The organism is Streptomyces fildesensis (genome assembly GCF_016107395.1).
Taxonomy (GTDB): Bacteria; Actinomycetota; Actinomycetes; order Streptomycetales; family Streptomycetaceae; genus Actinacidiphila; species Actinacidiphila fildesensis.
The window spans coordinates 1-43,232 of record NZ_JAAIKO010000055.1; the positions used below are offsets into that span (position 1 = coordinate 1).

Genomic DNA, 43,232 nt, shown 5'->3' on the forward strand with positions numbered 1-43,232 from the left:
GAGAGCGCTTCCCTGACACGGAAGAGGTCACTGGTTCAATCCCAGTATCGCGCACACGTCATGACCGAGGGCCGGAGCGATCATCGCTCCGGCCCTCGGTCGTTCCCGCTGCCGCTCGCCGGGCGTCCCCGGCATCCGTCCTGGGATCAGGACGAGAAGAGCATGTGCCCGAAGCTGCGGTGCTTCTGGTGGTGGCCGCCGTGGTGACCGCCGTGGCCGCCGTGCTGCGGGGCGCTCCAGGCGGGACCCGCGGGGTACGCCTGCGGTGCCGGGTAGGCCTGCTGGGCCGGGTAGGCCTGCTGCGGCGGCGCGGCCGGCTGGTTCCACTGGCCTTCGACACGGGTGAGTGCCTCCAGCTCGCCGTAGTCCAGGAAGATCCCCCGGCAGTTGCCGCATTGCTCGATCTGGACGCCGTTGCGATTGAACGTGTGCATCGGGCCCTGGCACTTGGGACAGTGCATCTCCGGCTCAACTCCTCAATTGCGGTGATTCGCCACCGGAACGCCCGTCCGGCGGAGCTGGGTTCACGATACGTGGGTGATCCGGGCGCAGGCAGCGGTGAGGTCCTGCTCGACTTCGTCGAGCGGTCGGTTCTCGCGGGCGGCCCGCACCACGGCCAGCGCGGCCGACTGGACGGTCAACGCGCGGGCCGGCACGTCCAGATACGGCCAGGGGTCGCCGTCGGGGGGGACCGCCCGGCCGCCCGCGTCCCGGTAGGCGCCCAGGAAGCGCGTCCAGACGTCCGGGTCGAGCAGTCCGGTCGCGAACCACATGGCGGGGCGGGCCAGGTCCCAGGCGGGATCGCCGATCCCCAGGTCGTCGACGTCGATGAGCTGCCACGGACCGCCGGGGGCGGGGTGCCGGACGAGCTGGCCGAGGTGCAGATCACCGTGGCAGAGGGTGTCCGCACGCGGCTGCGGTGCCTCGTCGCGGGCCCAGCCCGGCAGACACTCCCAGGCCCGCAGCACGGTGTCCGCGGCGGGCGACCGGGCGCCGGCGGTCATCCGGGCGACGGCGCGGGCCGCCTTGGCGGGGCCGCGCATGGGCGGCAGCGGGTACGGCAGCGCCTGCGGGGGGACGGCGTGCAGCCGGGCGAGCAGGACGGCGGCGTCCTCCCAGGGGGCACTGCCGGGCTCCTCGCGGTCCACCGGTACACCCAGCGGCCAAGCGGTGACGGGGCGGCCGTGCAGCAGCGAGCCTGTCCTGGGCGCCGGCAGTGGCAGCGGGGCGAGCAGGATGCCGCGCAGCAACGGGTGCGCGGCGACCCCGAGGCGGACCGTGAGGGCCTCAGGGTCGGTGTCACCGGCGTGGGCCTTGGCGACGAGCGCGCCGCTGCGGACCACCGTGCCGTCGGGCCGGTGGGCGAGCACCGAGGTCTCCGGTACGCCGGAGATGCCCGCGGCGAGCGCGGCGAGCTCCGCCGTCAGCTCCTCCCCCACCACTGTCATACGTTCAGTCAAGCACCCTCGCGGGCCCTGACGTGCGTGATGCCCAGGTACCACCGCTGGTACCCGGGCATCACGGCCGTCCGTCGCACCCCCGTCCCCACGGGGTTTCGTACCGGTTCCCCAGCCCGGACCGCTCTTCCGGGCATGGGGCCGATGCAACGGGGCGCTGTGTCAGCGCCCCATCAGCCCGGCTACGGACGACGCTTGTGCGGCCACCGCGTCGAAGCCTCCGAAGAGCAGGGCGAGGAGCACCGCGAGTGGCAGCACCATGGCCGCTGCGACCAGCGGATGGCGCGTGCCGGACGGGCGGGTACCGAAGGCGGCGATCCTGCTGCCGCGCACGGGGCGCACCGTACGACTCACTGTGTTCGCCATGGCCCTCTCCTGAGGTGTCGGTCGTTCACGCTGGTGGTACGTCTGGTTGTCGGTCAGGCAAGCGGCGGGCGTCTGACCTCGGGGGACGAGTGCTACGCCCGCCGCTTGATTTCAAGATTAGGTGCGCGCCATGGCCTGGTCGTCATGCCGTCGTACCGCTTTCCGGGCCTCCGGGAGGATGACGCGGACCCGCCCGGGGTACTCCCCTGGGTGGACACCGGGCCCCCGGTCCCAGGGTGATCCCTGAGGGGGCTACCCCCAGGGGATGACCGCCCGCCGGGCCCTTCGGTCGCGCTGGACCCGGCCTAGGCTTCGGTGTCGTCCCTCGGAATGGGCTGCTCCACCAGGGCGAGCACCCGGGTGGACATGAATCGGGCGGTGCGGACGACGGTGCCGTTGCGGGTGACTTCACTCACTTCCACCACACCGCGGCGCACCGCGGTCTCGACCCGGCGGCCGGCCCTGGTGGCCACCACCTCATAGGTACGGGTGGTGTCCCCGGCATCCACGACTATCTCCACGCGATCACCTTTCACGGCGTCATTCCCCCTTGGCAGACGGGCCGTTGATGGTGCGGGCCCGGCCGTTCCACCCCTTCGGAGCGGTCCGTTCCCACCTCTTAAGGATCCCACCCGGCACTGACAATCCCCCGTCCGGCGCATGCGCGGCCTATCGGCGCAGCGGGAGTTCAGTCCGTAAGCTGTGGACGTCCAACTGGCCAGGCAGCGGGGAAGAACATGGCGATGATGCGGCTCCGGCGCGAGGATCCGCGTGTCGTCGGCTCGTTCAGGCTGCACCGGCGGCTGGGCGCCGGCGGCATGGGTGTGGTGTACCTGGGTGCCGACAAGCGCGGCCAGCGGGTGGCATTGAAGGTGATCCGGCCGGAACTGGCGGAGGATCAGGAGTTCCGTTCGCGGTTCGCGCGGGAGGTCTCGGCCGCGCGCAGGATCCGCGGCGGCTGCACGGCGCGGCTGGTGGCGGCCGATCTGGACGCGGACCGGCCGTGGTTCGCCACCCAGTACGTGCCCGGCCCCTCGCTGCACGACAAGGTCGCCGAGGAGGGGACGCTGCAGGCGTCCGAGGTCGCCGCGATCGGCGCGGCGCTCGCCGACGGCCTGGTGGCGGTGCACGAGGCGGGCGTGGTCCACCGCGATCTGAAGCCGTCGAACATCCTGCTGTCGCCGAAGGGCCCGCGGATCATCGACTTCGGGATCGCGTGGTCGACCGGCGCGAGCACCCTGACGCATGTGGGGACGGCCGTCGGCTCCCCCGGGTTCCTCGCCCCCGAGCAGGTGCGCGGCGCGGCCGTCACCCCGGCGACCGACGTCTTCGCGTTCGGCGCGACCCTCGCGTACGCGGCGACCGCCGACTCGCCGTTCGGGCAGGGCAGTTCCGAGGTGATGCTGTACCGGGTCGTGCACGAGGAGCCGGATCTGAGCGGGGTGCCGGACGCGCTCGCTCCGCTGGTCTACGCGTGTCTCGCGAAGGACCCCGGGGACCGGCCCAGCACCGTTCAGCTGTCCGAGCGGCTGGCCGAGATCGCGGCGCGTGAGGCGCGCGGGCTCGGCGCGCCCCGGCGCGAGGCGGTGCCGAAGACGGCGGGCCCGCGCCCGGAGCGGCCCACCGGGCGGCGGGCCGAGGAGTACGCCCAGCAGCACACCGAGCGGCGGACGGCGGGCGGTACGGCGTCCTCGGCGCGGCACACCGGCCGTACGCCGGTCCCGCGGCCGCCGGGGCAGCGCACTCCCGCACCGCGCACTCCAGCGCCCCGCACGCCCGCGGGACGCCGGCCCGGCGGGCCCGACCGGCGGCTGCTGCGGCAGCGCCTCATCGTCTTCGTCATCGTGACGCTGCTGGCCGCGGCCTGTATCGCGGTCGCGCAGGGCGCCTGGCCGCGCTGACCCCTCTCCCGAAGCCCACCCGCGCTGCTGCGGGGTCTGGCGTCGGCACCCTCACATCGACTACGTTACCAAGCGCTTGCTTAGTCGCGATGAGATGGATGAGCGGGAAGGACGTGGCGTATGACGACCGAACCGGCGGGCACCCCCGACGAGGAGGGCCTGCGTCACCGTGTGCGGGCGCTGCTCTCCGCGCATGACCCCGCCTCCACCGACCGCCTCGCGTTCCTGCGGGCCCGGTTCGACGCGGGCCTGGCCTGGGTGCACTACCCCCAGGGCCTGGGCGGCCTCGGCGCCCGCCGCTCCCTGCAAGGGGTCGTGGACGCCGAGCTGGCGGCGGCCGGAGCGCCCGAGAACGATCCGCGCCGGATCGGCATCGGCCTGGGCATGGCCGCCCCGACCGTCCTGACCTTCGGCACCGACGAGCAGAAGGCCCGCTTCCTGCGGCCGCTGTGGACCGGTGAGGAGGTCTGGTGCCAGCTCTTCAGCGAGCCGGGCGCCGGCTCCGACCTGGCCTCGCTCGGCACCCGCGCGGTACGGGACGGCGACGACTGGGTGGTGACGGGCCAGAAGGTCTGGACGTCCAACGCGCACAACGCGCGCTGGGCCATCCTCATCGCCCGCACCGACCCCGACCTGCCCAAGCACCGCGGGATCACGTACTTCGTCTGCGACATGACCGACCCCGGTGTCGAGGTCCGCCCGCTGCGGCAGATCACCGGTGAGGCCGAGTTCAACGAGGTCTTCCTGACCGGCGTCCGGATCCCGGACGCGCACCGGCTCGGGGCCGTCGGCGACGGCTGGCGGGTCGCGCAGACCACCCTCATGAACGAGCGGGTCGCGATCGGCGGCGCCTCCATCCCGCGCGAGGGCGGGATGATCGGCACGGTCGCCGCCACCTGGCGCGAACGGCCCGAGCTGCGCACCCCGGACCTGCACGACCGGCTGCTGCGCCTGTGGGTGGACTCCGAGGTCTCCCGGCTCACCGCGGAACGGGTCCGCCAGCAGCTCGCCGCCGGTGCTCCCGGCCCCGAGGGCTCCGGGCTGAAGCTCGCCTTCGCCCGGCTCAACCAGCAGATCAGCGGCCTGGAGGTGGAACTCCTCGGCGAGGACGGACTGCGCTACGGCGACTGGACGATGACCCGCCCGGAGACCGTCGACTTCTTCGGCCGGGACGCGGGCTACCGCTATCTGCGCGCCAAGGGCAACTCGATCGAGGGCGGCACCTCCGAGATCCTGCGCAACATCGTCTCCGAGCGGGTGCTCGGCCTGCCGTCCGAGCCCCGCACCGACAAGGACGCCGCCTGGAAGGACCTTCCCCGATGAACCAGCCGTCGTCGCAGCCCGCGACCCCCGATCTGCTGTACTCCGACGTCGAGGACGATCTGCGGTCCGCCGTTCGCGGTCTGCTGGCGGACCGCTGCCCGCCGACCGCGGTGCTGGCCCGGATCGAGAGCGGCACCCCGTACGACCTGGACCTGTGGCGCACGCTGGCCGCGGAGATCGGCATCGCGGGGCTGCTCGTACCGGAAGAGCTCGGCGGCCAGGGGGCGTCCGCCCGTGAGGCCGCGGTGGTGCTGGAGGAACTCGGCGGCGCGGTCGCGCCGGTGCCGTTCCTCGGCAGCGCGGTGCTCGCCACCTCGGCGCTGCTGGCCGCACCCGCGGCGGCGGGTCCGCTGCTGAAGCGGCTCGCCTCCGGCGAGGCCACCGCGGCGCTGGCCGTACCGCTGCCCACGGCGCCCGGCGCCGCGTTCCCGGGGAGTGTTCGTGTTGCGGCCGACGGCACGCTGAGCGGCCGGATCACCGGCGTCGCCGACGCGTCGGCCGCGGACGTGCTCGTCGTGCCGGCGGTCGGCCCCGACGGGCCGGGCCTCTACGAGATCGCCGCCGACGCCCCCGGGGTCTCCATCGACGTGCCGGTCTCGCTCGACCTGACGCGGCCGATCGCCGACCTCACCCTGGACGCGGTCGCCGCCCGGCTGCTCGTCGGTCCCGACTCGGCCGCCGATGCGCTGCGCGCCGCGTTGCTCGCCGGGGCCGGTCTGCTCGCCTCCGAGCAGTTGGGCATCGCCCAGTGGTGCCTCGACGAGACCGTGCGCTACCTGGGCGAGCGGCATCAGTTCGGCCGTCCCGTCGGATCCTTCCAGTCCCTCAAGCACCGGCTGGCGGACCTCTGGCTGGAGGTCGTCTCGGCCCGCGCCGCCGCGCGCAACGCCGCCGACGCGCTGGCGTCCGGCAGTCCTGACGCGGCCGTCGCGGTGGCCGTCGCCCAGGCGCACTGCGCCACGACCGCCGTGCACGCGGCGGAGGAGTGCGTCCAGCTGCACGGCGGTATCGGCATGACGTGGGAGCACCCCGCCCACCTCTACCTCAAGCGCGCCAAGGCCGACGAGATCGCCCTGGGCACGCCGGGCCGCCACCGGGCGGCTCTCGCCGAGTTGGTGGGTCTCCCGGCCTGAGTCCCGGGTGGTGACCGGCCGTCAGTCGGTGGGACGGCCGGGCGCCTCCGGCTGATGGGCGCCCCGGCTCGCGGGTGGAGGTGTCATCGCGCCTGCTGCCCGGCGACGGCGGCACCGTCGCGGGTGGGTCGGGGACGTGGCGGGGCACCTCCTCGGCGCTCGAACCCGCGGGCCGTCCGCACAGTGACGGTGGTGGATTCTCGTCGCCTGCGGCGGCACCCCGCCACGTCCCCTTGGGTCGGACGGGCGCTTCTCAGTCCTGGGGGCGGCCGGACGCCACCGCGTAGAAGGCGACGGCCGCCGCGGCGCCGACGTTCAGGGAGTCGACGCCGTGGGCCATCGGGATGCGGACCCATTCGTCGGCGGCGACGAGGGCCTGGGTGGACAGACCGTCGCCCTCCGCGCCGAGGAGCAGGGCGACCCGTTCCAGCCGGTGCGGGGCGGCCTCGTCGATGTCGGTGGCCTTGTCGGCCGGGGTGAGGGCGAGCAGCTTGAAGCCGGCCGCGCGCACCGTCTCCAGGTCGCGGGGCCAGCTGTCGAGGCGGGCGTAGGGCACCGAGAAGACCGCGCCCATCGAGACCTTGACGGAGCGTCGGTAGAGCGGGTCGGCGCAGTCCGGGGAGAGCAGCACGGCGTCCATGCCGAGCGCCGCGGCGCTGCGGAAGATGGCGCCGATGTTGGTGTGGTCGTTGACGGATTCCATGACGACGATGCGGCGCGCGGTCCCCAGCAGGTCGTCCGCCTCCGGCAGCGGCTTGCGGCCCATGGAGGCGAGCGCGCCGCGGTGCACGTGGTAGCCGGTGACCTGCTCGGCGAGCTCCGGGCTCACCGCGTACACCGGCGCCGGCACCTCGTCGATGACGTCGCGCATGACGTCGACCCACTTGGCCGACAGGAGCATGGACCGCATGCGGTACCCGGCGTGCCGGGCGCGCCGGATCACCTTCTCGCCCTCCGCGATGAACAGCCCTTCGGCGGGCTCGCGGCGACGCCGCAGCTCGACGTCGGTCAGGGCCACGTAGTCGTGAAGGCGCGGGTCGTCCGGGTCGTCGATCGTGATGAGCTCAGCCACAGGCTGATACTGCCCTGTCCCGCGGCACATGCCAACGCCGGGGTGGCTACCTGGCCGGTACCCGCCGGGTGCTGCCTACCCCTGGACGGCGCGGCCGACGGTGACGACGTCGCCGATGACGATGACGGCCGGCGGCCGGATCTCCGCGTCGGCGACGACCTGGGCGACGGTCGCCAGGGTGCCGTCCACACGCCGCTGCGCGGCCATGGTGCCCTCCTGGATGACGGCGACCGGGGTGTCGGCGGAACGGCCGTGCTGGACGAGCGCGGCGGCGATGGCACCGATCCGTTCGACGGCCATGAGCAGCACGAGCGTGCCGCGCAGCTTCGCGAGCGCCGGCCAGTCCACGAGGGAACGCGGGTCCTCGGGGGCGACATGGCCGCTGACGACCGTGAACTCGTGCGCGACGCCCCGGTGGGTGACCGGGATGCCGGCGGCGCCGGGCACGCTGATGGAGCTGGAGATGCCGGGCACGACGGTGCAGGCGATGCCCGCCTCGGCGAGCGCCTCGGCCTCCTCCATGCCGCGCCCGAAGACGAACGGGTCGCCGCCCTTGAGCCGGACCACGGCCTTGCCGGCCCTGGCGTGCTCGATGAGCGCGTTGTTGATCGCCTCCTGGGCCATGAACCGGCCGTAGGGGATCTTCGCGGCGTCGATCACCTCGACGTGCGGCGGGAGTTCGTCCAGCAGGTCGCGGGGGCCGAGCCGGTCGGCGATGACCACGTCGGCCTCGGCGAGCAGCCGCCGGCCGCGCACCGTGATCAGGTCCGGGTCGCCGGGGCCGCCGCCGACGAGCGCCACGCCGGGGGTCCGCTCGCGGTGCCGGGGAGCGACCAGCGTGCCGTCCCGCAGCCCTTCGACGACCGCGTCGCGGACGGCCGCGGAGCGGCGCGGGTCGCGCCCGGTGAGGACGGCGACGGTCACCCCTTCGCTGCGTCCGGTGGCGGGGGTCCACGCGGTGGCGGCCTCGGCGTCGTCGCTGCGCACGCACCAGACGCGGCGGGCCTCGGCCTCCGCGGACGCGGCGGCGTTCGCAGTCGTGTCGGTGGTGGCGATCAGCGCGTACCAGGCGTCCGCGAGGTCGCCCTCCTGGTACGGACGGCGTTCCCAGCGCAGCTCGCCCGCGTCGGCCATCGCCTCGACGGACGGGGTCGCCGTCGGCGAGACGAGCACGATGTCGGCGCCCGCCGACACGAGCGCCGGCAGCCTGCGCTGCGCGACGGTACCGCCGCCGAGCACGACCACCCGCCGTCCGGACAGCCGCAACCCGACGGGATAGGCGGGAGCGTCGTTGCGGTCGTCGGCCATGGCTGTACGGCTCCTTGTGGCGAAGTTGCTGCCGCTGCTCCCTTGGAGCGGCTGTGGTGCGCGCGGGGCCGGGCCCCTGCTGCCAACCCTACGGTCGGATGCGCCCGGGCCGCAGCGCGCAAGATCACACCTGCGCGCGGCGACGCCGGGCGGCGGCACCCGGCGCGCCCGGCGTTCGCTGCTGACGTCGTGGGCGTCAGCCCTTCTCGGTGACTCCCGCGGAGTCGAACGTCGCGACCTCGTGCATGACGCGCGCAGCGCTCTGCACCAGCGGCAGCGCCAGCAGTGCGCCGGTGCCCTCGCCGAGTCGCAGGTCGAGGTCGATCAGCGGTCGCAGGCCCAGCTTGGTGAGGGCCGCGACATGGCCCGGCTCGGCGCTGCGGTGGCCGGCGATGCAGGCGGCCAGCACCTCGGGGGCGATGGCGCGGGCGACCAGCGCGGCGGCGCCGGCGCTGACGCCGTCCAGGATCACCGGTGTGCGCAGCGCCGCGGCGCCGAGCAGCAGGCCGACCATGGCGGCGTGCTCCAGGCCGCCGATCGCCTCGAGTACGCCGATCGGGTCGGCCGGGTCCGGGCGGTGCAGGTCCAGCGCACGGCGGACGACGTCGATCTTGCGGGCGTGCATCTCGTCGTTGATGCCGGTGCCGCGACCGGTCACCTCGGCCGGGTCCTGGCCGGTGTAGACCGAGATGAGCGCGGCGGAGGTGGTGGTGTTGGCGATGCCCATCTCGCCGGTGAGCAGCGCCTTGTTGCCGGCCGCGACCAGGTCGCGGGCGGTCTCGATGCCGACCTCGATGGCGCGCAGCACCTCGTCGCGGGTCATGGCGGGACCGGCGGTGAAGTCCGCGGTGCCGTACCGGACCTTGCGGGGCAGCAGCCCGGGGGTGCTGGGGAGTTCCGACGCGACGCCGACGTCGATGACGCAGACTTCGGCGCCGACCTGGTTGGCGAACGCGTTGCAGACCGCGCCGCCGCCGAGGAAGTTGGCGACCATCTGGGCGGTCACCTCCTGCGGCCAGGACGTGACGCCCTGGGCGTGCACCCCGTGGTCACCGGCGAAGATCGCGACGGCCGCGGGCTCCGGGATCGGCGGCGGGCACTGCCGGGACAGGCCGCTGAGCTGCGCGGAGATGATCTCCAGCATGCCGAGCGCGCCGGCCGGCTTGGTCATCCGCTTCTGCCGCTCCCAGGCCTCGCCGAGCGCCTTGGCGTCCAGCGGGCGGATGCCGCGGAGCGTCTCCTCCAGCAGGTCGTGCGGCTCCTCGCCGGGCAGGGCGCGGTTGCCGTACTCCTCGTCGTGGACCACCCAGGACAGCGGGCGGCGCTGGGACCAGCCGGCCTGCATCAGCTCGGGCTCTTCCGGGAACTCGTCGACGTAGCCGATACAGAGGTAGGCGACGACTTCGAGGTGCTCGGGCAGCCCCAGCTCACGGACCATCTGGCGCTCGTCGAAGAAGCTGACCCAGCCGACCCCGAGCCCTTCGGCGCGGGCGGCGAGCCACAGGTTCTCGACCGCGAGGGCGGAGGAGTACGGGGCCATCTGCGGCTGGGTGTGCCGGCCGAGCGTGTGCCGGCCGCCACGGGTGGGGTCGGCGGTGACGACGATGTTGACCGGGGTGTCGAGGATCGCCTCGATCTTCAGCTCCCGGAACTGCTTGGCGCGGGCCTTCGGCAGCGACTTGGCGTACGCGTCGCGTTGCTCGTTTGCCAGCTCGTGCATACGCTCGCGGGTCTTGGCGGAGCGGATGACCACGAAGTCCCAGGGCTGCGAGTGGCCGACGCTGGGGGCGGTGTGGGCCGCCTCCAGGACGCGCAGCAGCACCTCGTGCGGGATGGGGTCGTCGCGGAAGCCGTTGCGGATGTCCCGGCGTTCGCGGATCACGCGGTGGACCGCGTCACGGACGGCGGGTTCGTACCCGTCGGCGGCGGGCTGCCGCACGACCGGTACGGGTGCCTCGGCGGGCGGGGCGGCGGACTCGTCCGGCTCACCGGGGAGTTCGGCCGGGACCGGCGTACCGGGCACGGGCGGCTGCTCGGCCGGAACCGGCGCCAGGACGGCGGCGGTCAGGTCCGGGGCGGGAGCGTCCGGCACCGGAGCGTCCTGCGGTGCGGACGGCGCCGGGGCCGCCGCTGCCGGTACGCCGATGGGCTCGGGCAGCGCGTCGGGCAGGACGTAGGGCTCCGCCGGGTGCTGGGCGGGAGCCGCCGGAGGAGTGATCGTTTCGGCAGGGACCTCGGTGACCTGCACCGGCGGCTGCGCGGCGACGACGACCGGCGGCACCTGCACGTTCACGGACGGCTGCACCGGCTCCGGTGCGACGGGAGCCACGGGTGCCACTGCTTCCACGGGTGCGACGGGCGCGACCGGTTCGGCCTGCGCTGCCGGCGCGACGGCGATCGGTGCGGCCACGGCGTCCGGGACGGGCGTGCCCGCGTGCGGCGTTGCCGGCACTCCCTGGGCGGGGACGACCGGTGCCACGGCCTGCGGCTGGACCGCGGCGGGGTGCTCGGCCTGGACGGACGGCTGGGCCGCGACCGACTGCTCCACCGCGGCCTGCGGCTGCGGCTGGACCGGCTCGGGCGCGGGTACCGCCGCGAGGACCACGGGCGGGAGGTCCTGCTGCTGCGCCACGGGGACGGCGGGCGCCGCCGACGGCCATGCGCTGCCCTGGACGGGCGAGCCCGGCTGCCCGACGGCGGCGGGCTCGGGAGCCTCGCCGGTCTGCTGCGCGGGGATGGCTGCGGAGTCGCTGTGCGGGACGTCGAGGTACTCGGGTCCCGCGGTGGCCGGGCCGCCGGTCGCGCGCAGCGGGGCGGGCGTCTGGCCCTGGGCCGTAGCCGGTCCGCGGTCGGCCAGCGAGCGGACGGAGACACCGCTGGAAGCCGGGTCCGGCATCGGCGGACCCATGTGCAACGGCCGCCGGGGCGGCGTCGGCTGGGCGGCCGGCTGCTCGGCGGCGAACGGCTCGGCCGCCGGCTCCGGAACCTGCTCCGTGGCCTGCTGGGCCACGGGCTCCGGTTCCTGGACGGCGGCGGGGACCGCACCCTCGGGCAGCGGCTGCTCGGCCTGCGGCAGCCGGACCGTCCCGTAGTCGAGGGATCCGGAGTCGCGTCCCGCGGACTCGTGGGACGCGTGCCCCTCTCCGTTGAGGGGAGGCACGACGACCTCGGGCTGCGGCGGAACGGGCTGGGGATCGCTCCAGGAGCCCTGCAGACTGGGCATCAGGAGCAGGTCCTCGTCGTCGTCGACCGCCGGGCCGGAAGGCTCCGACTGGTCGAGGAAGGTGTACGCGGGAGCGCCGTCGCCGCTCAGCGCGTCCGTTCCCCAGTGGGGAGCGGTCGGTTGGTGAGCGGCACTGCCGGGCAGATCGGCGGGCGGCTGCGGAACCGCTTCCCCGACTGCGTTCTCCGGCAGTCCCTCGCCCGGGACCTGGCCGGTGTCAGTCATGCGTGCCCCTCGCCCATCGGTATCGCTCCTTCCAACGCCGCGCCGCGCACACTGTCCACCCGCCGGCCACAACGGCCGGAAGGCGGGGAATGCGGCGCGTCGGCACCGCGTGTGCTGCCCGGCGGCGACGGATGACCAGCAGATCGACAACGGGTCGATCCGTCAACGCACGACGACGGCACAACGATCCGCCAGCCTACCGCGCGTGCGCCGGAGGACGGTCCAAGGGTCCACAGTGCGGGCGGGCCGGCGGGCCCGCTGTCACCTGCGGTGGCCGCAGAGGGCGAAGGTGACGAGGCGTTCGCGTTCCGCCCAGCCGGAATCCAGTTCGACGGTCTGCAGCAGGGCGCGTTCGACGTCGTAGCCGCCCTCCTCCAGGGCCCGGCTGACCGCCTCCGCCTCGTCCCGGTTGCCCGCACTCGCGACGATGCGCTCGGGGCGCCGGGCGGCGCACGCCGTGACGACTTCGGCGTCTCCCCCGCCGATCCGGATGACGTCCGGCTCGGGGAGGTCCTCCAGCGCCTGCGGCGCGGTGCCGTGCACGACCTGGAGCTGGACGCCGAAGCGCCGGCCGGCCGCCGTGATCCAGTCGCAGGCGTCCTCGTCACGGTCCACCGCGATCACCGCCGCGCCGAACCGGGCGGCCTCCACGGCGAACGCCCCGTCCGCGGAGCCGATGTCCCAGACCAGGTCACCGGTGCGCGGTCCCAGCCGGGCGAGTTGGAGCGCCCGCAGCTGGTGCGAGCCGTCGCCGCCGTACTCCGAGGACGGCAGGGCCCAGCCGCGCACCGCGCCGGGGAACCCCGGGTCGCGGCCGGCGATCCAGCCGCTGCGGCCCGCGACCGCCGGGTCCGCGGAGGTGATGCCGCCGACGACCAGGACGACGTTGGGATCGCGCCAGATGTGGTCGGCGACCTTGTCCGAGGTGAGGACGCTGACCTGCTCGTGTTCGGTGCCCAGCGCCTCGCAGATGACGAAGGTGCGGTGTACGCCCTCGAGCAGCAGGGCGAGTTCCGCGGGGCCCGCGCCGGGTGCGGTCAGCACGGCGACCTTGGGGTAGGCCCGGCACACATTGACCGCGCGGCGCAGCGACCGGCTGTGCGCGACGACGACGCGGGCGTCCTCCCACGGCATGTCGGCCAGCGCGAAGGCCCGTGCGACGGAGGAGACGCCGGGGACGACCTCGATCTCCAGGCCGTGCTCCGGATCGCGCAGGGCGCGCACGACGCCGAAGAAGCCCGGGTCGCCGTCGGCCAGTACCACCGCGGTGCCCCGGTGCTTGGCGATCCGGCGGGCGGCCAGTTCGATGCTGCCGAGCACGATCCGCTCGGCGGCCGCCGGTACGTACGGCAGGTCCAGATGACGGCGGGTACCGGCCACCAGGGTGGCTGCGGCGAGCGCCGACAGCGCGGCATCGGACGGCGGCGAGCCGTCCCACCCGATCACGGTGACCCGGTCGGCCATGTCGTCAGTCTCCTGGGCGTGGTCGCGGTCGGTGTCCGGGCGTGGCGCGCTCCCCCGGGAAAGCACAGTACCCCGGGGCCCGATCTTGACCGGACGACGGCGCCGACGGCGCCTGCAGGGTCGTTACTCCCAGTCGGCGAAGGCCACGTACCCCTCGTCCCCCGAGCCCCGGCCGCGCGGTACGTCCAGGTCCTCCGGGAGCAGGCTCCACACGATCAGGTCGGTCCTCATCTCCGCCCACCGGCCGCCCGGGTCCTCCTCCGGCCGGCTGCGCACTATGCCGGCGTTGCGCAGCACGCCCTCGCTGATGCAGCCGATCTTCTGGGCGACCTGCTGGGAGGCGGTGTTGTCGGCGGCGATCCGCAGTTCGAGGCGCTCGAACTTCTGGTCGTCGAAGAGCCACTGGGTGACGGCGAGCACCGACTCGGAGGCGTATCCCTCGCCGCGCGCCCAGGGGGCGGTCATGTAGCCGATCTCACTGCTGCGGATGCGCCAGTCGGTGTTCTGCAGATGGACGGTGCCGACCAGCCGCTGGGTGAGGAACTCGGTGACGGCGAAGACGATGCCGCGGCCCTCGGTGCGTTCCGCGGGGGCGATCCGGGTGGCGAAGGCGCGGGCGTCGTCCTCGGTGTACGGCTGGGCGACGGACGTCCAGGCGGTGACCAGCTCATCGTTCATCATCTCCGCGAGGGCGGGGATGTCGGCTTCCTCGTAGGGGCGCAGCACCAGCCGCTCCGTACTGATGGAGATGTCCGGAAAGGTGGAGGTCATTCGCTGCTCCGTAACCAGGGCATGTGTGGAGAGCACAGCATGCAGCATCGGCCGCGACATTCGCAGAGCGGGCTCGCAGAACGGTTCACGGGAGGGGTGATCCGTGAACGCCCTTCCAGGGTAGGCCGTATGACGGCCGGGGCGGGTATCGGCTGCCGCCGTCCGACCCTGCTAGCGTCTGGCCGCGTGACGTTGCACCACGCAGCAGGAGTCGGATCCCAGCGGGCCGCGGGTTTGTACGAGCGCTCCCGCCCCTCGTACCCCATGGCCGCGCTCGCCGCGCTGGCGGACGCCCTGCCGCTGCAGGCGGGGCGGACGGCGGTCGATCTCGGGGCGGGCACGGGCAAGTTCACCCGGCTGCTGGCGCTGACCGGGGCCGAGGTGCTGGCCGTGGAGCCGGTGCCGGAGATGCGCGAACGGCTGGCCGCGCTGCTGCCCGGCGTGGTGGTGACGGCGGGCACGGCGGAGGCGACGGGGCTGCCGGACGGCTGCGCGGACGCGGTGGTGGCGGCGCAGTCCTGGCACTGGTTCCAGGAGACGGACGCGCTCGACGAGGTGGAGCGGCTGCTGCGGCCGGGCGGCGCGCTCGCCCTGGTGTGGAACACGTACGACACCTCGGTGCCGTGGGTGCGCGACTTCCAGGACATCTTCTTCCGGCTGGCGCCGCGCGATCTGCCGAGCCCGCCGCTGGCCTCCGGCATCGGGGATCCCGACAACCGGTGGCGCAGGTCCTTCGAGGGACGGCCGGGCTGGGGCCGGGTGCACGAGCGGCACTGGCCCAACCCGCATTCGACGACCGTCGAGGACGTCGTCGAGCGGATGATGTCGTCCAGCCACATCGCGGTGCTGGACGCGGCCGAGCAGGAGCGGGTGCGGGCCGATCTGGAGTCGCTGCTCGGCGCGCACGAGCCGACCCGGCGCGGCGGCGACATCGAGATGCCGTACATGACGGACGTGTACTGGGTGCGGCGCCGGTAACGGGCCACGACGCACCGCACCCCGGCCGCCTGGTCGGGCGGCCGGGGTGCGGAGGCGCGGATGTCAGGCGGCGGGCTTGCCGAACGCCGGGACGACCGAGCCGTGGTACTTGGTCTCGATGAACTTCTTGACCTCAGGGGAGTTGAGCAGCTTGACGAGCTTCACGACCCGCGGGTCGTTCTGCTTGCCGTCCTTGACCGCCAGGAAGTTGGCGTAGGGGTTGCCCTCGGCCTTCTCCAGGGCGAGCGTGCCCTTGACCGGGTCGAGCTTGGCACCGAGCGCCACATTGCCGTTGATGACGGCGGCGGCCACGTCGGGCAGCTGGCTGGGCAGCAGCTCCGCCTTCGCGTCCTTGAACTTCAGGCCCTTGCTGTCGGCGATGTCCTGCAGGCTGGCGTTGGCGCCGACGCCGGGCTTGAGCGTGATCAGGCCCTTGGAGGCGATCAGCTGCAGCGCGCGGCCCTGGTTGGTCGTGTCGCTGGGCACGGCGATGGTGTCGCCGGCCTTGATCTCGGCGAGCGTCTTCGCCTTGCCCGGGTAGAGGCCGAGCGGTTCGAGCTCGACGTTCACGACCGGGACGATGTGCGTCTTGTTCTTGGCGTTGAAGTCGTCGAGGTACGGCTTGTGCTGGAAGAAGTTGGCGCCGACCTCGCCGTTCTCGGTGGCGGTGTTCGGTATGACGTAGTCGTCGAACTCCTTCACCTCCAGCTTCAGTCCGGCCTTCTCCGCCAGGTTGTCCTTGACGAACTTCAGGATGTCGGCGTGCGGCACGGGGCTCGCGGCGACGACCAGCGCGTCGTTCTCGCCGTCCTTCTGGGTCGGGTTGGAGGCGCAGGCGCTCAGGCCCAGAGCGAGGGCTCCGGCGGCCAGCACAGCAGTGGTGATCCTGGTGGTGTTACGCACGAAAAGTGCCTCTTTCTCAGTGGATGGTACGAGCCGGAGGAAGCCCGGCGGGTCAGGAGGTCTCAGTGGTCTCCGCGACGCGGGCGGCGCGCAGCAGGCGGAGTCCGGGGGCGCCGGAGGTCCGGGCGCCGCGGCGGGCCAGCGCCCGGGCGGTCAGGTCGCCGGCCAGTTGGACGACGGTGACCAGCGCGATCAGCAGCACGATCGTGGCGATCATGACCTTGTTCTCGAACCGCTGGTAGCCGTAGGTCCACGCGAGGTTGCCCAGGCCGCCGGCGGAGATCGTGCCGGCCATGGCCGAGTAGCCGACGAGGGCGATCACGGTGGTGGTGAGGCCGGAGACCAGCGACGGCAGCGACTCGGGCAGCAGCGCCTTGACGACCACGGTGCGGGTGTTGCCGCCCATCGCGTGGACCGCCTCGACGAGCCCGGGGTCGACCTCGCGGATCGAGGTCTCCACGAGCCGCGCGAAGAACGGGATCGCACCGACGGACAGCATGACGACGGCGGCGTTGAGCCCGAACGCGGCGCCGACGAGCCAGCGCGTGAACGGGATCAGCGCGACCATCAGGATGATGAACGGCAGCGACCGCGTGATGTTCACGACGACGCCGATGACCTTGTTCAGCACCACGTTCTGCAGCAGGCCGCCCCGGCTGGTGAGAACCAGGAGCACGCCGAGCGGCAGGCCGATCGCGGCCGTGATCACGGTGGACCAGCCCACCATGTAGAGGGTTTCCCAACAGGCCGTCGTGAGCAGCGGCTGTATTTCGGCCCAGGTCATTTCACGGTCTCCTTCACGCGTGCGGCGGCGGTCCGTGCCACCTCGACCTGGATGCCCTGCTCGCGCAGGAAGCCGATCGGTACGACGTTGTCCTCGAAAGGACCGGGCAGTTCGATCCGCATCCGGCCGATCTGCCGGCCGGAGATGGTCTCCATGGCCGCGCCCAGGATCGACACGTCCACGTTGTAGGTGCGCGCCAGCTGGGAGATGACCGGCTCGGTCGCGCTCTCGCCGTGGAAGGTGAGGTCGATGACCGTGCGGTCCGGTCCTGACGGCTCACCGCCGACCGGGAACAGCTCGTGCGCGAGCTCGGAGCCCGGGGTGGCGAGCAGCTCGGCGACGGTGCCGGACTCCACGACCCTGCCGTTCTTCATCAGCGCGGCCGAATCGCAGATCGCCTTGACGACGTCCATCTCGTGCGTGATGAGCAGAACGGTCAGCCCCAGCTGCTGGTTGAGGTCGCGCAGCAGCTGGAGGATGGAGCGGGTGGTCTCCGGGTCGAGCGCCGAGGTGGCCTCGTCGGAGAGCAGCACCTTGGGGTCGCCGGCCAGCGCGCGGGCGATGCCGACGCGCTGCTTCTGACCGCCGGACAGCTGCGCGGGGTAGGCGCGGGCCTTGTCGGCGAGACCGACCAGGTCCAGGAGTTCGAGGGCCTTGCGGGAGCGCTCCTTGCCGGAGATGCCGAGGATCTCCAGCGGCAGCTCGACGTTGCCCTGCACGGTGCGCGAGGCCAGCAGGTTGAAGTGCTGGAAGACCATGCCGATGCCGCTGCGGGCGGCGCGCAGCGCGGCTCCCGCCCGGTCGGTCCGGCCGCCGAGCGCGGTCAGGTCCTGCCCGGCGACCTCGACGGTGCCGGAGGTGGGGCGCTCGAGGAGGTTGACGCAGCGGATGAGGGTCGACTTGCCGGCGCCGCTCTGTCCGACGACGCCGTAGACCTCGCCCTCGCGGACGTGCAGATCGACGCCGTCCAGGGCGGTGATCTCGCGGTCACGCGAGGGGTAGACCTTTCTCAGGTCCGTGGTGGTGATCACAGGGGTATCCGTCACTGTCGAGTGCGCGGCAGACATAGCACCGCACAGGGGGCATTCTTCTCGGATCGCGGCACGGATCGGCCCGTCAGGGGCCAAGCGGGGATCAGCGGCAGGAAGAGGAAGTCGCTGGAACCACGGAATGTCGTGACGCGGGGCTGAGCCCTCGGCTAGTCACACATTCGACACATACAACGAACACCGGGCGTGGTCGCCTCGGTCGCGCGGCAGCGGCTGTTCGTCGTGGTCATGAGATCCAGTAAAGCAGACCTGCCGGTCGCGTCCCGCATTCCGGGCAGGCCGTTCACTATGCGGACAGCCGCTCATCCAGCGGTGGTGATCTCCAGGCCCGCGTCCGTGACCTGCACCGATACCGCGGACAGGTCCCGGACCACCACGTCGGCGGCCAACTCCTCGACGGCATGGGTTGTGGCCAAGGCCACGGTCCGCATCCCGGCGGCGCGGCCCGCGGTGAGACCGGCGGGAGCGTCCTCGAAGACGGTGCAGTCCTCCGGGCGCACCCCCAGCTTCCGGGCCGCCAGCAGGAAGGGCTCCGGGTCCGGCTTGCCGTTCGTCACGTCGTCGGCGCTGATCAGCAGGGGCGGATCGATCGCGGCGGCGGCGAGCCGGGCGGCGCCCAGCCGGCCGGTGGCGGAGGTGACGACCGCCCAGCGGCCGGCCGGCAGCGAGCCGAGCAGCGCGAGGGTGCCGGGCAGGACGACCACGCCGTCCGCGTCGGCCAGCTCCAGCTCCTCGATCCGGCGCACCGCCGCCGCGACCCGCTCCTCGGGCAGCAGGTCCCGGATGATGGCCACCGCGGTCCTGCCGTGCAGCTGCACCGCCGCGAACGCCTCGGCCGTCACCCGCTCCTCCCGCGCCCACCGGCTCCAGCAGCGGACCACCGAGTCCATGGAGGAGACGAGCGTCCCGTCGTTGTCGAACAGCAGCGCCTGCGTGGTGATCTTCATATCCGGCCACCCTACGCCGGGCGCGGAGGGCTCCTGGATCCCGCTGGGCCCGGCCCTTTTGACCCGTAATAGAGTCGCGGCATGCTCGACGCAGTCACCATCACGGTCTCGGTCGCGGCGCTGCTGCTCGCGGCGTGGTGCGGCTTCGCCGCCTTCCACGACCAGCCGACCAAGGACTGGCACTTCATCGGCATGGCCGTGGTCACGGTGCTCGCGCTGGTTCAGCTGGTGATCGCCCTGGTGAAGCTCTCGCGCGGCGAGAAGCCGGACCAGGGCACGTTGATCTTCGTCTCCTACCTGGTCGGCGCCGCCTGCACGATCCCGGCGGCCGCCTTCATGTCGCTGACCGAACGCACCCGCTGGGGATCGGCGATCGTCGCCGCGGGCGGAGTGATCCTCGCCGTGCTCGAAGTACGGCTTTTCGACATCTGGGGAGGCGGCAGTGTCTGAGCCCGCACACGAGGCATCCGGGGCGCCGGCCGCGAACGAAGCCGGGGCCGGGCGGATCGGCCGGGGTCCCGGGCGGCTGCTGCTCTCGCTCTACGGGGTGTTCACCGTCGCGGCGGTGTCGCGCTCGCTGGTGCAGATGATCACGAAGTTCCATGACGCGCCGCTGGCGTACGTGCTGTCGGCGGTCGCCGGGCTCGTCTACGCGGTGATCACCGTCGCGCTCCGGCGCGGTGGCGAGGCGGCCCGCAGGGTGGCGCTGGTGTGCTGCTCGGCCGAACTGGCCGGCGTGCTCGCGGTCGGCACCTTCACCCTCGTCGACCCGTCCGCGTTCCCCGACGCGACCGTGTGGTCGGACTTCGGGATCGGCTATCTCTTCCTGCCGCTGCTGCTGCCCGTCGCCGGGCTGTTGTGGCTGCGCAGGTCGGCGCGGCCACAACAGCCGTAACGGAAACCGTTCAGGCGCTGGCGGCGAACGTCGCCGTCGGGGCGTCCTTCTCCATGGTGACCAGGCTCAGCCGCCGGGTGACCGGCTCGGCGTCGCCCACCTGCTCGTACCCCAGCTTGCGGTACAGCCGCAGGTTCAGGTCGCTGCGGTGCCCGGTGTACAGCCGGTACCGCTTCGCCTCGCTCTCGGCGGACAGCCGCTCCTCGACGGCGTGCAGCAGCCGGCCGCCGAGACCGTGCCGCTGCATACGGGGATGGACGATCAACTTGGCGATCCGGGCGGTGCCGTCGACGTCGACGACCCCGCGTACCGAGCCGACGACCTCGTCGCCGAGCCGGGCGACCAGGACGCACCCCTGAGCCAGCTCGGCGCGCAGCGCCTCGAAGGTCTGGGTGAGCGGTTCTATGGTGTAGTCGCCGTAGAGCTCCGCCTCGCTCTGATAGCAGAGGTACTGGAGTTTGAGGATCTTCTCGGCGTCGTCTGGATCCGCCGTAGAGATGGTCACGCTCATGCCCATGTGCGCAGGCCTCCCCTTCGAGTCCGCCCGGGCTGATGAGGGTGTGATGCGCGCCCGGGACGTGTGCCTGACCGGAGTTGGTACGGGTGTGCGCCGTCTCCGTGGCGCTGATGATCGCACAAACGCCCCGGCGCGGTAGATGCCTCGCAATACCCGCATCCGGCCACGTTCGAACGCGCAAGGAACGCCTTGTCGCCGACTGTTTACCGTGCCTTACCCCGTCTTACCGGGGATGCAACCCCGGATTTCAGGATCGAGCGCAGGCAGCCGAGACAGCGTGAGCGCAAAGGGCCGATACTGCCCTGTGAGATTCCCAACTCCCGGGAGATTTCCTGGTATGTGGGGTCGGAACGGGACATCAGTGCACCAACCACCTGCGGGCAGCGTCCCGGCAGCCGCCGCACGGCGGCGTGCACGGCCGCTCGCTGCTCGGCGCCGAGCACCTGTTCCTCGACGGACGGCCCGCGGTCGGCCGCCGGGTCGCGGCCCGGGGTGTACGGCAGCTCACGGCGGACCCGGCGGGCGGCCTCGCGCACCTCGCGCCGTACCGCGGCCCGGAGCCAGCGGGCGGGATCGGCCGGCGGAACGGCCAGTTCGAGCATCCTCAGCCACACCGCCTGTTCGAGGTCGGCGGCCTCGATGCCGCCGGCCACCTCTTCGGCGGCCGCCTCCGCGGCGACCAGCGGGCGCAGCCGGGTCAGTTCGTCCTCACGCAGCGACATCGTCATGATCGCCGGGACGACGCGGCCGCGCCCGGCGGTTGCCGGACGCGGCCGTCTTCACCCGTCAGAGTGGATCATCCGCCCGAAGGGCCGCATCAGGACTTCAGGAAGTCCTGGCGGGCGAGGAGCGCGGTGTCGGCGTTGTCGGAGAAGATCCCGTCGATGCCCTGCTCGAAGTACTTCCTGAACGCGCCGAAGGCGTCGCCGTAGGCGTTCGGGTCGGTGCCCCTGCGGAAGTCGGCGGGCAGGAAGGCGTTCTCGTTGCGCATCGTGTACGGGTGCAGGATCAGCCCGGCGGCGTGCGCGTCGCGCACCAGCGTGGTCGGCGTGCCGAGCTTCCCGGCCGCGTCGACAGGGATGATCAGGGTGAGCGTCGGCCCGATGCCCTGCGCGAAGTGCGCGGTCCACTGCAGGCCGGCGGGGGTGATGAGGTCGTCGACGGTGCGCGGGTCGCCCGCTTCGACGAAGTCCCACGGGCGGCTGCCGAGGCCGGAGAGCAGGAAGATCTTGGGGGCCGCGACACCGAGCGCGCCCAGCCGCTGCAGGCTGCCCGACTCGAAGGACTCCAGGAACTGCGGGGAGTTCTTCCGGTCACGGCCGTAGCGGCGCAGCAGCCTGGCCAGCCGCTCCTCCAGGCCGAGGCCGAGCTTGCGGAAGTACGTGGGGTGCTTGGTCTCGGTGTGCAGCCACACCGGACGGCCCCGCTTGCGGCCCTGCTCCTCGGCCCACTGGAGCACCTCCTCGAAGGTGGGGATCTCCCAGCGGCCGTCGTAGAGGGTGTTGCGCTGCCGGTTGGCGGGCAGCCGTTCCACGGCGCGCAGCGTCTTCAGCTCGGCGAGCGTGAAGTCCTCGGTGAACCAGCCGGTCATGGCGGTGCCGTCGATGGTCTTGGTGGTCCTACGGCTCGCGAACTCGGGGTGCTTCGAGACGTCCGTGGTGCCGCCGATCTCGGGCTCGTGCCGGCAGACCAGATGGCCGTCCTTGGTGGGCACGAGGTCCTGCTCGATGACGTCCGCGCCGATGTCCAGGGCGTACTGGTAGGAGCCGAAGGTGTGCTCGGGGCGGTAGCCGCTGGAGCCGCGGTGCCCGATGACGGTCGGCACCGGCAGCTTGGGCGAGCCGTGTCCGCCGCGGTTGGCCGCGGTGTCCGCGGCGGCCGCCGTCCCCGGCAGGGCGAACACCGCGCCGCCGGCGCCCAGGGCCGCCGCCGCGCCGAGGACGGCCCGGCGGGCCGGTCCTGATCCCTGCTGGTCGTGCGTCATGAGCTCTCCCCTGTCTCCGGTGACTGCGGCCGAACGCCTGTGCGGCACCTGCCGGTCGACCCGCGCATCGTAGGCGCGTACATCTTTCGTACGAGCCACGACAGGCGAAACATGCGCGGAACGTACGTCAACACTGCGTAGCAAGTGTGTGAACCCGGCGTGCGCTGACCAGGCGAACGGAAGTATCGTCCTCATCTATAGGGGGTGTGCGCCAGTGGGCGTGCGCCCCTGGTCTGCGATCCACCGATCCCCTGCCCGGAGGGCCCGTTGTTCCGTTTCCTGATCAATGCGCTGCTCGTACCGCTCCTCCGCGTGCTGTACCGCCCGCGTGTCGAGGGAATGGAGAACATCCCCGCGACCGGACCCGTCATCCTGGCGGGCAACCACCTCGCCTTCTCGGACTCACCGTTCATGACCCTGGTGGCCCCGCGCCCGGTCTTCTTCCTCGGCAAGGACGAGTACGTGACCGGCCGCGGCATCAAGGGCCGCGCGAAGGCCGCGTTCTTCACCACCGTCGGCATGATCCCGGTGGACCGGGACGGCGCCCGCGGCGGCGCGGCGGCGCTGATGACGGGCCGCCGGGTGCTGGAGGACGGCCAGATCTTCGGCATCCACCCGGAGGGCACCCGCTCCCCCGACGGCCGGCTGTACCGGGGCCGTACGGGTGTCGCCCGGCTCGCCCTGATGACCGGCGCGGTCGTCGTGCCCTGCGCGCTGATCGGCACCGAGCGCGTCCAGCCGGCCGGCAAGAAGCTGCCGCGCATCCACCGGGTGACCATCCGCTTCGGCGCGCCCCTCGACTTCTCCCGCTACGAGGGCATGGACCGTGACCGCTATGTGCTGCGGGCCATCACCGACGAGGTGATGAGCGACGTCATGCGGCTGTCGGGCCAGGAGTACGTCGACATGTACGCGACCAAGGCCAAGGCCGCCTGACCCACGGCGCCGAGGCGCCCCGCTCCGCCCCTCAGTGATGGGCGGAGCGGGCCGTTGCCAGCTTGGTGTGGCGCAGCATCCGCCAGGCCCACACCGACGCCCCGATCAGCACCACCGCGCCGACCAGGGCGGCGATGCGCAGCCCGTCGGTGAACGAGGCCTGCGCCGCCGTGAGCAGGGTGTTCCCGCTCTCGCCGGGCAGCGTGCCCGCCACCTCGACGGCCCCCGCCAGGGAGTCCTTGGCCTGCGCGGCGCTGCCCGCCGGCAGTCCGGCGGGCAGCGTCAGGTTGGAGTAGACGCCGGTGACGATGGAGCCGAGCAGCGCGATGCCGAGGGCGGCGCCGAGTTCGTAGGCCGTCTCGGACACCGCGGCCGAGGCGCCGGCCTCCTCCTCGGGGACGCTGGAGAGGATCACGTCGGCGGTGACGGTGAACGAGAAGCCGGCGCCCACACCGACGATCAGCAGCACGGCGAAGAGCAGCGGGTAGCCCGTCTCCGGGGTGAGCCCGAACAGTCCGGCCAGCGCCAGACCGCTGGCGCCCAGACCGCCCGCGACGACCAGCCGCACGGAGAACCGGCGGGCGGCCATGCCCGCGCAGAGCCCGGCCCCCACGGCGCCGACCATGGCCGGAAGTTCGGCAAGACCCGCCTCCAGCGGCGAGCGCCCCTGCACCATCTGCAGGAACTGTGACAGGAAGAAGATCAGCCCGGACAGGCCCAGCACGGTCAGCAGATCGGCCAGCACCGAGGCGGAGAAGCCCCGGTTGCGGAACAGATGCATGTCCAGCAGCGGTGCGGGCAGCGTGTACTGCCGCCGGACGAAGGCATAGAGGCAGGCCAGTCCCACCGCGCCCGCGGCGAAGGCGGCGGGCTTCGCGCCGTGCGCCGCGATCTCCTTGATGCCGTACACGACACCGAACATGCCGACGAGCGACAGCGCGACGCTGACCAGGTCCCAGGGACCCGGGTCGGGATTCTTCGACTCCGGCAGCAGTTTGTAGCCGACGACCACCAGGACCACCATGACCGGCAGGTTGATCAGGAAGACCGAGCCCCACCAGAAGTGCTCCAGCAGGATGCCGCCGACGACCGGTCCCACGGCGGCGCCGGCCGTCGAGGCCGCGCCCCACACACCGATCGCGAAGCTGCGCTCCCGCGGGTCGGTGAAGAGGTTGCGGATCAACGCGAGGGTGGACGGCATGAGGGTGGCGCCGGCCACGCCCATCAGGGCGCGGGCGAGGATGAGCATCTCCGGGGTGTGCGCGTAAGCGGCCAGCACCGACAGCCCGCCGAACGCGGCGGAGCCGATGAGCAGCAGCTTCTTGCGGCCGACGCGGTCACCGAGGCTGCCCATTGAGACCAGCAGCCCGGCGATGACGAAGGAGTAGATGTCGCCGATCCACAGCACCTGCGTCGAGGACGGCTCCAGGTCCTCGGTCAGGAACGGCATCGCCAGCCCGAGCACCGTCGCGTCGACGGCGACGAGCAGCAGCGCCAGTGTGAGGATGCCGAGCGCGAGCCAGCGGGAGGGGTGCGGGGGCGTCGGGGGCACGGGGGCGGTGGGCTTGTGCAGGGCGTCGCGGGTCATGACGCGCTCCGCAGCATCCCGCCGAGCATCAGCTCGGAGACCATACGGGCGGAATCGTTCCGTGCCATACGTCCATCCTGGACGCACCAGGCCGAGGCCGCGATCAGGGCGTACAGCGCCTCGCCCAGCCAGGTCGGTGTCAGGTCGTACCGGAACAGCCCCTGTTCCTGGCCGCGCCGGAACAGCGCGCTGACCCGCTCGTCCACCCTCGCCCAGCCCTCGTTGACCTCCGGCAGGTCGTACAGCTGGTTCTCGCCGTAGAGGAAGGCCAGGAAACCGGAGACGGGCATGGCCTCGTCGATCAGCCGGCGGACCGCTTCGACCGGGTCGCCCTCCTCTATGCGGGCGGCGTCCAGCCGCTCGTCCATCTGCGCGATCCCGAGCAGGCCGAGGGCCCGGACGAGGGCGTCGCGGCCGGGGAAGTGCCGGTGGAGGGTGGCGCGGCTGATTCCGGCCGCCTTGGCGATCTCGTCCATGGACGCGGTGGCCCGGCGGCTCAGCAGGGCCGCGGCGTCGCGCAGCACCTGTTCACGATCGAAACTCATGAGACAAATATAGCGCGCATGAGACACGGATGTCTCACATTAAATCCGCAGAACGGCGGAGGCCGGGCCGTCACGGCCCGGCGCTCCGCCCGGTGTCAGCGTTCGGCCAGCGCCCAGGCCAGCTGTACGGCCACGTCCTGCTTGACCTCGGCCAGCTGCTCGGCCACCCGGACCGGCGCCGTGCCGCCCCGCCCGTCGCGGGAGGCGAGCGCGCCCTTGACGTTGAGGACGGTGCGGACCTCGGGCGTCAGATGGGGTGAGATCTTGGCGAACTGTTCGTCCGTCAGCTCGTCCAGCTCGATGCCGCCGGCCTCGCAGACCTTGACGCACTCCCCCGCGACCTCGTGCGCGACCCGGAACGGAACGCCCTGCTTGACCAGCCATTCGGCGATGTCGGTGGCGAGGGAGAAGCCGGCCGGTGCCAGTTCCTCCATCCGCGCGGCGTTGACCGTGAGGGTGGCCATCATCCCGGTGAAGGCGGGCAGCAGGACCTCGAGGGTGTCGCAGGAGTCGAAGACCGGCTCCTTGTCCTCCTGCAGATCGCGGTTGTACGCGAGCGGCAGGGCCTTCAGCGTCGCCAGCAGACCGGTCAGATTGCCGATGAGCCGGCCCGACTTGCCGCGCGCCAGCTCGGCGATGTCCGGGTTCTTCTTCTGCGGCATGATCGACGAGCCGGTGGAGAAGGCGTCGTGGAGGGTGACGAAGGAGAACTCCTTCGTGTTCCAGATGATGATCTCCTCGGCGATCCTCGACAGGTCGATCCCGATCATCGCGGTGATGAACGCGAACTCCGCGACGAAGTCGCGCGAGGCCGTGCCGTCGATGGAGTTGGCGACCGAACCGCGCTCGAAGCCGAGTTCGGCGGCGACCGCCACCGGGTCGAGGCCGAGCGAGGAGCCCGCGAGCGCGCCGGAGCCGTACGGCGAGACGGCTGTCCGGTCGTCCCACTGCCGCAGCCGCTCGGCGTCCCGGCTCAGCGCCTGCACATGCGCCAGGACGTGGTGGGCGAAGAGCACCGGCTGGGCGTGCTGCAGATGCGTACGTCCCGGCATGGCGACGTCCGCGTGCGTCTCGGCGAGACCGACCAGCGCCTCCTGCAGCTCGGCGATCAGCCCGCCGATGATCCGCGCGTGGTCGCGCAGGTACATCCGGAAGAGGGTGGCGATCTGGTCGTTGCGGGACCGGCCGGCCCGCAGCTTACCGCCCAGGTCCGGGCCGATCCGCTCCAGCAGACCGCGCTCCAGCGCGGTGTGCACGTCCTCGTCGGCGATGGTGCCGGTGATGGTGCCCGCCTCGACATCCACCGCCAGCTGGTCGAGCCCGGCCAGCATCCGCCCCAGCTCGTCATCGGTGAGCAGCCCGGCCTTGTGCAGGGCGCGGGCGTGGGCGCGGGAGCCGGCGATGTCGTAAGGGGCCAGCCGCCAGTCGAAGTGGACCGACGCCGAAAGCTTGGCCAGGGCCTCCGCCGGGCCGTCCGCGAACCGGCCGCCCCAGAGCCTGACATCGCCGTTGCTGCTCACCGCTGCTCCTCGAAAGTGTCGCGTGGACCGTCGCCTGGTGACGACCGCACTGACTGGCATAAGTATGCATTGCACTGCATGATTCGTCAAAAAGGCCTTCCGGCGCGTTCCGGCGCCCCGGGAACGCCGAAGGGCCCCCGGGAACGGGGGCCCTTCCAGACGGCTTCGGCGACACGATCCGGGTCGTACGGCGCCGGCTCAGTTCTGCCGGTGGTCGCCCGCCGCCAGCCGGAGGAGGTGGTCGGCCAGCGCCTGGCCGCCCGCCGCGTCGCGGCTGATCAGCATGAGGGTGTCGTCGCCCGCGATGGTGCCCAGGATGTCGTGCACCTCGGCCTGGTCGATCGCGGAGGCCAGGAACTGGGCCGCGCCCGGCGGGGTGCGCAGCACGACCAGGTTGGCGGACGCCTCCGCCGAGATGAGCAGCTCGCCGGCGAGCCGGGCCATCCGCTCCTCCTTGACCGACTCCCCCAACGGCGCCTGCGGGGTGCGGAAGCCGCCCTCGGACGGCACCGCGTAGATCAGCTCGCCGCCGGAGTTGCGGATCTTGACCGCGCCCAGCTCGTCCAGGTCCCGCGAGAGCGTCGCCTGCGTAACGCTCAGCCCGTCGTCGGAGAGCATCTTCGCCAGCTGGCTCTGCGACCGCACCGGCTGCCGGTTGAGGATGTCCACGATCCGCCGGTGGCGTGCGGTGCGGGTCTGCGGTACGGCCTGGCCGTGCTGCGCCTCGGTCATCGTCGCCCTTCTCCGGATCGTTGGTCCCTGTGTACCGCGTCGAGGACGGCGGGCAGCGCCTGGAGGAACACCTCCACCTCGTCGTCACCGAGGATCAGCGGAGGAGCGAGCCGTACCGTGTCGGGCACAGCGGCGTTCACCAGGAGTCCGGCGTCCTGAGCCGCCTGCTGCACCTGCGGTGCGAGCGGCTCCGTGAGAACGATACCCAGCAGGAGCCCCGCACCGCGCACATGATCGACCAGCGGGTGCCCGAGCGCCTCGATCCCGTGCCGCAGCCGGTCGCCCTGCCGCTTGACGTTGTCGAGGATCCCGTCGGCCGCGATGGTGTCCAGTACGGCGAGCGCGGCGGCGCAGGAGACCGGGTTCCCGCCGAAGGTGGTGCCGTGCTGACCCGGCGTCAGCAGGTCGGCAGCGGTGCCGAAGGCGATCGTGGCCCCGATCGGCAGACCGCCGCCGAGCCCCTTGGCGAGGGTGACGACATCGGGCTCGACGCCGTGCGCCTGGTGCTCGAACCAGTGGCCAGTCCGGCCGATGCCGGTCTGTACCTCGTCCAGGACCAGCAGGGTGCCGGTGGCGGAGGTGATCTCCCGCGCCGCCTTCAGATAGCCGGCGGGCGGCACGACGACGCCGTTCTCCCCCTGGATGGGCTCGATGACCACCAGCGCGGTGTCGGTGGTGACGGCGGCGCGCAGTGCGTCCGCGTCCCCGAACGGCACATGGGTGACATCACCGGGCAGCGGGTGGAACGCCTCCTGCTTCTTCGGCTGGCCGGTGAGCGCGAGGGCGCCCATCGTCCGGCCGTGGAAGGCGCCGGAGGTGGCGACCATGTGAGTGCGGCCGGTCAGCCGGCCGATCTTGAAAGCGGCTTCCACCGCCTCCGCACCGGAGTTGGAGAAGAAGACCCGGCCTGCCCGGCCGAAGAGTTCCAGCAGCCGTTCCGCGACCGCCACCGGGGGCTCGGCGATGAAGAGGTTCGACACATGGCCGAGCGTGCCGATCTGCTCGGAGACCGCCCGGACCACGGCCGGGTGGCCGGTGCCGAGGGAGTTGACCGCGATACCGCCGACGAAGTCGAGATAGACCTTCCCGTCGGCGTCCCAGAACTTCGCGCCCTCGCCGCGGACCAGCGGGACGCGCGGCGTCCCGTAGTTGTCCATCAGCGAGCCCTGCCACCGCCGCGTCAGTTCCTCGTTGCTCATGACCCGTCCCCCTGCGCGTCCGGCACGATCATCGTGCCGATGCCGTCGTCCGTGAATACTTCGAGGAGCATCGAGTGGGGCACCCGGCCGTCGATGATCCGTGCGCTGCCGACGCCGTGCCGCACCGCGTGCAGACAGCCTTCCATCTTGGGCACCATGCCGCTGGCCAGCGAGGGCAGCAGCTTCTCCAGCTCGCTCGCGGTGAGCTGGCTGATCACGTCCTCGCTGGACGGCCAGTCGGCGTACAGCCCCTCGACGTCGGTGAGGACCACGAGCACCTCGGCGTCCAGCGCCGAGGCGAGCGCGGCGGCGGCGGTGTCCGCGTTGATGTTGTAGACATGGCCGTCCTCGCCGCGGGCGATGGACGAGACGACCGGGATCCGGCCGTCGTCCAGCAGCGCCTGGATGGCGCCCGGGTCGACATGGGTGATCTCGCCGACGAAGCCGATGTCCACCTGCTCCCCGTCGACGACCGCGTGCCGCTTGACGGCGGTCATGGTGTGCGCGTCCTCGCCGGTCATCCCGACGGCGAACGGGCCGTGCTCGTTGAGCAGTCCGACCAGCTGCCGCTGGACCTGTCCGGCGAGCACCATCCGGACGACGTCCATCGTCTCGGGGGTGGTCACCCGCAGTCCCGCGGTGAAGGACGACGTGATGCCGAGCCGGTCGAGCTGCGCGCTGATCTGCGGGCCGCCGCCGTGCACGACGACGGGCCTGAGGCCGGCATGCCGCAGGAAGACGACGTCCTGGGCGAAGGCCGCCTTCAGCTCCTCGTCGACCATGGCGTTGCCGCCGAACTTGATGACGACGGTCTTGCCGTTGAAGCGGGTGAGCCACGGCAGCGCCTCGATGAGGATGCGGGCCTTGGGGAGCGCGGTGTGGTTGCGCGCGGTGGGGTTGGTCATGAGCTGTACGCGCTGTTCTCGTGCACGTAGTCCGCCGTCAGGTCGTTGGTCCAGATGGTGGCGGCGGCGCTGCCCGCGCTGAGGTCGGCGGTGATGACGACCTCGCGGTACCGCATGTCGACCAGGTCGCGGTCCTCGCCGACCGAGCCGTCCTTGCAGACCCAGACGCCGTTGATGGCCACGTTCAACCGGTTCGGCTCGAAGGCGGCGGCGGTCGTGCCGATCGCGGACAGCACCCGGCCCCAGTTGGGGTCCTCGCCGTGGATTGCGCACTTGAGGAGGTTGTTGCGGGCGATGGAGCGGCCCACCTCGACGGCGTCGTCCTCGGTCGCGGCGTTGATCACCTCGACCTTGATGTCCTTGGACGCGCCCTCGGCGTCACCGATCAGCTGACGGGCCAGGTCGGCGCACACCTGCTCGACGGCGGCGGCGAAGTCGTCGTAGGCGGGGACGGTGCCGGAGGCGCCGGAGGCGAGCAGCAGCACGGTGTCGTTGGTCGACATGCAGCCGTCGGAGTCGGCCCGGTCGAAGGTGGTGCGGGTGGCGGCGCGCAGCGCGGTGTCGAGGGTGCCGGCGTCCAGGTCGGCATCCGTCGTGAGCACGACCAGCATGGTGGCCAGTCCCGGTGCGAGCATGCCCGCGCCCTTGGCCATCCCGCCGACGGTCCAGCCGTCCTTCTCGACGACGGCCGTCTTGTGCACCGAGTCGGTGGTCTTGATCGCGATGGCGGCCTTCTCGCCGCCGTGCGCGGAGAGTTCGGCCGCCGCCTTGGTGATGCCGGGCAGCAGCTTGTCCATCGGCAGCCGCAGCCCGATCAGACCGGTCGAGGCGACCGCGATCTCGCCCGCGTTCTGTCCGAGGACCTCCGCGGCCCGCTCGGCGGTCGCGTGCGTGTCCTGGAAGCCGAGCGGTCCCGTGCAGGCGTTCGCGCCACCGGAGTTGAGGACGACGGCGGACACCAGCCCGCCCTTGACGACCTGCTCGGACCAGACGACGGGCGCGGCCTTCACACGGTTGGAGGTGAAGACACCCGCGGCGGCCAGGCGCGGCCCGTTGTTGACCACGAGGGCCAGGTCGGGGTTGCCGCTGTCCTTGATCCCGGCGGCGATCCCCGCGGCCGTGAATCCCTGTGCTGCCGTGACGCTCACGGTGCCACTCCTGTCGTGGAAAGTCCCATGTCCTCGGGAAGTCCGAGGGCCACGTTCATGCTCTGTACCGCGCCGCCCGCGGTGCCCTTCGTCAGGTTGTCGATCGCGCTGATGGCGATGATGCGGCCGGCCGCCTCGTCGTACGCGACCTGCAGCTGTACGGCGTTGGAGCCGAGCACCGCGCCGGTCGACGGCCACTGCCCCTCGGGCAGCAGGTACACGAACGGCTCGTCCGCGAAGGCCTTCTCGTACACGGCGCGGACCGCTTCGGCGGTGACTCCCGCCTTCGCCCGCGCACTGCAGGTGGCGAGGATGCCGCGCGGCATGGGTACGAGGGTCGGGGTGAACGAGACGCCGACCGGCTCCCCGGCCACGGCCGACAGGTTCTGGATCATCTCGGGGGTGTGCCGGTGCACGCCCCCGACGCCGTACGGGGTGACGGATCCCATGATCTCGCTGCCGAGCAGGTGCGGCTTGAGGGCCTTGCCCGCGCCGGACGTGCCGGAAGCGGCGACGATCACGGCCTCGGGCTCGGCGAGCCCGGCCGCGTACGCCGGGAAGAGCGCCAGCGAGACGCTGGTCGGGAAGCAGCCGGGCACCGCGATGCGCTTCGAGCCCTGCAGCGCGACCCGCGCCCCGGGCAGCTCGGGCAGCCCGTACGGCCAGGTCCCGGCGTGCGGGGAGCCGTAGAACTTCTCCCAGTCCGCGGCATCGCTCAGCCGGAAGTCGGCACCGCAGTCGACGATCAGCACACCGTCGCCGAGCTGTTCGGCGACCGCCGCGGACTGCCCGTGCGGCAGCGCGAGAAAGACCACGTCGTGCCCGGCCAGCACCTCGGCCGACGTCGGCTCCAGTACGCGTCCGGCCAGCGGCAGCAGATGCGGCTGCAGTGCGCCCAGTCGCTGTCCCGCATTGGAGTTGCCGGTGAGCGCACCGATCTCGATCTCCGGGTGCCCGAGGAGCAGCCGCAGGATCTCACCTCCCGCGTAACCACTCGCCCCTGCCACCGCTGCCCGCAAAGCCATCGAACCCTCCTCGTCGATGGCATGACTATACGGTCCACCGAAGCTTTATGCAAAGATCTCGGCCGAGGGCCGGCTCACCGGTGCGACCGGCGCTTCGGTCGGCCGTTCAGCGCCTCAGGCGGCCTTTCAGCGCTTCGGTCGGCGCGGAGCCTGTCGACGTCACGCCCCCCGTACCCTCTTTCCGTGCCAGCCTCTCGCCTGTACCGCGTCGCCGTCCTTGTGCTGCAGGGTGCGAAGCCACTCGATGTCGGCATTCCCGCGCAGGTTTTCACGACCCGCGCGAGCATGCCGTACGAGGTGCGGGTGTGCGGGGCGGCGCCCGGTCTCGTGAACGGTGGCGACGGCCTGTCCTACCACGTGGCCCACGGCCTCGACGCGCTGGAGTGGGCCGACATCGTCTTCGTCCCCGGTTACCGGTTGCCGGACCGCGACGACCCGCCGCAGGCCGTCGTCGACGCGCTGATCGCCGCACACGACCGGGGTGCGCGGCTCGCCGCCATCTCGACCGGCGCCTTCGCGCTCGCCGCCACGGGCCTGCTCGACGGCAAGCGCGCCACGACGCACTGGCACTACACGCGGGCGCTGGCGGCGAGGCATCCCCTCGTGCGGCTCGACGAGAACGTTCTGTTCGTCGACGAGGGCAGCGTCCTGACGTCGGCCGGCGCGGCCTCCGGCATCGACCTCTGCCTGCACATCCTGCGCGGCGACCTCGGGGTGGCCGCGTCGAACCATGCGGCCCGGCGCCTGGTCGCGGCTCCCTACCGCAGCGGCGGGCAGGCGCAGTACGTGCCGCGCAGCGTGCCCGAGCTGCTCGGCGAGCGGTTCGCGGCCACCCGCGAGTGGGCCCTTCTCCGGCTCGGCGAGCCCCTCAACCTTGAGGTGCTCGCCCGGCATGCGGCGGTGTCGCCGCGCACGTTCTCGCGGCGCTTCGTCGAGGACACGGGATACACACCGATGCAGTGGGTCATGCGGGCCCGCATCGACGTGGCCCGTGAGCTGCTCGAGCGTTCGGAGCGGAGCGTCGAGCAGATCGCCGCCGACGTCGGTCTCGGCACCGGCGCCAATCTGCGGCGGCACTTCCAGAGCATCCTGGACACGACGCCGAGCGAGTACCGGCGCACCTTCACCCGGGGCGAGTAGGTTCACCCGGGGCGAGTAGGCCGCCACCGCGTGGCGCGATCCTTTCGAACCATGGCGATCACGCCGCTGCCACCGGCCGACGGTGCGCGAGAACCTGGTGGTGAACCGAAGGGACACCACTCATGACTCGCATCGCCATCAACGGATTCGGCCGCATCGGGCGCAATGCGCTGCGCGTGCTGCTCGAGCGCGACAGCACCCTCGAGGTCGTCGCCGTCAACGACCTCACGGAGCCGGCCACCCTCGCGCGGCTGCTCGCCTACGACACGACGGCCGGCCGGCTCGGCCGCCCGGTCACCGTCGACGGGGACGCCCTCGTCGTGGACGGCCGTCGCATCACGGTCCTCGCCGAGCGCGAACCGGCGCAGCTGCCGTGGGCCGAGCTGGGCGTCGACATCGTGCTCGAGGCGACCGGCCGCTTCACCTCGGCCAAGGCCGCCCGTGCCCACCTCGACGCGGGCGCGCGGAAGGTGCTCGTCAGTGCGCCGTCGGACGGCGCCGATGTCACGCTCGCGTTCGGGGTCAACACCGACGCGTACGACCCGGCCCTGCACACGATCATCTCGAACGCCTCGTGCACGACCAACGCGCTCGCACCGCTCGCCGCGGTGCTCGACGAGCTCGCCGGCATCGAGCACGGCTTCATGACGACGGTGCACGCCTATACGCAGGAGCAGAACCTGCAGGACGGCCCGCACCGGGACGCCCGCCGGGCCCGCGCCGCCGCGGTGAACATCGTGCCGACCACGACGGGCGCCGCCAAGGCGATCGGCCTCGTGCTGCCGAACCTCGAGGGCAAGCTGTCGGGCGACTCGATCCGGGTGCCCGTTCCGGTGGGATCGATCGTCGAACTCAACACGACCGTCGCCCGCGACGTGACGCGCGACGACGTGCTGGCGGCGTACCGCACCGCCGCGGAGGGGCCGCTCGCCGGCATCCTCGAGTACTCGGAGGACCCGCTCGTGTCGTCGGACATCACGGGCAACCCCGCCTCGTCGATCTTCGACTCGGCCCTCACCCGCGTCGACGGCCGGCACATCAAGGTGGCCGCCTGGTACGACAACGAGTGGGGCTTCTCGAACCGCGTGATCGACACGCTGGAGCTGCTCGCCGGCCGCTGACCGGACGCCGGGGCACCCCGCCTCCGGCCGCCGCGCCGCCCAACGCTTCCTGTGGGCGCTCCAGTCGGCCGGTCGGGCCAACTGGAGCGCCCGGTCCGGCGATAGCCTGGGCCGCATGGACGAGCTCGACGGAGTGGAGATCATCGCCTTCGCGGACGCCGGGGCGTTCGAGGGCTGGCTGGCCGGGCACTTCACCCGCCAAGAGGGCGTGTGGATCAGGATGGCCAAGAAGAACTCCGGCATCCCGAGCGTCACCTCCGACGAGCTGGTCGACATCGGGCTCTGCTACGGCTGGATCTCCGGGCAGCGGCGCTCCCAGGACGAGCGGCACTACCTGCAGAAGTACGTGCCGCGCCGGCCCAGGAGCCTGTGGTCGCGGGTGAACGTGGAGAAGGTCGAGATGCTGACCGCCGCGGGGCGGATGCGCGAACCCGGGCTGGCCGAGGTGTTCAAGGCGCAGGAGGACGGGCGGTGGGCCGCGGCCTACGCGTCGCAGCGGACGGCGGCCGTGCCGCCCGACCTCGCGGCCGCGCTCGACGCGAACCCCGCGGCGGGAAAGGCGTTCGAGGCGCTCGACAGGACCGGGCGCTATCTGACGATCCTGCCGTTGCTCCAGGCGCTCACGCCGGAGAGCAGGCAAGCCCGGCTCGAGAAGGCCCTGCAACTGCTGATGAACGGCGAGACCCCCGGATAGCGGCGTCGGCACGGTCTCCCGCCCGGCGGGCGTCCCCCGTGGCGGTCACCGCGACCGGCCTGCTCGTGGGCTCGCCCCTGCCCGGTCTGCACACCGTGCCCGACGGCCCGGGCTGGGTGCTCGCCCGGCTGGCCTGGCTGCCGGTGTTCGCCGTGGCGCTGCTGGTCTGCCGGGCCGCGTTCCGCCCCTATGAACAGGGGCGGCCGAGAACGGGCGGCCGGGTCGTACGCAAGGGGCGCCCGGCCCGGCCGGCGGCACCGCGGACCTGGCTCCAGCTCCGGCCGGCTACGGACGGCCGGGCAGGGCGGCTCCCTCGCACAGTGATCCGTCCCCACGCGCGCTTCGCGCCGGCCGGCGGGTCATGCCGACGCCGACGAGGACCACGGCCATGCCCGCGACGGTCCTGAGGCTGACGTCCTCGTGGAGCACGATCGCGCCCAGCGCCACCGAGACCACCGGCAGCAGGTATCCGACCGTGGCGGCGTTGGTGGCGCCCTCGTCCGCGATGAGCCGGTAGGTGAGGTGGAAGGTGATCCCGGTGGCGAAGATCCCCAGGACGACGACGGCCAACAGGGCTGCGGGGCCGGGGTGTACGGGCGCCAGGCCGCCGATCGGCAGGGTCAGCGCGCTGAGTCCCGTCGCGGCGAGGAGCTGGGACGCGGAGAGCGCGATGGTGGCGGTGCCCTTCCCGACGAGATGGCGCCCCATGTAGGCGAACGCGACGGAGTAGCTCGCCGCCGCCCCGAGGATGGCGGCGGAACCCCAGCTGACGAGTCCGTTCCGTCCCCACGGGGCGAAGATCAGCAGCGTGCCCGCGAATCCGAGGAGGAGTCCGCCCAGGCGGGCGGGGTGGAGCCGGCGTTCCGTGCCGATGGTGAGGCCGATCAGCAGGGACCAGAGCGGGGTGGTCGCGTTCAGGACGCCGGCCACGCCGGAGTCGACCGTCTGCTCCCCGACGCTGAACAACGCGAACGGCAGGGCGTTGCAGAAGAAGGCGGCCACGACGACATGGCCCCAGGTCGCGCCGTCGCGGGGCAGGTGGCGGCGCGACGAGAAGCACAGGACGAGCAGCACCAGGGCGCCCAACGCGCAGCGGGTGAACGTCACTTGAGCGGGCGACAGGCCGTCCAGGGCCAACTTGATCCACAGGAACGTCGATCCCCACAGCAGGGCGAGGACGCCCATCCGCACCAACGCCATCGGGCCGGACCCACCACTGCCGTTCTTGCTCACGTGCTGTCTCCCTGTTCGGTCTTCCGTCTCCGGTGATCACCGTGCCCCGAGTCGATACGACAGGACAAGAGAAAAGAGTTGCATGCACCATTAAGCTCTCCTACATGCTCGATGTGAGACGGATGCAGGTGCTGCGGGCGGTCGTCACCAGTGGTTCGGTGACCGCGGCGGCGGCGAATCTGGGGTACACCCCCTCCGCCGTCAGCCAGCAGGTGGCGGCGCTGGAGAAGCAGGCCGGGACGGCGCTGCTCGAACGCTTCGGCCGGGGCGTACGGCCGACGGCGGCCGGACTGCTGCTCACCGAGCACGCGGCCGTGATCAGCAGGAACGTCGCGGAGGCGGAGACGGCTCTGGCCGACCTCCGGGCCGGCCGGACCGGGCAGCTGTCGGTCCGCTACATCGCCACGGCGGGCGCGACGCTGGTCGCGCCCGCGCTGGCGCGGCTGCGTGACGAACATCCGGGGGTACGGATCGACCTCAAGCTCGTCGACCCCGAGGATCCCCTGCCCGAGGTGCAACAGGGCCGGGCCGATCTGGCGATCGTGGTGCATCCACGCGACCGGCCCAGCGCGGGCATCCGTCTCGTGCACCTGCTCGACGACCCCTACCGCGCCGTACTGCCCAAGGGGCACCGGCTCGCGGCGAAGAAGGTGCTGGATCTGACCGACCTCGCCGACGAGCCCTGGGTCGGCAACGAATGGCCCGCGGGCCCCTGCCTCGAGACCGTCGTCGACGCCTGTGCCGCGGCCGGCTTCAGCCCGGACTTCGTGGTCGAGAGCGAGGACTACGCCACGGCCCAGGGATTCATCGCGGCCGGCCTCGGAGTCGGTCTGATGCCGACGCTCGGACTGGGGAACCGCCATCATCCCGGCATCGTCGTGCGCAGGGTCCGCGGACCGGAGCCGGTCCGGGCGATCTACGCCGCGGTACGCGAGACCTCGCCGGCCCAGCCCGCCCTGCTGGGCCTGATCGACGCCCTCCGGGACGCGGCGGCCCGCTGAGCCGCCGCGTCAGGCCGTGATCAGCGTTTCACCGCTCGCAGGATGACGAACTTCGGGTCGCTCGCGACGACTTCGCAGTTGCCGAAGAGCCGGCGCAGCTTCACGTGGTAGCCGAGATGCCGGTTGCCGATCACCCACAACTCGCCCCCGGCGCGCAGCGCTTCGCGGGATCCGGTGAACATGTTCCAGGCCGTCGTGTCGGTCGTCGCCTGGTGGCTGTGGAACGGCGGGTTGTTCAGCACCAGGTCCACCGAGCCGGCGGGGACGGACGACAGGCCGTCGTCGACCAGGAACTGGGCCTTGGCGTCCGGTCCGGTGTTGGCCCGGAAGGTCGCCTCGGCCGACGCCACCGCGGAGAAGGACTCGTCGATGAACGTCACGTGGGCGCCGGGGTTGGCCAGCGCCGCGGCCGTTCCGACCACGCCGTTGCCGCAGCCCAGGTCGACGACGCGCTCGGGGCCGTCGCGCTGCGGGAGGTTCCGGAGGAAGAACCGGGTGCCGATGTCGAGGCGTTCGGCGCAGAAGATGCCCGCGTGGTTGGTGACGGCCAGGCCGGAGGCCGCGCCGACGTCGCCGGGCAGCTGGTACGTACGCGGCCACGGGCTGTCGGTGCGGACGAGCGCGGGGTCCGGCGTACTGAAGATGAGGCGGGCCTTCTTCGCGGCCAGCGACGTCCTGGTGGGACCGATGAGCTCTTCGAAGAGGGTGAGCGTCGAGGTGTGGATCTCGGTGACCATGCCCGTGCCGACGACGACGGTGCCCGCGTGCAGCCGCGGTGCGAGCCGGTGCAGTTGGTCCTCCAGGAGCGCGAGGCTCTTGGGCACCCGGACCAGCAGGACGTCGATGCGGTCCGGGACCGGGTCCATGGCCGAAAGCAGCCGTACCGTGCCGGGCTCGGCCCCGCTGCGCGCCAGGTTCGCCCGGGTCGCCTGCTGGGCGAGGAAGGAGTCGGTGATCTGTACGGGGCGGTGCGCGGCGAGCGAGGTGACCAGCGCGCCCCACCGGTCGCCCACCACGACGACGGTGCCGGAGAGGTCCACGGGCGCCGGCTCGCCGCCGTCCGGCGCGCTGCCGTCCAGGTGCCGCAGCAGGTACTCGTCGGCGGCGTCCCAGGCACGGAGCCTGTCGCGGGGGTCCTCGGGGAAGCGGGTGAGGTCGTACGCACCCGATGACGTCGTCAAACGGTTCATTGTGCCCTCAGGCTAGCCGAGTCCCCCGGACGTCCGGGCCACGCCGCCGGGCGGGCACCGGACGGGCACCGGACGGCGGGACGGGCGGGCACCGGACGGCGGGACGGGCGGCGGGACGGGCGGTGGACCGGGGCGGACCACTACGGCTCCGGGACGCTGTCCGTGGTGAAGGTCCACGACAGCAAGGCGGTGGCCTCGTCGGTGTCCGCCCCGGTGGAGCGGTAGGTGGCCAGGGCGGCCGGGTTGTCGCGGTCGGTGAGCACCCACATCCCGTAGCAGCCGCGCTCGCGGGCGAGCGCGGCCAGCCCGGTGACCAGTGCGCGTCCGATGCCGCGCCGCCGGTGCCCCTCGGCCACCCCGAGCTCGTAGAGGAACATCTCGGTCCCCTTGTCCGGGTGGGTCATCTCCACCCCGGTGACGAACCCGGCCGGCTCCGCTCCCCGGTAGGCCACCAGCAGGTGATGGCCCGGCTCGGCGAGGAACCGGGCCGCCCACTCCGGACGGGCCGGCCCGTCGAAGAGGGTCTCCGCGTCGATCACGTCCGCCGCCCGCGTCACCCGCCGGATGTCCAGCACCTTCGCCTCCCGGTGTACGGAACCACGTTGTCCCAGCACGGTTGTGCCCGACGCGTACCCGCGCCCGTTCACCGTACCCAGCGGTTCCGGCCTTAGGTCGTGTGCTGCGAGATGCGGACGCTGCTTCCAGCGGTCGGTGGGAAGCGCGGCCTCGGCGCTGAGGCGGCCACCTGCCCGGGTGCGGAAGCGCTGGGCGGCCTGCGCCAGGTCCTCGTCCGCGAGTTCGGGGAACTCCGTGAGGAGCCGAGCACCGCGCTCGCCACCGGCAGTTCGGCGGCGTCGGTCGCGAGACGGACGTCCTTGGCCGCGAGCGCCACGGAGAAGTGCGCCTCCCGCGCGAACGCCGCCCTGGAAGGGCAGACAGGCGCCCCGCTCTTCGACCGGCTGCCGCGGATCGGTTTCGTCGCGGCCGAGTGGATCGCGAAGCAGGGCTTCGTCGCGGCGGGACTCGGCGTCACGCTCGTCCCGGCGCTGGCCGCCGCCTCGGTGCGGGCCGACATCGCCCTTGTGGCCCTGCATCCCGACGACGTCCCGGGCCGCGCCGTCCACGCCGCCACCGCGCGCGGCCTGTCACCGTCCCCGGCGGTCGGCGTGTTCCTCGGGCTGCTCGACGGGGCCGTCGCCGGACTGCTCGCCGGCCTCGAAGCCGGCACCGGGTGAGGGGTTCACAACGGGCAACGGGCCCCCGGACATGGAGCAGGGCCCGAGAGCGTGTCCAGCTCCCGGGCCCCTGTTGATGCCGCCCATATGCACACGCCGGCGCGAGTGGGTACGGGTCAGTTTTACGTCGTCTTGTTCTGCCATTGAACTACCGCCGCAGGAAGGAAGCGGCGGACCGGATTCGAACCGGCACCTGACGACCAAGCCCGAACCCGGTGGATCCGGCGATCGGCGGCGAATGCTGAGTCTGGAGCAAGAGTCTGAGATTGATCGCGGTCTGCCTCTGCCAGTTGGGCTACCCCGGCCGGTAGTGCCGGGAGAGGGACTCGAACCCCCACTGGAACCACGTCGTCACGACAAGCTTCAGGCTGAGCTTTGCGCTCCTGGCGCACCCTCCGCACATAGGCGGAGGGGGTCTGTTGGGGTGTGGCCGGCTACGGGCCGAGAAGGTAGCCGAGTACGGCGTCCCCGACCCGCTGGTCGGTGACTTCCGCGCTGTTGGCCTCCTCGCGGGCGAACTTGACCGCGTTCTGCAGCTTCTCCACCCGCTCGAGCAGCTCGTTGACGCGCCGGGCCGGAAGGGCGCCGGAGAACTTGACGGTCGTCCAGTAACCGACCGGCACGTCCTCGTAGTACACGTCGACCTGGGCGGGGTGCTTCTCCGTCGCCTCGGCCTTGACGTGGTTGCGCGGCACCTTCTTCGTACGGATGGTGCGTACCGGCTCGGTCTTCCACGCGTCGCTCGACGGGTCGAGGTTCCACGACTCCGAGGCGTCGAGCACCGGCAGCTTGCGGATGAAGGTGTGCAGGTCCACCAGCTGCTTCTCCAGGAACAGCAGGTACGACACCGGCACTTCCCGCACCAGCGGGCGGCCGTCGACCGTCACGTCGGCGCGGGCCTCGCAGTTCGCCCAGTCCTTGGTGGCGGTGACGTCGAAGAGCCGGGTGAGGGTGACCGCGGTCGTCCGCAGTACGTCCTCGGCCTTGATCTGGACCCGGGTCGACTCGGGGGGCAGCTGTTCGCCCTCCTCGTCCTTCGGCTGATAGGTCCGGGAGAGCCCGGAGAGCAGAACGGGCTTCTGCAGGTCGTGATGGGAAGCGGTCAGTTCCTGTTGGGACTTGGACTTGACGCCCTTCTCGACCGCGATGATCTGATTGAGTTTCGCCACAGGAGGACGCTAACAGGCCCGAACCCCTTGATCGAACGAATATCCGCCGGAAGGCCCGCGGCAACCGCCGTGCACAGGAGCGGTCTTGGCGGACCACGGGCCCCGGTGGCTCAGTGCGGCGGCTCAGTGCGGCGGGTGCGCGCAGCCGCCGTAGTGGTCGGCCACGACGCGGGTCATCGCTCCGAGCGGGTCGGACGCCACCTGGGTCGACGAGAAGAAGACGTTGCCGCGCACCTGCGGGAAGTCGCGGTCGAAGGTGAGATGGCGGGAGAGCTCGGCGGGGTCCTGCCAGGCCGCGGGCTGGCCGGCGACACCCACCTTGTACAGCGCCTCGCCCACGTACAGGTCGACGTCCGTTCCGGAGACCACATCCGCCCACCAGGGGACGAGCTTGGCGTAGTCGGCGGCCGGGAACCCGATGTTCCAGTACACCTGGGGAACGATGTAGTCGATCCACCCCTTCTTCACCCACCCGCGGGTGTCGGCGTGCAGGTTGTCGTAGGTCTGGACGCCCGCTGTGGTGTCGGAGCCGAGCGGGTCGGTCGCCCGGTTGCGCCACACCCCGAAGGGGCTGATCCCGAAGCGGGTGTGCGGCCGGATCCGCTTGATCCGGACGGCCGTCTCACGCACCAGCCGGTCGGTGTTGTCGCGCCGCCAGGCCGCCCGGTCGGGGAACCCGGAACCGAAGGCGGCGTACGCGGCATCGTCGTCGAAGACCTGCCCCGCCACCGGGTACGGATAGAAGTAGTCGTCCCAGTGCACCGCGTCGACCGGATAGCGCCGCACGGCGTCGAGCATCGCGTCCTGGACGAACCGCCGCACCTCCGGCAGCCCCGGGTTGTAGTACAGCTTCCCGCCGTACGGGACGACCCACTCGGGGTGCAGCCGGGCCGGGTGGGTCGGGGTGAGCAGGTTCGGGTCGGTGTTGTTGGCGATGCGGTACGGGTTGAACCAGGCGTGCAGTTCCAGACCGCGCCGGTGCGCCTCGCGCACGGCCGTGCCGAGCGGGTCCCAGCCGGGGTCCTGGCCCTGGGTCCCGCTGAGGTACTGCGACCACGGCTCGTACGGCGACGCCCACAGCGCGTCCGCGGTGGGCCGGACCTGGAGGATCACCGCGTTGAGCCGGCGCTCGACGGCGGTGTCCAGCAGATCGAGCAGTTCCCGCCGCTGCTCCGCCGCCGGCAGGCCGGGTGCGGAGGGCCAGTCCGTGTTGGCGACGGTCGCGATCCACATACCGCGGAACTGGCGCGCGGGCCGCTCCCGTTCCGTGGTCCCGGCCCTGGCGGCCGCCGCCGCGGGTGTCCCGGTGGCGGCCGCCAGGGCCACCGCGCCCACGGTGCCGATGGCTCCCACGGCGAAGGTCCTGCGAGTGATGTGCCCCATCCGTGCCCCCTGATCGTCGGGTGCTGTCCCGCTGATGATGGTGCGGCCGGGGGGCTGGAGCAATCCTCCGCACCGGCGGAGTAACGTCGGAGCGGGCGGGCCCGCTACCGCGTGGTGCGCCCGCTTATTCCTGTACCACAGCGAAAGGCTTACGAGTGAGCGACATCCAGCGCGTCGGAGTGGTGGGGGCCGGGCAGATGGGCTCCGGTATCGCGGAGGTCTGCGCCCGCGCCGGACTGGACGTCCGGGTCGCGGAGACCACCGGCGAGGCCCTGGAGCTCGGCCGTACCCGTCTGACGAACTCCCTCGGGAAGGCCGCGGAACGCGGCAAGATCACCGAGGAGGAGCGGGACGCGACACTCGCCCGTCTGAGCTTCACCACCGACCTCGGCGAATTCGCCGACCGTGACCTCGTGATCGAGGCCGTGGTCGAGAACGAGCAGGTCAAGACCGAGATCTTCCAGGTCCTCGACCAGGTGGTGACCCGGCCGGACGCGATCCTGGCCTCCAACACCTCGTCCATCCCCCTGGTGAAGCTCGCGGTGGCCACCTCGCGTCCCGAGTACGTGCTCGGGATCCACTTCTTCAACCCGGCCCCGGTGCAGAAGCTCGTCGAGCTGATTCCGGCCCTCACCACCGCGGACGACACCCTCAAGCGCACCGAGAGCCTCGTCACCGACGTCCTCGGCAAGCACGCGATCCGCGCCCAGGACCGCTCCGGATTCGTGGTGAACGCGCTGCTGGTCCCGTATCTCCTGTCGGCGATCCGGATGTTCGAGTCCGGAATCGCCAATCGCGAGGACATCGACAACGGTATGGAAATGGGCTGCGCGCACCCGATGGGCCCGCTCAAGCTTTCCGACCTCATCGGTCTGGACACCATTGCCGCCATCGCGGATTCGATGTACCACGAATTCAAGGAGCCGCTGTACGCCGCTCCCCCGCTGCTCCAGCGCATGGTCGACGCGGGCCGGCTGGGCCGTAAGACCGGGGCCGGTTTCTACCAGTACTGACCGCATTGATGAACCAGTGAAAAAGCCGGCCCGCCGTTCCGACGGCGGGCCGGTCCGTCATCCGTGGGCGTTCTCGTAGGCGCTGACGACTTCCTCGGTGGGGCCGTCCATGAGGAGCTCGCCCTTCTCCAGCCACAGCACCCGGTCACAGGTGT

General features: G+C 72.1%; 42 protein-coding genes and 2 pseudogenes. 14 read left to right on the forward strand and 30 right to left on the reverse strand.

Annotated elements, in window-relative coordinates; translation table 11 throughout:
• Nucleotides 1-146: 146 nt before the first annotated feature.
• From C6N31_RS37890 to C6N31_RS37905, 4 genes are all read right to left on the reverse strand, one after another.
• Nucleotides 147-461: a TFIIB-type zinc ribbon-containing protein gene (locus C6N31_RS37890; RefSeq protein WP_198359265.1), complete on the reverse strand. Its 315-nt coding sequence runs from the start codon at nucleotides 459-461 to the stop codon at nucleotides 147-149.
• 63 nt (nucleotides 462-524) lie between these two features.
• Nucleotides 525-1,448 carry a phosphotransferase family protein gene (locus C6N31_RS37895; protein WP_198359266.1) on the reverse strand — a complete coding sequence of 308 codons (924 nt, stop codon included), beginning with the start codon at nucleotides 1,446-1,448 and terminating at the stop codon, nucleotides 525-527.
• A gap of 171 nt (nucleotides 1,449-1,619) precedes the next feature.
• On the reverse strand, nucleotides 1,620-1,823 hold the full coding sequence (locus C6N31_RS37900; RefSeq protein ID WP_138352664.1) for a hypothetical protein: 204 nt from the start codon (nucleotides 1,821-1,823) through the stop codon (nucleotides 1,620-1,622).
• 305 nt (nucleotides 1,824-2,128) lie between these two features.
• On the reverse strand, nucleotides 2,129-2,359 hold the full coding sequence (locus C6N31_RS37905) for a DUF8836 family protein (RefSeq protein WP_138352665.1): 231 nt from the start codon (nucleotides 2,357-2,359) through the stop codon (nucleotides 2,129-2,131).
• Between the two features lie 201 nt (nucleotides 2,360-2,560).
• Between C6N31_RS37905 and C6N31_RS37910 the strand changes: the two genes are divergently transcribed.
• The 3 genes from C6N31_RS37910 (at nucleotide 2,561) to C6N31_RS37920 (ending at nucleotide 6,180) form a co-directional block, all read left to right on the forward strand.
• A complete protein-coding gene (locus tag C6N31_RS37910; protein ID WP_138352666.1) occupies nucleotides 2,561-3,724 on the forward strand; it encodes a serine/threonine-protein kinase in 1,164 nt (387 codons plus the stop codon).
• A gap of 120 nt (nucleotides 3,725-3,844) precedes the next feature.
• Nucleotides 3,845-5,047 carry an acyl-CoA dehydrogenase family protein gene (locus tag C6N31_RS37915; protein WP_138352667.1) on the forward strand — a complete coding sequence of 401 codons (1,203 nt, stop codon included), beginning with the start codon at nucleotides 3,845-3,847 and terminating at the stop codon, nucleotides 5,045-5,047.
• Nucleotides 5,044-6,180, forward strand: a complete 1,137-nt coding sequence (locus C6N31_RS37920; RefSeq protein ID WP_138352668.1) for an acyl-CoA dehydrogenase family protein — start codon at nucleotides 5,044-5,046, stop codon at nucleotides 6,178-6,180. The genes C6N31_RS37915 and C6N31_RS37920 overlap by 4 nt, the downstream gene beginning before the upstream one ends.
• A 253-nt stretch (nucleotides 6,181-6,433) precedes the next feature.
• Here C6N31_RS37920 and C6N31_RS37925 read toward each other — a convergent pair whose 3' ends face one another.
• From C6N31_RS37925 to C6N31_RS37945, 5 genes are all read right to left on the reverse strand, one after another.
• On the reverse strand, nucleotides 6,434-7,252 hold the full coding sequence (locus C6N31_RS37925; protein ID WP_138352669.1) for a TrmH family RNA methyltransferase: 819 nt from the start codon (nucleotides 7,250-7,252) through the stop codon (nucleotides 6,434-6,436).
• Between the two features lie 75 nt (nucleotides 7,253-7,327).
• Entirely contained in the window at nucleotides 7,328-8,560 is a 1,233-nt protein-coding gene (gene cobA / locus C6N31_RS37930; protein WP_138352670.1) for a uroporphyrinogen-III C-methyltransferase, read from the reverse strand.
• A 196-nt stretch (nucleotides 8,561-8,756) separates the two neighbouring features.
• Nucleotides 8,757-12,008, reverse strand: coding sequence for a nicotinate-nucleotide--dimethylbenzimidazole phosphoribosyltransferase (cobT, locus tag C6N31_RS37935; RefSeq protein ID WP_138352671.1), 3,252 nt, complete (start codon nucleotides 12,006-12,008; stop codon nucleotides 8,757-8,759).
• A gap of 261 nt (nucleotides 12,009-12,269) precedes the next feature.
• Nucleotides 12,270-13,472 (reverse strand): precorrin-6y C5,15-methyltransferase (decarboxylating) subunit CbiE, encoded by a 1,203-nt coding sequence (gene cbiE, locus C6N31_RS37940; RefSeq protein ID WP_198359267.1) that lies wholly within the window; start codon nucleotides 13,470-13,472, stop codon nucleotides 12,270-12,272.
• Nucleotides 13,473-13,595: 123 nt separating this feature from the next.
• On the reverse strand, nucleotides 13,596-14,243 hold the full coding sequence (locus C6N31_RS37945; protein WP_138352673.1) for a GNAT family N-acetyltransferase: 648 nt from the start codon (nucleotides 14,241-14,243) through the stop codon (nucleotides 13,596-13,598).
• Between the two features lie 186 nt (nucleotides 14,244-14,429).
• Here C6N31_RS37945 and C6N31_RS37950 point away from each other — a divergent pair, with 186 nt between their 5' ends.
• Nucleotides 14,430-15,221 carry a class I SAM-dependent methyltransferase gene (locus C6N31_RS37950; protein WP_187144809.1) on the forward strand — a complete coding sequence of 264 codons (792 nt, stop codon included), beginning with the start codon at nucleotides 14,430-14,432 and terminating at the stop codon, nucleotides 15,219-15,221.
• Nucleotides 15,222-15,284: 63 nt separating this feature from the next.
• On the opposite strand, the gene C6N31_RS37955 is transcribed toward C6N31_RS37950, so the two are convergent.
• From C6N31_RS37955 to C6N31_RS37970, 4 genes are all read right to left on the reverse strand, one after another.
• Nucleotides 15,285-16,124 carry a MetQ/NlpA family ABC transporter substrate-binding protein gene (locus C6N31_RS37955; protein WP_198359269.1) on the reverse strand — a complete coding sequence of 280 codons (840 nt, stop codon included), beginning with the start codon at nucleotides 16,122-16,124 and terminating at the stop codon, nucleotides 15,285-15,287.
• Nucleotides 16,125-16,176: 52 nt separating this feature from the next.
• A complete protein-coding gene (locus C6N31_RS37960; RefSeq protein WP_138352675.1) occupies nucleotides 16,177-16,908 on the reverse strand; it encodes a methionine ABC transporter permease in 732 nt (243 codons plus the stop codon).
• Nucleotides 16,905-17,975 (reverse strand): methionine ABC transporter ATP-binding protein, encoded by a 1,071-nt coding sequence (locus C6N31_RS37965; protein WP_138352676.1) that lies wholly within the window; start codon nucleotides 17,973-17,975, stop codon nucleotides 16,905-16,907. The genes C6N31_RS37960 and C6N31_RS37965 overlap by 4 nt, the downstream gene beginning before the upstream one ends.
• Nucleotides 17,976-18,259: 284 nt before the next feature.
• Nucleotides 18,260-18,904 carry an HAD-IA family hydrolase gene (locus tag C6N31_RS37970; protein WP_138352677.1) on the reverse strand — a complete coding sequence of 215 codons (645 nt, stop codon included), beginning with the start codon at nucleotides 18,902-18,904 and terminating at the stop codon, nucleotides 18,260-18,262.
• Nucleotides 18,905-18,985: 81 nt separating this feature from the next.
• Here C6N31_RS37970 and C6N31_RS37975 point away from each other — a divergent pair, with 81 nt between their 5' ends.
• The gene (locus C6N31_RS37975; protein WP_138352678.1) at nucleotides 18,986-19,354 is read left to right on the forward strand and encodes a hypothetical protein; all 369 of its coding nucleotides are present in this window, start codon (nucleotides 18,986-18,988) and stop codon (nucleotides 19,352-19,354) included.
• A complete protein-coding gene (locus C6N31_RS37980) occupies nucleotides 19,347-19,799 on the forward strand; it encodes a hypothetical protein (protein WP_138352679.1) in 453 nt (150 codons plus the stop codon). The genes C6N31_RS37975 and C6N31_RS37980 overlap by 8 nt, the downstream gene beginning before the upstream one ends.
• 10 nt (nucleotides 19,800-19,809) lie before the next feature.
• Here C6N31_RS37980 and C6N31_RS37985 read toward each other — a convergent pair whose 3' ends face one another.
• The 3 genes from C6N31_RS37985 to C6N31_RS37995 form a co-directional block, all read right to left on the reverse strand.
• The gene (locus C6N31_RS37985) at nucleotides 19,810-20,316 is read right to left on the reverse strand and encodes a GNAT family N-acetyltransferase (RefSeq protein ID WP_138352680.1); all 507 of its coding nucleotides are present in this window, start codon (nucleotides 20,314-20,316) and stop codon (nucleotides 19,810-19,812) included.
• A 203-nt stretch (nucleotides 20,317-20,519) separates the two neighbouring features.
• The gene (locus tag C6N31_RS37990) at nucleotides 20,520-21,044 is read right to left on the reverse strand and encodes a sigma-70 family RNA polymerase sigma factor (RefSeq protein WP_138352681.1); all 525 of its coding nucleotides are present in this window, start codon (nucleotides 21,042-21,044) and stop codon (nucleotides 20,520-20,522) included.
• A gap of 89 nt (nucleotides 21,045-21,133) precedes the next feature.
• Nucleotides 21,134-22,300, reverse strand: coding sequence for a glycerophosphodiester phosphodiesterase (locus tag C6N31_RS37995; RefSeq protein WP_138352682.1), 1,167 nt, complete (start codon nucleotides 22,298-22,300; stop codon nucleotides 21,134-21,136).
• 267 nt (nucleotides 22,301-22,567) lie between these two features.
• Between C6N31_RS37995 and C6N31_RS38000 the strand changes: the two genes are divergently transcribed.
• Complete coding sequence (locus C6N31_RS38000) at nucleotides 22,568-23,236, forward strand: lysophospholipid acyltransferase family protein (RefSeq protein WP_138352683.1); 669 nt, start codon at nucleotides 22,568-22,570, stop codon at nucleotides 23,234-23,236.
• A 31-nt stretch (nucleotides 23,237-23,267) separates the two neighbouring features.
• Here the strand turns inward: C6N31_RS38000 and C6N31_RS38005 are convergent, their stop codons facing one another.
• From C6N31_RS38005 to argC, 8 genes are all read right to left on the reverse strand, one after another.
• Entirely contained in the window at nucleotides 23,268-24,824 is a 1,557-nt protein-coding gene (locus tag C6N31_RS38005; RefSeq protein WP_138352684.1) for an MFS transporter, read from the reverse strand.
• A complete protein-coding gene (locus C6N31_RS38010; RefSeq protein WP_138352685.1) occupies nucleotides 24,821-25,369 on the reverse strand; it encodes a TetR/AcrR family transcriptional regulator in 549 nt (182 codons plus the stop codon). The genes C6N31_RS38005 and C6N31_RS38010 overlap by 4 nt, the downstream gene beginning before the upstream one ends.
• Nucleotides 25,370-25,464: 95 nt before the next feature.
• Entirely contained in the window at nucleotides 25,465-26,889 is a 1,425-nt protein-coding gene (argH, locus tag C6N31_RS38015) for an argininosuccinate lyase (protein ID WP_164297021.1), read from the reverse strand.
• Between the two features lie 198 nt (nucleotides 26,890-27,087).
• On the reverse strand, nucleotides 27,088-27,621 hold the full coding sequence (locus C6N31_RS38020; RefSeq protein ID WP_138352687.1) for an arginine repressor: 534 nt from the start codon (nucleotides 27,619-27,621) through the stop codon (nucleotides 27,088-27,090).
• Nucleotides 27,618-28,820: an acetylornithine transaminase gene (locus C6N31_RS38025; RefSeq protein WP_138352688.1), complete on the reverse strand. Its 1,203-nt coding sequence runs from the start codon at nucleotides 28,818-28,820 to the stop codon at nucleotides 27,618-27,620. The genes C6N31_RS38020 and C6N31_RS38025 overlap by 4 nt, the downstream gene beginning before the upstream one ends.
• Entirely contained in the window at nucleotides 28,817-29,725 is a 909-nt protein-coding gene (argB, locus tag C6N31_RS38030) for an acetylglutamate kinase (protein WP_138352689.1), read from the reverse strand. The genes C6N31_RS38025 and argB overlap by 4 nt, the downstream gene beginning before the upstream one ends.
• Nucleotides 29,722-30,873: a bifunctional glutamate N-acetyltransferase/amino-acid acetyltransferase ArgJ gene (gene argJ / locus C6N31_RS38035; protein ID WP_138352690.1), complete on the reverse strand. Its 1,152-nt coding sequence runs from the start codon at nucleotides 30,871-30,873 to the stop codon at nucleotides 29,722-29,724. Before argJ ends, argB begins: the two co-directional genes overlap by 4 nt.
• Nucleotides 30,870-31,898, reverse strand: coding sequence for an N-acetyl-gamma-glutamyl-phosphate reductase (gene argC / locus C6N31_RS38040; RefSeq protein ID WP_138352691.1), 1,029 nt, complete (start codon nucleotides 31,896-31,898; stop codon nucleotides 30,870-30,872). Before argC ends, argJ begins: the two co-directional genes overlap by 4 nt.
• Before the next feature lie 183 nt (nucleotides 31,899-32,081).
• Between argC and C6N31_RS38045 the strand changes: the two genes are divergently transcribed.
• The 4 genes and pseudogenes from C6N31_RS38045 to C6N31_RS44600 all read left to right on the forward strand — a co-directional run.
• Entirely contained in the window at nucleotides 32,082-33,038 is a 957-nt protein-coding gene (locus C6N31_RS38045; RefSeq protein WP_138352713.1) for a GlxA family transcriptional regulator, read from the forward strand.
• Between the two features lie 122 nt (nucleotides 33,039-33,160).
• Nucleotides 33,161-34,159: a type I glyceraldehyde-3-phosphate dehydrogenase gene (gap, locus tag C6N31_RS38050; protein ID WP_198359270.1), complete on the forward strand. Its 999-nt coding sequence runs from the start codon at nucleotides 33,161-33,163 to the stop codon at nucleotides 34,157-34,159.
• Between the two features lie 115 nt (nucleotides 34,160-34,274).
• Nucleotides 34,275-34,853: a YdeI/OmpD-associated family protein gene (locus C6N31_RS38055; protein ID WP_198359271.1), complete on the forward strand. Its 579-nt coding sequence runs from the start codon at nucleotides 34,275-34,277 to the stop codon at nucleotides 34,851-34,853.
• A 38-nt stretch (nucleotides 34,854-34,891) separates the two neighbouring features.
• Nucleotides 34,892-35,116 (forward strand): annotated as a pseudogene (locus tag C6N31_RS44600) (acyltransferase family protein); the annotation flags it as partial.
• A 22-nt stretch (nucleotides 35,117-35,138) separates the two neighbouring features.
• Here C6N31_RS44600 and C6N31_RS38060 read toward each other — a convergent pair.
• Nucleotides 35,139-36,038 (reverse strand): DMT family transporter, encoded by a 900-nt coding sequence (locus C6N31_RS38060; RefSeq protein WP_198359275.1) that lies wholly within the window; start codon nucleotides 36,036-36,038, stop codon nucleotides 35,139-35,141.
• A gap of 152 nt (nucleotides 36,039-36,190) precedes the next feature.
• On the opposite strand from C6N31_RS38060, the gene C6N31_RS38065 reads away from it, so the two are divergent.
• On the forward strand, nucleotides 36,191-37,087 hold the full coding sequence (locus C6N31_RS38065) for a LysR family transcriptional regulator (RefSeq protein WP_198359272.1): 897 nt from the start codon (nucleotides 36,191-36,193) through the stop codon (nucleotides 37,085-37,087).
• A 20-nt stretch (nucleotides 37,088-37,107) separates the two neighbouring features.
• Here C6N31_RS38065 and C6N31_RS38070 read toward each other — a convergent pair whose 3' ends face one another.
• Both C6N31_RS38070 and C6N31_RS38075 read right to left on the reverse strand, forming a co-directional pair.
• Nucleotides 37,108-38,277, reverse strand: a complete 1,170-nt coding sequence (locus C6N31_RS38070) for a methyltransferase (RefSeq protein ID WP_198359273.1) — start codon at nucleotides 38,275-38,277, stop codon at nucleotides 37,108-37,110.
• A 140-nt stretch (nucleotides 38,278-38,417) separates the two neighbouring features.
• Complete coding sequence (locus tag C6N31_RS38075) at nucleotides 38,418-38,849, reverse strand: GNAT family N-acetyltransferase (RefSeq protein ID WP_138352729.1); 432 nt, start codon at nucleotides 38,847-38,849, stop codon at nucleotides 38,418-38,420.
• Nucleotides 38,850-38,963: 114 nt separating this feature from the next.
• Here C6N31_RS38075 and C6N31_RS45755 point away from each other — a divergent pair, with 114 nt between their 5' ends.
• Nucleotides 38,964-39,512 carry a LysR substrate-binding domain-containing protein gene (locus C6N31_RS45755; protein WP_198359274.1) on the forward strand — a complete coding sequence of 183 codons (549 nt, stop codon included), beginning with the start codon at nucleotides 38,964-38,966 and terminating at the stop codon, nucleotides 39,510-39,512.
• A 434-nt stretch (nucleotides 39,513-39,946) separates the two neighbouring features.
• Here C6N31_RS45755 and C6N31_RS38085 read toward each other — a convergent pair whose 3' ends face one another.
• Entirely contained in the window at nucleotides 39,947-40,681 is a 735-nt protein-coding gene (locus C6N31_RS38085) for a DUF7873 family protein (protein WP_138352719.1), read from the reverse strand.
• 123 nt (nucleotides 40,682-40,804) lie between these two features.
• Complete coding sequence (locus C6N31_RS38090) at nucleotides 40,805-42,064, reverse strand: glycoside hydrolase family 10-like protein (RefSeq protein WP_138352720.1); 1,260 nt, start codon at nucleotides 42,062-42,064, stop codon at nucleotides 40,805-40,807.
• A 155-nt stretch (nucleotides 42,065-42,219) separates the two neighbouring features.
• On the opposite strand from C6N31_RS38090, the gene C6N31_RS38095 reads away from it, so the two are divergent.
• Nucleotides 42,220-43,077 carry a 3-hydroxybutyryl-CoA dehydrogenase gene (locus C6N31_RS38095; protein WP_138352721.1) on the forward strand — a complete coding sequence of 286 codons (858 nt, stop codon included), beginning with the start codon at nucleotides 42,220-42,222 and terminating at the stop codon, nucleotides 43,075-43,077.
• 57 nt (nucleotides 43,078-43,134) lie between these two features.
• On the opposite strand, the pseudogene C6N31_RS38100 reads toward C6N31_RS38095, so the two are convergent.
• Nucleotides 43,135-43,232: pseudogene (locus C6N31_RS38100) on the reverse strand (ABC transporter ATP-binding protein); the annotation flags it as partial.

What these genes read in the sequence shown, in the direction of transcription:
- C6N31_RS37890 (WP_198359265.1), bottom strand. Translation starts at nt 461, where the DNA reads ATGCACTGTCCCAAGTGCCAGGGCCCGATGCACACGTTCAATCGCAAC.
- C6N31_RS37960 (WP_138352675.1), bottom strand. Translation starts at nt 16,908, where the DNA reads ATGACCTGGGCCGAAATACAGCCGCTGCTCACGACGGCCTGTTGGGAA.
- C6N31_RS38060 (WP_198359275.1), bottom strand. Translation starts at nt 36,038, where the DNA reads ATGGGCGTCCTCGCCCTGCTGTGGGGATCGACGTTCCTGTGGATCAAG.
- argC (WP_138352691.1), bottom strand. Translation starts at nt 31,898, where the DNA reads ATGGCTTTGCGGGCAGCGGTGGCAGGGGCGAGTGGTTACGCGGGAGGT.
- C6N31_RS37915 (WP_138352667.1), top strand. Translation starts at nt 3,845, where the DNA reads ATGACGACCGAACCGGCGGGCACCCCCGACGAGGAGGGCCTGCGTCAC.
- gap (WP_198359270.1), top strand. Translation starts at nt 33,161, where the DNA reads ATGACTCGCATCGCCATCAACGGATTCGGCCGCATCGGGCGCAATGCG.
- C6N31_RS38065 (WP_198359272.1), top strand. Translation starts at nt 36,191, where the DNA reads ATGCTCGATGTGAGACGGATGCAGGTGCTGCGGGCGGTCGTCACCAGT.
- C6N31_RS38090 (WP_138352720.1), bottom strand. Translation starts at nt 42,064, where the DNA reads ATGGGGCACATCACTCGCAGGACCTTCGCCGTGGGAGCCATCGGCACC.
- C6N31_RS38055 (WP_198359271.1), top strand. Translation starts at nt 34,275, where the DNA reads ATGGACGAGCTCGACGGAGTGGAGATCATCGCCTTCGCGGACGCCGGG.
- C6N31_RS38025 (WP_138352688.1), bottom strand. Translation starts at nt 28,820, where the DNA reads ATGAGCAACGAGGAACTGACGCGGCGGTGGCAGGGCTCGCTGATGGAC.
- C6N31_RS38010 (WP_138352685.1), bottom strand. Translation starts at nt 25,369, where the DNA reads ATGAGTTTCGATCGTGAACAGGTGCTGCGCGACGCCGCGGCCCTGCTG.
- C6N31_RS38005 (WP_138352684.1), bottom strand. Translation starts at nt 24,824, where the DNA reads ATGACCCGCGACGCCCTGCACAAGCCCACCGCCCCCGTGCCCCCGACG.
- C6N31_RS38020 (WP_138352687.1), bottom strand. Translation starts at nt 27,621, where the DNA reads ATGACCGAGGCGCAGCACGGCCAGGCCGTACCGCAGACCCGCACCGCA.
- argB (WP_138352689.1), bottom strand. Translation starts at nt 29,725, where the DNA reads ATGACCAACCCCACCGCGCGCAACCACACCGCGCTCCCCAAGGCCCGC.
- C6N31_RS37975 (WP_138352678.1), top strand. Translation starts at nt 18,986, where the DNA reads ATGCTCGACGCAGTCACCATCACGGTCTCGGTCGCGGCGCTGCTGCTC.
- cobA (WP_138352670.1), bottom strand. Translation starts at nt 8,560, where the DNA reads ATGGCCGACGACCGCAACGACGCTCCCGCCTATCCCGTCGGGTTGCGG.
- C6N31_RS45755 (WP_198359274.1), top strand. Translation starts at nt 38,964, where the DNA reads ATGCGGACGCTGCTTCCAGCGGTCGGTGGGAAGCGCGGCCTCGGCGCT.
- C6N31_RS37965 (WP_138352676.1), bottom strand. Translation starts at nt 17,975, where the DNA reads ATGTCTGCCGCGCACTCGACAGTGACGGATACCCCTGTGATCACCACC.
- cobT (WP_138352671.1), bottom strand. Translation starts at nt 12,008, where the DNA reads ATGACTGACACCGGCCAGGTCCCGGGCGAGGGACTGCCGGAGAACGCA.
- C6N31_RS37995 (WP_138352682.1), bottom strand. Translation starts at nt 22,300, where the DNA reads ATGACGCACGACCAGCAGGGATCAGGACCGGCCCGCCGGGCCGTCCTC.
- C6N31_RS37985 (WP_138352680.1), bottom strand. Translation starts at nt 20,316, where the DNA reads ATGGGCATGAGCGTGACCATCTCTACGGCGGATCCAGACGACGCCGAG.
- C6N31_RS37900 (WP_138352664.1), bottom strand. Translation starts at nt 1,823, where the DNA reads ATGGCGAACACAGTGAGTCGTACGGTGCGCCCCGTGCGCGGCAGCAGG.
- C6N31_RS37895 (WP_198359266.1), bottom strand. Translation starts at nt 1,448, where the DNA reads ATGACAGTGGTGGGGGAGGAGCTGACGGCGGAGCTCGCCGCGCTCGCC.
- C6N31_RS37945 (WP_138352673.1), bottom strand. Translation starts at nt 14,243, where the DNA reads ATGACCTCCACCTTTCCGGACATCTCCATCAGTACGGAGCGGCTGGTG.
- C6N31_RS37920 (WP_138352668.1), top strand. Translation starts at nt 5,044, where the DNA reads ATGAACCAGCCGTCGTCGCAGCCCGCGACCCCCGATCTGCTGTACTCC.
- C6N31_RS38070 (WP_198359273.1), bottom strand. Translation starts at nt 38,277, where the DNA reads ATGAACCGTTTGACGACGTCATCGGGTGCGTACGACCTCACCCGCTTC.
- cbiE (WP_198359267.1), bottom strand. Translation starts at nt 13,472, where the DNA reads ATGGCCGACCGGGTCACCGTGATCGGGTGGGACGGCTCGCCGCCGTCC.
- C6N31_RS37910 (WP_138352666.1), top strand. Translation starts at nt 2,561, where the DNA reads ATGGCGATGATGCGGCTCCGGCGCGAGGATCCGCGTGTCGTCGGCTCG.
- C6N31_RS37990 (WP_138352681.1), bottom strand. Translation starts at nt 21,044, where the DNA reads ATGACGATGTCGCTGCGTGAGGACGAACTGACCCGGCTGCGCCCGCTG.
- C6N31_RS37970 (WP_138352677.1), bottom strand. Translation starts at nt 18,904, where the DNA reads ATGAAGATCACCACGCAGGCGCTGCTGTTCGACAACGACGGGACGCTC.